General features: G+C 42.0%; 49 protein-coding genes (1 of these 49 running past the window's edge). 14 read left to right on the top strand and 35 right to left on the bottom strand.

Annotation, left to right across the window (positions count from 1 at the left end; translation table 11 throughout):
• From BN2425_RS01035 to BN2425_RS01025, 3 genes are all read right to left on the bottom strand, one after another.
• Window positions 1–2,107, bottom strand: the 5' portion of a protein-coding gene (locus BN2425_RS01035) for a discoidin domain-containing protein (RefSeq protein ID WP_052352735.1). The gene continues 1,310 nt to the left of window position 1, outside the view; 2,107 of the gene's 3,417 nt are visible here — the first part of the coding sequence; the start codon lies at window positions 2,105–2,107; its stop codon lies off the left edge, out of view.
• A gap of 22 nt (window positions 2,108–2,129) precedes the next feature.
• On the bottom strand, window positions 2,130–5,261 hold the full coding sequence (locus tag BN2425_RS01030; protein ID WP_042454128.1) for a lamin tail domain-containing protein: 3,132 nt from the start codon (window positions 5,259–5,261) through the stop codon (window positions 2,130–2,132).
• Between the two features lie 636 nt (window positions 5,262–5,897).
• Window positions 5,898–6,113, bottom strand: coding sequence for a YdbC family protein (locus BN2425_RS01025; RefSeq protein WP_154663437.1), 216 nt, complete (start codon window positions 6,111–6,113; stop codon window positions 5,898–5,900).
• Between the two features lie 288 nt (window positions 6,114–6,401).
• Between BN2425_RS01025 and BN2425_RS01020 the strand changes: the two genes are divergently transcribed.
• Window positions 6,402–7,886, top strand: a complete 1,485-nt coding sequence (locus BN2425_RS01020) for an aldehyde dehydrogenase family protein (RefSeq protein WP_042454124.1) — start codon at window positions 6,402–6,404, stop codon at window positions 7,884–7,886.
• An 81-nt stretch (window positions 7,887–7,967) separates the two neighbouring features.
• Here the strand turns inward: BN2425_RS01020 and BN2425_RS23280 are convergent, their stop codons facing one another.
• Together BN2425_RS23280 and BN2425_RS23275 are read right to left on the bottom strand one after the other, a co-directional pair.
• Window positions 7,968–8,399 carry an HAD family hydrolase gene (locus BN2425_RS23280; RefSeq protein WP_264757795.1) on the bottom strand — a complete coding sequence of 144 codons (432 nt, stop codon included), beginning with the start codon at window positions 8,397–8,399 and terminating at the stop codon, window positions 7,968–7,970.
• Entirely contained in the window at window positions 8,371–8,805 is a 435-nt protein-coding gene (locus tag BN2425_RS23275; protein WP_264757794.1) for an HAD family hydrolase, read from the bottom strand. Before BN2425_RS23275 ends, BN2425_RS23280 begins: the two co-directional genes overlap by 29 nt.
• A gap of 307 nt (window positions 8,806–9,112) precedes the next feature.
• Between BN2425_RS23275 and BN2425_RS01010 the strand changes: the two genes are divergently transcribed.
• Complete coding sequence (locus BN2425_RS01010; protein ID WP_042454122.1) at window positions 9,113–10,012, top strand: sulfurtransferase; 900 nt, start codon at window positions 9,113–9,115, stop codon at window positions 10,010–10,012.
• 190 nt (window positions 10,013–10,202) lie between these two features.
• Here the strand turns inward: BN2425_RS01010 and BN2425_RS01005 are convergent, their stop codons facing one another.
• Together BN2425_RS01005 and BN2425_RS01000 are read right to left on the bottom strand one after the other, a co-directional pair.
• A complete protein-coding gene (locus BN2425_RS01005) occupies window positions 10,203–10,604 on the bottom strand; it encodes a YsnF/AvaK domain-containing protein (RefSeq protein WP_042454119.1) in 402 nt (133 codons plus the stop codon).
• Between the two features lie 72 nt (window positions 10,605–10,676).
• Window positions 10,677–11,207: a YsnF/AvaK domain-containing protein gene (locus tag BN2425_RS01000; RefSeq protein WP_042454116.1), complete on the bottom strand. Its 531-nt coding sequence runs from the start codon at window positions 11,205–11,207 to the stop codon at window positions 10,677–10,679.
• Window positions 11,208–11,537: 330 nt separating this feature from the next.
• On the opposite strand from BN2425_RS01000, the gene BN2425_RS00995 reads away from it, so the two are divergent.
• Window positions 11,538–12,608, top strand: coding sequence for a BMP family lipoprotein (locus BN2425_RS00995; protein WP_042454114.1), 1,071 nt, complete (start codon window positions 11,538–11,540; stop codon window positions 12,606–12,608).
• Between the two features lie 676 nt (window positions 12,609–13,284).
• On the opposite strand, the gene BN2425_RS00990 is transcribed toward BN2425_RS00995, so the two are convergent.
• On the bottom strand, window positions 13,285–13,944 hold the full coding sequence (locus tag BN2425_RS00990; RefSeq protein WP_042454112.1) for a vWA domain-containing protein: 660 nt from the start codon (window positions 13,942–13,944) through the stop codon (window positions 13,285–13,287).
• 76 nt (window positions 13,945–14,020) lie between these two features.
• Window positions 14,021–15,016 (bottom strand): macro domain-containing protein, encoded by a 996-nt coding sequence (locus BN2425_RS00985; protein WP_042454110.1) that lies wholly within the window; start codon window positions 15,014–15,016, stop codon window positions 14,021–14,023.
• A gap of 294 nt (window positions 15,017–15,310) precedes the next feature.
• Here BN2425_RS00985 and BN2425_RS00980 point away from each other — a divergent pair, with 294 nt between their 5' ends.
• Entirely contained in the window at window positions 15,311–16,108 is a 798-nt protein-coding gene (locus tag BN2425_RS00980; RefSeq protein WP_042454108.1) for a Cof-type HAD-IIB family hydrolase, read from the top strand.
• Window positions 16,109–16,174: 66 nt separating this feature from the next.
• On the opposite strand, the gene BN2425_RS00975 is transcribed toward BN2425_RS00980, so the two are convergent.
• Together BN2425_RS00975 and BN2425_RS00970 are read right to left on the bottom strand one after the other, a co-directional pair.
• Window positions 16,175–16,549, bottom strand: coding sequence for a DUF1801 domain-containing protein (locus BN2425_RS00975; protein ID WP_042454106.1), 375 nt, complete (start codon window positions 16,547–16,549; stop codon window positions 16,175–16,177).
• Window positions 16,546–17,310 (bottom strand): hypothetical protein, encoded by a 765-nt coding sequence (locus tag BN2425_RS00970; RefSeq protein WP_074432992.1) that lies wholly within the window; start codon window positions 17,308–17,310, stop codon window positions 16,546–16,548. Before BN2425_RS00970 ends, BN2425_RS00975 begins: the two co-directional genes overlap by 4 nt.
• A gap of 168 nt (window positions 17,311–17,478) precedes the next feature.
• On the opposite strand from BN2425_RS00970, the gene poxB reads away from it, so the two are divergent.
• Together poxB and BN2425_RS00960 are read left to right on the top strand one after the other, a co-directional pair.
• Window positions 17,479–19,206: a ubiquinone-dependent pyruvate dehydrogenase gene (gene poxB, locus BN2425_RS00965; RefSeq protein WP_042454104.1), complete on the top strand. Its 1,728-nt coding sequence runs from the start codon at window positions 17,479–17,481 to the stop codon at window positions 19,204–19,206.
• A 41-nt stretch (window positions 19,207–19,247) separates the two neighbouring features.
• Entirely contained in the window at window positions 19,248–20,474 is a 1,227-nt protein-coding gene (locus BN2425_RS00960; protein ID WP_042454102.1) for an L-lactate MFS transporter, read from the top strand.
• A gap of 101 nt (window positions 20,475–20,575) precedes the next feature.
• On the opposite strand, the gene BN2425_RS00955 is transcribed toward BN2425_RS00960, so the two are convergent.
• The 16 genes from BN2425_RS00955 to BN2425_RS00885 form a co-directional block, all read right to left on the bottom strand.
• On the bottom strand, window positions 20,576–21,796 hold the full coding sequence (locus BN2425_RS00955) for an SEC-C metal-binding domain-containing protein (RefSeq protein WP_042454100.1): 1,221 nt from the start codon (window positions 21,794–21,796) through the stop codon (window positions 20,576–20,578).
• A gap of 260 nt (window positions 21,797–22,056) precedes the next feature.
• Window positions 22,057–22,203, bottom strand: a complete 147-nt coding sequence (locus BN2425_RS22665) for a hypothetical protein (RefSeq protein ID WP_195891879.1) — start codon at window positions 22,201–22,203, stop codon at window positions 22,057–22,059.
• Window positions 22,204–22,304: 101 nt separating this feature from the next.
• Window positions 22,305–23,828, bottom strand: coding sequence for an amidase (locus BN2425_RS00950; RefSeq protein ID WP_154663436.1), 1,524 nt, complete (start codon window positions 23,826–23,828; stop codon window positions 22,305–22,307).
• 222 nt (window positions 23,829–24,050) lie between these two features.
• A complete protein-coding gene (locus BN2425_RS00945) occupies window positions 24,051–25,025 on the bottom strand; it encodes a P1 family peptidase (RefSeq protein ID WP_042454097.1) in 975 nt (324 codons plus the stop codon).
• 3 nt (window positions 25,026–25,028) lie between these two features.
• Window positions 25,029–25,580, bottom strand: coding sequence for an ECF transporter S component (locus BN2425_RS00940; RefSeq protein WP_042454095.1), 552 nt, complete (start codon window positions 25,578–25,580; stop codon window positions 25,029–25,031).
• A gap of 21 nt (window positions 25,581–25,601) precedes the next feature.
• Window positions 25,602–26,444 (bottom strand): energy-coupling factor transporter transmembrane component T family protein, encoded by an 843-nt coding sequence (locus BN2425_RS00935; protein ID WP_042454092.1) that lies wholly within the window; start codon window positions 26,442–26,444, stop codon window positions 25,602–25,604.
• Window positions 26,428–27,324: an energy-coupling factor transporter ATPase gene (locus tag BN2425_RS00930; protein ID WP_042454089.1), complete on the bottom strand. Its 897-nt coding sequence runs from the start codon at window positions 27,322–27,324 to the stop codon at window positions 26,428–26,430. The genes BN2425_RS00935 and BN2425_RS00930 overlap by 17 nt, the downstream gene beginning before the upstream one ends.
• Window positions 27,325–28,176, bottom strand: a complete 852-nt coding sequence (locus BN2425_RS00925) for an energy-coupling factor transporter ATPase (protein WP_042454087.1) — start codon at window positions 28,174–28,176, stop codon at window positions 27,325–27,327.
• 75 nt (window positions 28,177–28,251) lie between these two features.
• Complete coding sequence (locus tag BN2425_RS00920) at window positions 28,252–29,709, bottom strand: aldehyde dehydrogenase family protein (protein WP_042454085.1); 1,458 nt, start codon at window positions 29,707–29,709, stop codon at window positions 28,252–28,254.
• Between the two features lie 3 nt (window positions 29,710–29,712).
• Window positions 29,713–30,456: an SDR family NAD(P)-dependent oxidoreductase gene (locus BN2425_RS00915; RefSeq protein ID WP_042454083.1), complete on the bottom strand. Its 744-nt coding sequence runs from the start codon at window positions 30,454–30,456 to the stop codon at window positions 29,713–29,715.
• Window positions 30,453–31,538 (bottom strand): tartrate dehydrogenase, encoded by a 1,086-nt coding sequence (locus BN2425_RS00910; RefSeq protein ID WP_042454081.1) that lies wholly within the window; start codon window positions 31,536–31,538, stop codon window positions 30,453–30,455. Before BN2425_RS00910 ends, BN2425_RS00915 begins: the two co-directional genes overlap by 4 nt.
• Window positions 31,539–31,625: 87 nt before the next feature.
• Window positions 31,626–32,336, bottom strand: coding sequence for a FadR/GntR family transcriptional regulator (locus BN2425_RS00905; protein WP_042454079.1), 711 nt, complete (start codon window positions 32,334–32,336; stop codon window positions 31,626–31,628).
• Between the two features lie 250 nt (window positions 32,337–32,586).
• Complete coding sequence (locus tag BN2425_RS00900) at window positions 32,587–33,078, bottom strand: hypothetical protein (RefSeq protein WP_042454077.1); 492 nt, start codon at window positions 33,076–33,078, stop codon at window positions 32,587–32,589.
• A gap of 17 nt (window positions 33,079–33,095) precedes the next feature.
• On the bottom strand, window positions 33,096–33,461 hold the full coding sequence (locus tag BN2425_RS00895; RefSeq protein ID WP_042454074.1) for a DUF2294 domain-containing protein: 366 nt from the start codon (window positions 33,459–33,461) through the stop codon (window positions 33,096–33,098).
• 93 nt (window positions 33,462–33,554) lie between these two features.
• The gene (locus tag BN2425_RS00890) at window positions 33,555–36,173 is read right to left on the bottom strand and encodes a DUF2309 domain-containing protein (protein WP_042454071.1); all 2,619 of its coding nucleotides are present in this window, start codon (window positions 36,171–36,173) and stop codon (window positions 33,555–33,557) included.
• Complete coding sequence (locus BN2425_RS00885; RefSeq protein WP_042454069.1) at window positions 36,158–37,699, bottom strand: NADH dehydrogenase subunit 5; 1,542 nt, start codon at window positions 37,697–37,699, stop codon at window positions 36,158–36,160. Before BN2425_RS00885 ends, BN2425_RS00890 begins: the two co-directional genes overlap by 16 nt.
• Window positions 37,700–38,253: 554 nt before the next feature.
• Here BN2425_RS00885 and BN2425_RS00880 point away from each other — a divergent pair.
• Complete coding sequence (locus BN2425_RS00880; protein ID WP_042454067.1) at window positions 38,254–39,150, top strand: CPBP family intramembrane glutamic endopeptidase; 897 nt, start codon at window positions 38,254–38,256, stop codon at window positions 39,148–39,150.
• A 141-nt stretch (window positions 39,151–39,291) separates the two neighbouring features.
• Window positions 39,292–40,164: a LysM peptidoglycan-binding domain-containing protein gene (locus BN2425_RS00875; RefSeq protein WP_042454065.1), complete on the top strand. Its 873-nt coding sequence runs from the start codon at window positions 39,292–39,294 to the stop codon at window positions 40,162–40,164.
• Window positions 40,165–40,245: 81 nt separating this feature from the next.
• Here BN2425_RS00875 and BN2425_RS00870 read toward each other — a convergent pair whose 3' ends face one another.
• The 4 genes from BN2425_RS00870 to BN2425_RS00855 are packed head-to-tail and all read right to left on the bottom strand — an operon-like array spanning window position 40,246 to window position 44,500.
• Window positions 40,246–41,496 carry an MFS transporter gene (locus BN2425_RS00870; protein ID WP_042454062.1) on the bottom strand — a complete coding sequence of 417 codons (1,251 nt, stop codon included), beginning with the start codon at window positions 41,494–41,496 and terminating at the stop codon, window positions 40,246–40,248.
• Window positions 41,497–41,517: 21 nt separating this feature from the next.
• Complete coding sequence (locus BN2425_RS00865) at window positions 41,518–43,029, bottom strand: sodium:solute symporter family protein (protein ID WP_042454060.1); 1,512 nt, start codon at window positions 43,027–43,029, stop codon at window positions 41,518–41,520.
• 14 nt (window positions 43,030–43,043) lie between these two features.
• On the bottom strand, window positions 43,044–43,283 hold the full coding sequence (locus tag BN2425_RS00860; protein WP_042454057.1) for a hypothetical protein: 240 nt from the start codon (window positions 43,281–43,283) through the stop codon (window positions 43,044–43,046).
• A gap of 14 nt (window positions 43,284–43,297) precedes the next feature.
• Window positions 43,298–44,500 carry a CaiB/BaiF CoA transferase family protein gene (locus tag BN2425_RS00855; protein WP_042454053.1) on the bottom strand — a complete coding sequence of 401 codons (1,203 nt, stop codon included), beginning with the start codon at window positions 44,498–44,500 and terminating at the stop codon, window positions 43,298–43,300.
• Window positions 44,501–44,713: 213 nt separating this feature from the next.
• Here BN2425_RS00855 and BN2425_RS00850 point away from each other — a divergent pair, with 213 nt between their 5' ends.
• Both BN2425_RS00850 and BN2425_RS00845 read left to right on the top strand, forming a co-directional pair.
• On the top strand, window positions 44,714–45,385 hold the full coding sequence (locus tag BN2425_RS00850) for a GntR family transcriptional regulator (RefSeq protein WP_042454050.1): 672 nt from the start codon (window positions 44,714–44,716) through the stop codon (window positions 45,383–45,385).
• Complete coding sequence (locus tag BN2425_RS00845) at window positions 45,382–46,266, top strand: hydroxymethylglutaryl-CoA lyase (protein ID WP_042454048.1); 885 nt, start codon at window positions 45,382–45,384, stop codon at window positions 46,264–46,266. The genes BN2425_RS00850 and BN2425_RS00845 overlap by 4 nt, the downstream gene beginning before the upstream one ends.
• Before the next feature lie 148 nt (window positions 46,267–46,414).
• On the opposite strand, the gene BN2425_RS00840 is transcribed toward BN2425_RS00845, so the two are convergent.
• The 4 genes from BN2425_RS00840 to BN2425_RS22900 all read right to left on the bottom strand — a co-directional run bounded on the left by BN2425_RS00840 (window position 46,415) and on the right by BN2425_RS22900 (window position 53,048).
• Entirely contained in the window at window positions 46,415–47,155 is a 741-nt protein-coding gene (locus BN2425_RS00840; RefSeq protein WP_042454046.1) for a 50S ribosomal protein L11 methyltransferase, read from the bottom strand.
• A 177-nt stretch (window positions 47,156–47,332) separates the two neighbouring features.
• A complete protein-coding gene (locus BN2425_RS00835; RefSeq protein WP_042454044.1) occupies window positions 47,333–50,446 on the bottom strand; it encodes a rhamnogalacturonan lyase family protein in 3,114 nt (1,037 codons plus the stop codon).
• A 468-nt stretch (window positions 50,447–50,914) separates the two neighbouring features.
• Window positions 50,915–51,520, bottom strand: coding sequence for a hypothetical protein (locus BN2425_RS00830; protein WP_042454041.1), 606 nt, complete (start codon window positions 51,518–51,520; stop codon window positions 50,915–50,917).
• A gap of 298 nt (window positions 51,521–51,818) precedes the next feature.
• Window positions 51,819–53,048 carry an alpha/beta hydrolase gene (locus tag BN2425_RS22900; protein ID WP_074432991.1) on the bottom strand — a complete coding sequence of 410 codons (1,230 nt, stop codon included), beginning with the start codon at window positions 53,046–53,048 and terminating at the stop codon, window positions 51,819–51,821.
• A 180-nt stretch (window positions 53,049–53,228) separates the two neighbouring features.
• Here BN2425_RS22900 and BN2425_RS00820 point away from each other — a divergent pair, with 180 nt between their 5' ends.
• From BN2425_RS00820 to BN2425_RS00805, 4 genes are all read left to right on the top strand, one after another.
• Window positions 53,229–53,549 carry a hypothetical protein gene (locus BN2425_RS00820; RefSeq protein ID WP_042454038.1) on the top strand — a complete coding sequence of 107 codons (321 nt, stop codon included), beginning with the start codon at window positions 53,229–53,231 and terminating at the stop codon, window positions 53,547–53,549.
• A gap of 138 nt (window positions 53,550–53,687) precedes the next feature.
• Window positions 53,688–54,662: a M20/M25/M40 family metallo-hydrolase gene (locus BN2425_RS00815; RefSeq protein ID WP_042454036.1), complete on the top strand. Its 975-nt coding sequence runs from the start codon at window positions 53,688–53,690 to the stop codon at window positions 54,660–54,662.
• 550 nt (window positions 54,663–55,212) lie between these two features.
• Window positions 55,213–55,938, top strand: coding sequence for a metallophosphoesterase family protein (locus tag BN2425_RS00810; RefSeq protein ID WP_042454033.1), 726 nt, complete (start codon window positions 55,213–55,215; stop codon window positions 55,936–55,938).
• 287 nt (window positions 55,939–56,225) lie between these two features.
• Entirely contained in the window at window positions 56,226–57,617 is a 1,392-nt protein-coding gene (locus BN2425_RS00805) for an amino acid permease (protein ID WP_042454030.1), read from the top strand.
• Window positions 57,618–57,671 lie beyond the last annotated feature (54 nt).

Here is a 57,671-nt window from a genome sequence, read left to right as displayed (position 1 = left end):
CGTCAATCGCCCGTTGGATATGATCGGTGTTGTCGCCTTCAATTGGTTCAACCAATACCTTCGCTTCGACATCAGGTATTTTCACCCCTCCGCCCATATAACCGCTGTTGGAATAGTCCATGATCTGATTCCCCCTAAAATCGGAAGAATACTCCAGTTTTCCTTGTTCATTTAAAAATACCATTTTAGACTGGTCCTCAGGGAACTGCGTAGTGTCCATGACCCGGAAATGTAATGTGTCATAGACCCTGTTTCCTTTATCCAACTGGATTTCTAACTGAATTTCATATCTTCCTTCTTGGAGTGTCCCAGGAATGGAGAGGCTGTATTCTTCACCGCTTAAAAGTTGCAACAGTTTAAATTTATGGATAACCTGACCATCATCCTTGATAACAGAAGCTCTCAGTTTACCATTTTCATGGGCTGCAACCTTTACTTGTGGAAATTCTCCCCCAGGGGCTAGAATGGCAGGCAGACCAATTCTAGTCGGGATATCCTTATGCACCAAGGTGGTATCCACAATTCGGGCTTGAGGGTCATCCACAACCACAAACACTTGTGTGCTTTGTGTAATTCCTTCAGCAGTTGCCTGTGCCGTTAGTGTGGTTACTCCTCCGGCAACTGCCGTAATATTCCCGTTTTGGTCAACGGTTGCTACTTCAGGCCTGCTGCTGGTAAACTCGAGTACGGCATTTTGTTCAGCAAGGGTTCCTCCTTCATAAAAGGAGCCCACTAATGATAGCTGCTTGGTATCACCAATACTCATTGGTACATCCGCATCATCTTGATAATTGGTGATATCATCCTTCAAGTACACGTCTAATAGAGGGTTTTGAACCGGAGGAACCGGTGCTTCATCCGTTTCAAATAGTTCTAATTCATAGATTAATGGTGCCGAAGCTCGCTTTGCATTCAGATTAATCTTTAAATAACGTGCCTTTACTTTTTCAAACAGAGCGGTTTCCTTATCATCAATGATTAATCTGTTTTGATAAAAAGAGGTCCAGTTTTTCCCGTCATTTGATGAGAATAATTCATAATTGATAACGGCATCAGGATTGAAGATGAATTTAGCTTTATTAAACTGGAGTTCTCTGCCAAGATCAATCGTTAACCAATGCTGTTGATCGTCATTATAGTCCCCGCTTAAGGCTCTCCAAGCTGTACTTTCATCTCCGTCAACTGCATTAGAGGCAAAAGTCTGGCAGCTGTTACATTGTGAACTGGCAGTTGCAAATTTTTTATAAGCAAGATTTATTTGGGATTTGTCTGAATTCGGTCCAAACACATCCACCCATAAACGATAGGTTTGGGATACATTATTTTTGGTGACAGTGATATCAATGGCAGCGGTCCCCTCACCTTTAGCAGTGAGAACACCAAGGTGGTCCACCATGATAATCTCTGGTGCATTGGTGCTAAATGTTGCATCTGCTGTTACATCTAAGATGGTTCCATTCGCTAAAGTTCCGATCACATTGATTGATTTCGTCTGGCCAGGAAGCAGTGTCATTCCATCTGCCCCAACTTTTTCCCCGCCCGTTGATACCTCTAGGGATGTTAATGGACTGGATAATGGGTCCCCACTGATTGGACGGTTATAGACCTCAATTTCTGATAGGATATTTTCTCTTCCCGTTGCTGACTCAATAATTCCAAGGCTTACTTTTATATATCGCGCTTTCACTGTCTCAAATGTAATTTTCTCAGACGATGCTAAATCTTGACTTTTTACAGCTACTTCAACAGGAGTAGTGCCCGTACGATAGGTTATCTGATACGATTGAATATAAGGAATATTTAATCCCTTTAGGACAACTTCATTCACTTCGGTTATCTGACCCAAATCAATTTCAATCCAAGCATTATGGTCATCTATAACATCAGCATTGGTCGGTGCCCAGTAGTTAGAGTCATTACCATCGACAGCATTTTCAGCAGCTTTACCGCAACCTGAACAATCAGAACTTTCCTTTACGGTCTTCCCTAAAGCCAAATTAGGCGAACTCTCCTCAGCCAAGGTAGTCTCTATCACAGGAAAAAACAGAGAAACTACCAAACAGAAAACCATCAAAACCGATAAACTGCCTCGATTCCCAAATTTCATCTAGCCAACTCTCCTCTCAATATTATGGTGCAGTGATTTCCATGTAGATACTGCTTAAATCTATTTCTGCATAGCTGTTGTCAAAATCGTCTGTAGGTGTCATTTTTTCTCGAATAAAGACGAAGGTAACGTTTTTATCTCGGTATTTGTTTAGGAAAGGTGCGACGTCTACACCGGCGTATTTGTTTTCTTGGCTATAGGTCAAGGTACCAACCACGTGCGTATCTGGTGTCGGTTCCACTCTGCCATTATCGTCAATTTTTATCTCCGGCACCTTGCCATTTCCATGCCATTTCACGTTATTAACCGCATAAACATGAAGTTTGAAGTCTTGATCGCCGGAAGGATTTTGGCCTTTTACCCATAAAACAGCACGATTGGCGTTTTGATTCAAACGGGCGGTATTAAACTGTACATAACCAATTCCTTTATCCTGTTGGCGATGTTCAATCCTGACAATCGGATTTAAGCTTGATACCTTTTCTGGCTTATCCGTCTTAAATTTCAATTCTCCCTTAGGGATCGTAATCAACTTCACGCTTTGCGGACTGTGAGTCAGTTGAATACTTGACGGGTCCGTCACTTTTATTCGGTCCACTACTCCCCCGTTATGATGTTCACTCACTTCTTCAACGGTAATCACTGTGTCCTTACTCACATCTAATTCCGACAAATCTAAGCTGACATCGATATTGTTTTTGTGTGTGCTTACAGACCATATATAGTAATTCTGATCCTCTGCGTCATATGCGGTATAGACGTTGTAGGTTTTTTCTTCACTAGCCGTTGAAATTTCAGAAGCGAGCAGATCGTTGCTGTCCTTAAACGCTTTTGTAAATAAGCGGTACGTTTCACCGCCTTTACGGGAACCCATGATGTCGAGTGAGCCTCTTTTCGTGACATCTGTGCCAACGAAGTTTTCGACATCATAGTGGCCGCCTTTCGCCCCAATATAGGCTTGGGAGTCAGGGACCCCGCCTGATTTATCCGTGTTGCTGAATTTTTGCCCAATCATGCCCTTGATGCCTTCCTTCGCCATGGCACCATAAATGGCAGCAAGGTCTGAATAGACATAAGGGGTATCCATCGTTGCGTCAATTTGGGAATACATATTGGCCGTATGCCGTCCAAATTCGGTATAAACAATCGGAAGCGTTTCACCTTTCGGATGCTCTTGAGCCATCATCGCTTTCATATTTTGGATATCCTTTGTAAACGTTTCAGCCGTAACATTATATCGATGCTTGGCAAACACATCGAAAATGTTGTATTCAACTGTCCGGCCAGCATAATCAGTCCTAATCTTTTGCATGGGAATCCGTCCCCAGGCAGAGGTAGCATCTTGAGCAAGTACTGGTGCCGTAATTTCTGCCTTTAGTGATTTTCCGTAAATTCGGTTGACATCGGAAATCGCAGCTCTTGCGGCATCGGAAGTAACCTGCAAACCAAGAATGTAATTCTCCATTGTTACACCGTTGTCGGCAGGTCTCCAGTCAGGTTCATTTGCAAAGCTATAATTCTCCACGTCATAGTTTTTTGCCATCAAAAACACCATGGCATAATAACGCTGCCAGGATTCCCAGACAGACTTCCAATCTACTATATTTCCTTTGGTGACCGTATCATTAAAGAAAGAGGACAAAGAGGTTTGCGCATAAATCCTAATCTTCAGATCGTTCAAATCTTTTAACATTGGATCGAGTACAAAATTGTTCGTTTCCGTGTCAACAGTATTTTTGAAACGATAGTCCAGATTGTCCCACTTAATAAAATTGGAACCTTCCGGATTGGCTCTTAGTTGTGACTTTTTTGCTTCGAAGGCCGCTAAAGTGGTCACAGAATCATCCTGATTGACATCTTCAATGGAGGTGTAATTATTAGTACGCGTCCAGACACGCATGGCATTGATCCCTGAATATTCCACCCATTGCTTCGTATTTGTTCCAGGCATGTAATGCCCCTGAACCAAACCGACCAATTCAGGCGATTTGCCTGTCACTTGATTTTTCACCGTTACATGGACAGCGTATGGGTTAGGGATAGGTTCAGGTTCTTCATCCCGTTCCGGAGGGAGACCATAGGTCCCGGTGACAACATCCTGCTTTACTCCAAGTAATTTTAGACTAGTGGTGCCATCATCCGGTATCCCGAATATAAACGCTTTATTCAATGCAGCAGAATTGGCTGGATAGGTGGCAGAGCAGATGATATTTCCTTCAGGATCTTTAATGTCTAACGTCCTCGGACCTGCATTGTTCAGTCCATTCCAAGTGATGGTTTGAACTTGGAGTTCGTCTATTTTCCAAAATGTTGCGTATTCGCCAAGCGTCACTAAGTTATTGTCCTGCTTTGGCCAGAGGTAGGAAAAGCCTTTGGCCGGAATCGTGTGAGTTCCCAGTGGCCAATCATCGTCATCAGAGGAATAATCGGCCACATAACCGTCTAAATTAATATCTTGATTGGTAGTATTGTAGATTTCGATCATTTCATAAGCGTCACTTCTGTTTGCGCTATCTGTAAATGGGACAATTTTATTGATAATCAAGCTTGGTGCGGCTGGCGGCAGGCCAGCACTTCCAGGGACCACATCTTGTTTGGATCCAAGCAGAGTGAGCTTGTTGCTTCCATCCTCCGGAATACCAAAAATAAACGCTTTATTTCTAGCAAACTGGTTTTCTGGATAGGTCGCAGTGCTGATTACGTTTTTATCAGGATCCTGAATCGTCAATGTCCGCGGGCCAACATCGTTCATCCCCCCAAATGTCACTGCTTGTATGGTACTGCCTTCCTTCAGATGCCAAAATTCAGCGTACCCTTCAACGGTTACCGTGTTATTATCCTGCTTTGGCCACACATACATGAACCCCCCACCAGGAATCGTGTGGTCCCCTAATGACCATGGAGTGTCTGAACTAGAGAACGCTAAATTGTAGCCGCTTACATTAATTGCCGAAGCTGTGGGATTATGGATCTCCACCAGTTCATAGGCATCTGTTCTTCCTTCGTAGCTGTCGGTATCCACGACGACTTTGGTAATGATCAAGCTCAGTGGTTCACCTGCCGCCTTAACCATAGAGCCAAGGTTACAACTGCTGACTACCAGAAGCACCGCCATAAGTATTGTAAAAAAGCCTCGAACCATTTTGGTACCCATGTTTCTTCCTCCTCCTTTTTTTATTTGGTGATGGAAACAATTTCGGTTATCTTAAAACCGTCAAATATCCATTCTTTTTTACTCTAATAGCTGAAAACTTGAAAATCTGTGGTTTTTTTTGACTTCACTATGGAATATTTTTACACATTTTTTATTAGTTTAGGAAACTATGAATATATCCCTATTTAAAAACCAAATTTCTTATATGAAAAATAATTACATTTACCTAGAAAGGAATGGATGAACTTTTTAGAATAAACAACAAAAAAGGAAACCTGCACAATACGATTCATTTGTGCAAGTTTCCTTTTAAGCAGATTTGCGACCAAACTCTCGAGAAGATCGTAAGAACGGTAGTTAATAGTTTAATATTAACGACCGAACTCTCGGGAACAACGCGAGAACGGAGCTAATAGACTTTATTAGCGACCAAACTCTCGAGAACATCGCGAGAACGGTAGCTAATAGACTTTATTAACGACCGAACTCTTTGAAAAGCCACGAGACCAGTAGCAAATAGCTTTATGTGACAGAACTCAAGTCCGGTCGATTATACCCTAATTAGATAACGAGTATTAAAAGACGCACTCTATCCGTATTTCAATTCAGAAAACAACAATATCCACGAAAACAGCCTCACAAATTATTTATTACCTCTTTTAATTTTTGTAGTTCTTCCATTGTGAAAGTAATACCCTTCCCCATCTTTTCGTGGTTCTCTGACCAATCCCGAATATCATACTTCGGTTCTCGCCCATTCCAACTAATTAAGTTGAGCTCTTTTTTCCAACCTTTTGCAGATTCGGAAAGCACAGCAATCGTTTGATGAATTTCAAATTTAATCTCTGCCATCATCCTGCCTCCTAATTCAAATACCATTCATTATTTCCCAAAGTAAACCTATCCATACTTTCATAGAAATTGTGGCATGGTTAGATTATTACCCTACCAATATTTTGTTGTGTTTTGTTAAGTTTCGTTAAGTTTTGTTAGGTTTTTAACCGAATTGTCAGAATATTTATATGGATATTTATTGTATTCCTTTTTTTAAAATGTTACCATTTTTTTGTGAGCGCTAATACGCTTTACTCAATTTTTCCATCACGAAATACATAGATTACTATTTTGAGGAGGAATTTTATGAGTCAATTAACAGTTGGTTTAAGGGAAAAAGTAGAAAGGTTTTTAACTGGTAAGAAAAAGCTATTTATTAATGGTGAGTTTGTAGAGAGTCAATCACAAAAAACCTTCGATACTTACAACCCCGCAACTGGTGAAGTATTAGCTGCAGTTTACGAAGCTGGCCCTGAAGATATTGATCTTGCTGTAAAGGCGGCCCGCAAAGCATTTGATGAAGGACCATGGTCAAAAATGAGTGCCGCCCAGCGGAGCAGACTTATGTATAAACTTGCTGACTTAATGGAAGAAAACAGTGCAGAACTAGCGCAAATTGAGACTTTGGATAACGGCAAGCCAATCCGGGAAACAACCAATGCGGACATTCCACTGGCAGTCGAGCATATGCGCTACTATGCAGGCTGGTCTACCAAAATTGTTGGCCAAACCATTCCGGTGAATGGACCATTCTTAAACTATACTCGTCATGAAGCAGTGGGCGTCGTTGGCCAAATTATCCCTTGGAACTTCCCGCTGCTTATGGCAATGTGGAAACTCGGTGCTGCTCTAGCAACCGGGTGTACGGTTGTCCTGAAACCAGCGGAGCAAACTCCATTATCTGTACTCTACTTAGCTGAATTGATTCAGGAAGCAGGCTTCCCTGCAGGTGTGGTAAACATTGTTCCTGGTTTTGGCGAAACGGCTGGCCAGCCGTTGGTTGACCATCCATTAGTTAATAAAATTGCCTTTACCGGTTCCACTGAAGTTGGAAAGTTAATTATGGAAAGAGCCTCCAAAACTTTGAAACGCGTAACACTTGAACTTGGCGGTAAATCACCGAACATCATTCTTCCGGATGCTGATTTAACCAAAGCCATCCCGGGTGCGCTGAATGGTGTTATGTTCAACCAAGGACAGGTGTGCTGTGCCGGTTCACGCGTATTCATTCAAAAGAAACAATTCGATAATGTGGTAGCTGACATGGCCAGCCATGCGAGTAAAATTAAGCAAGGTGCCGGGATTCATGCAGATACAGAAATTGGACCGCTTGTTTCCATCGAGCAGCAGAACCGTGTACTAGGCTATATTGAAAAAGGAATAAATGAAGGGGCTCAGTTAGTTGTGGGCGGTACGAAGCCACAAGAAGAAGGTTATTTCGTCTCCCCTACTATTTTTGCGGATGTACGGGATGAAATGACGATTGCCAAGGAAGAAATCTTTGGTCCGGTTATTTCTGCTTTGCCATATGAGGATTTAGATGAATTAATTAATCGTGCTAACAATAGTGAATATGGTTTGGCATCTGGTGTCTGGACGCGCGATATAGCGAATGCCCACTATATTGCCAGTAAGCTCCGCGCTGGGACCGTTTGGGTGAACTGTTATAATGCATTTGACGCTGCTTCTCCGTTTGGTGGATTTAAACAATCCGGAATTGGACGGGAAATGGGATCTTATGCATTAAATAACTATACAGAAGTAAAGAGCGTTTGGGTCTCTTTAAAGTAGAAGATGTAATCCCTTTTAGAAGCGGCTTGTAATCCAGAGACCATCCATTTGGATGGTCTCTGTTTATACTGCTGCAATGTCTTAAATCAGGCCATATTTTTTAAAGCTATTATAAATGCCATCCTCTTCAGGTGAATTAGTAATGTCATCAGCTACTTGCTTAACCTCTTCTTTTGCGTTGCCCATGGCAATACCGTGTTGAACAAATTCGATCATTTCTAAATCGTTCAAACTGTCTCCATACGCAAAAGTATCTTCTTTACCTATTTTTAAATGCTGAAGGAGCTTTTCAATGCCAGATGCTTTGTGAATACCAGGAATGGATAATTCTCCACCATTGTTTCCAAAAAAAGATACCGTACTAGGGATGACAGTGAATCTCGTTTCGAGTTCTTTTTTTATCACCTCAAATGGCAAATCGGAGCCTAAAAAGGAAATTTTATTTATATCTTCTCTAATAAGCTCTTCACCCTCGATTAACATATCATAAAATGGCAGAAAACCCTTTTTCAATTTCTTCTTTTGCCTCAGGTTTTTCCATTACCAATTTTTCGATAAGGTCTCTCATACGCTTTTTACTGTTTCTACCGGCAAATATTCCTTCATTTGCTTCTAAATTAAAATCAATTCCATGCTGATTAAAAAAATCTAAGGCATGTTGAAGGTCCTCTTTTTTAACACGTTCATGGAACAGTATTTGATCTCTCATTTCAATATAGCCACCTGCTGAACCAATAACACCATCGAACCCTACTTCTAGAATTTCAGGAAATAGGATAGCTTTCGATCTACCGGTACATATAAAAACAAGATGACCATTTTCTCTAGCTTTTTGAACAGCAAATTTAGCGGATTCTGGAACCACACCATTTTGATTAACCAGGGTACCATCCACATCTATGAAAATAGCTTTTTTCACGATTACACCTTCTATCCTATTTTTCTTTTAAATCCCTACAAGCTATGTATGCAAAAAATCCTCAAAAATAAAAAAACCTAAACGACCCTTCAAATGTGCGAAGGGCGATTTAGGTTTTGCCTGCAAAAGTCAGTAACAATCCTATTAAATATAAATTTTGAATTATAATAATTATAAGACCTGCTTTCCTTTATTGTCAAAAGTTCCAGTAAAAAAACTCTTTAAACTAAACCAGCACTCATACTTTTCATTTTTATGGAAAATTTAATCAAGAAGATTTTGATGAAAGGATAAACGGAGGGAAAAAATGAGTAAGCAGCATCCATTAATCGTGAATACAGAGTGGTTAGCGGAGCGGTTAGAAGATCCAAATTTAAGGCTAGTCGACGCTACCACTTTTTTAAAAATTCCTGATAAAGAAGGTGAAGAAGTAGGCATGTGGTCAGGGAGAGACGCCTATAATCAAGGTCATATTCCTGGAGCGGTGTTTGCGGATTTGATGAATGAATTATCCGACCCTAAGGCCCCGCTCCCTATGACTGTCCCGCCACGTGAACAATTTGTTAAAAAAATGGAGGAATTAGGGATCGGCGATGGCACCTATGTAGTCATTTATGATCAAGGGGCTTTGGTAGGTAACCCGGTAGTTGCTAACCAATGGGCTTCCCGATTAGCTTGGCAGCTGCGATATGAAGGCTTTGATGATATTTCCGTCCTGGAGGGCGGGTACCATAAATGGAAAGATGAAGGACGGCCTATTACAACGGAGACTGAACACTATCCTCCTGCCAATTTTACCGGTAAACGCCGCCCAGAACTAATGGTAACGAAGGACGATGTCAAAAAAGCCATGGATAATGAAAATATCGTGCTAATCAATAGTTTATCACCCGAAGATTTCCGCGGCGAAACCAACACTTATCCACGAAAAGGCCATATTCCGAGCAGCGTGAATGTCCCCTTTGGAAGTCACGCCGACCCGAACACAAGGCAATTATACGACATTTCCATATTGCGGGAGACCTTTGAAAAAGTGGGTGCGTTGGACCCGAACAAAAAAGTGATTACCTATTGTGGAGGCGGGATTGCTGCTACCTGGAATGCGCTTCTGTTAAATTTTCTCGGTCAAAAAAATGTGGCCGTATATGACGGTTCGATGAATGAGTGGGCAAATGATCCTGACTGCCCGTTGATAACTGGCAGTTAATTAGGAAATTAAGGCTTTATGATGGAAGAGACTTTGCTATTTCCTACCACCAAGTACTTCGTTCAAAGTTTTTTCATATCCCTTGGGAATCAAATCCCTATGGCCGCTTTGGTCATAAAAATAACCCGGAAAAGTGAGGGGAGCCTACCTTTGTTTTTCGGGTTATTTGTTCTTTGATTATCTTGTATTGCTATTCTCCAGTTACTTTTACATCCCCAACAGTACCGATGTGAAGGATTTCCTCTTTCAAGGTTTCATTTAGCCGAACGACCTCTTCTGTTTGCTTCTTATGGATTTCCACATCTTCGAGGATCGTTGGTATTAATGTTACTTCAATTCTTTCTTCACTTAAAGGAATGCGAATGATTTCAGGTTCTTCATCGTTTTTTCCATTTAAGTTTCTTTTTTCAATCACTAGCTCTTCGTGGGTTACTGGTACTTTAATTTCTTTTACTTCGGTATATTTGTTCGTATACACGTTCACATCTGCTGTCTCTATCCGCTTTTTACTTATTTCTAGTTCTTCTTTATGTAACCGAAGTGTTACACCATCTTGTCGTTCTTTGGTTGAATTCAGTTTTTCAGGCAGCATAATCACTCCTTCCGATGAGACTTGGTAAAAAAACACCTTTTCATTGAGGGACAACGAAAAGGCGCTTTTCTTCTAGCTATTTATATCTTCAAAACCTGTATCATCGGAAACGATATTCACACTTCCTGTTGTATTAACATGTGCCTCTTCGTGTTTTAGTGTTTCCTGAACTTGTTGTGTTTCTTCCACCTGGCGTTTCGAAGCAGAAATTTCCTCTGTTTCGACCGTGTACTTATTTACTTGCACCTGTTCCTGGCTAACAGGAATATGAATCGTTTCCCCAGAGCTAACCGATTCATTACTCTTTTGGTTTAACGGAGTTCGCTTGATGACAACTTCCTCATGCATGACAGGAACGTCAACTGTTTTTTGTTCTTCCACAACTTCTTTAGAAAGAACTACTTCACCGGCATCCACATTGTTTTTTGTGACATCTAACTCTTCTTTATGAAGCTGGAGTGTTCCCCCGTCTTGACTGGTTTGGGATGTTGAGTTGGTTGTTTGCTCACTTGAGTTATTTTCATTATTGGTGTTTTCTTGTTTGTCATCGCCAAAGAAATTAAAAAGCTCCCATAAAAAATCCCCCTTTAATCTTAATAACAATCCTTTATATAATGGTCGGATTGAGCATGATTTATTCGATTATAGAGGATTCTTGCGATTACTTAGGTGAGTAAACCGGTACCTTTATAGTAAATTAATTGTAGGGACGTTGTTAATTTTTGCAAAGTGTTTTGGGAAAATTAGGCTCAAGCCCTTACCAGCTTAATGGGCGGCTACAACTGTTATCAAAAAGGAAAGTGGATAGGCCCCCCTACAGCGGAGATCATATAAAAAAGTCAAAAGTGTTGACCCGAAAATTTTAAAGAGCTATAATACAAACAGTTGTTTATTTTATAAACAAGAGTTTAATCATCGTAGGGGGAACTTAAATTGAATAAGCGTAAACTTGGTCTTGCACTATCACTTGTACTTGCAGCAGGTACACTATTAGGTGCCTGTGGAAAAAGTAGCGACAACAAAGAAAACAAAGCCGATGCAAACACGTTCTCAGTCGGAATGGTAACAGACATCGGTGGTGTGGATGACAAATCTTTTAACCAATCTTCCTGGGAAGGTCTCCAAAGCTTCGGTAAGGAAAATGGCTTAAAAGAGGGGAAAGGCGGTTATGATTATCTAGCATCCAAATCAGATGCCGATTATACTACAAACTTAAATACCCTTGTACGCCAAGGATTTGACTTAGTTTATGCAATTGGATTCTTAATGCCGGGAGCTCTTGAAGAAATTGCCACTCAACAAAAAGATGCGAAATTTGCCATCGTTGATGCAGAAGTAAAACAGCCAAACGTAGCAAGTATTCTTTTCAAAGAACAAGAAGCTGGTTTCCTTGCGGGAGTAGCTGCTGCCAAAGCAACCAAAACGAATCAGGTTGGTTTTATTGGCGGAATGGAAAGTTCTGTAATCGAACGTTTCGAAGTAGGTTTTGAGGCTGGGGTAAAAGCCGCTAATCCGGAAGTAAAAGTGGACGTTCAATATGCCGGCGCGTTTGACAGGGCTGAAGTTGGCCAAGCAATCGCTTCTAAAATGTATTCATCAGGGGCAGACGTGATTTTCCACGCAGCTGGTGCTACTGGAGCTGGTTTATTCAAGGAAGCCAATGACCGGAAAGCCAAAAATCCGGAGCAAGATTTTTGGGCAATTGGTGTTGACCGCGACCAAGCCGATATGGGTGAAAATGTGGTTCTAACTTCTGCTTTAAAACGAGTTGACGTAGCGGTTAAGGATTTAGCAACAAAAACGAAAGACGGCAAATTCCCTGGCGGTAAAGTGACATTATATGGATTGTCGGAAGATGCGGTAGGCCTTGCACCGATCAATGATAAAGTATCAAACAAGGCAGATATTGATGCAGCAGTACAAGAATGGGTTGAAAAAATTAAATCAGGTGCTATAGATGTTCCTGAAACCAAAGATGAGTTAAAAACGTTTAGTGTGAAATAAAATCCATAAAGCAAGGCCGATTTTCCAACTTAAGGAGAATCGGCTTTTTTTATGTGATGAATCTTACTGTTTTTCTTAGCTGGTTTGGGAGTTTTTATTAAGTTTTCTAGACCATCTAAAAAATAATAGTTATATAAATGTTTTTAAATAGATTTGGATCGTCTTAGATTTGGAGACAGTGGTGAAATAAGATGACAAAAAACTGGATAAGCAGAGTATGTCTAGCATTAGCGTTACTCATAGCGGTTTATAATTTTATAATTACAGATACTCCTGATGGCAAAGCAACAGGTATCATATTTTTACTGATTATCATCTCTAACATACAAATAGTTTTAAAAAGGTGAGTATCTGCTTTTTTGGATAATAACGACTGCTTGTAAATTTAAGTATAGGACCGCCCAAATCTATTGCGGTCTTTTTTCATTGCTTAAATGATTTCTATTATTTTATTTTTTCTGTAAGCTCGAATTTAAATCGAATAGGAGGAGCATATCCAATGTCGGATTCGACTTTCAAAGCTCGCTCACTGTCCCTATACTGATACATCCTTCTAGTTTTAATAGCCCATATTCCATAGTAAAATCGGAATTTCTGAATTAATATAAATAAACTACTTATTTAACATGCGAAAAGGAGAACACATCATACTATTCCATGTGTTCTCCCCTTCTATTTACATTCTTTTATCTCTAGAACGCCGATTATGGTCCCTTTCGATACCTTCCTTCCAGCTCCGGTCGATTTTTTGGCCGCTGCGAAGATGGCTCACTGCTTCACTGACGACTTGATAGTTTAATTGTGTTCCTGCTTCATCCGCATGGTAATCCACGGCAAAGTCCTCATCGATGCCAAATTTCGCAGCAGTCGAGATGGCGTCGATGTTAGCTCCAAGGAATAGGAACTCCCATCCATACTGCTCTCTTTGATGCTGGACCATCTTTCTGATTTTCTCCGCAGTAAACTCACGGCTGGCATTTTCCATTCCGTCTGTGGTAATCACGAAAAGGACCTTATCCGCCCGCAACTCTTCATTGGTATGCTTTTGGACATTGACGATTTTTTGAATGGTGAAACCAATGGCATCTAGCAAAGCAGTGGTCCCTCCTACCTGGTAATCCTTTTCGGTAATCGGCAAAATGCCTTTTACGTCAATTCGGTCATGCAATAGTTCATATCCATGATCAAATAATGCGGTTGTCACCACCGATTCCCCTTCGGCTGATTGTTGCTTCTTCAACATGGAATTAAATCCGCCAATCGTGTCCGCTTCTAATCCTGACATTGACCCGCTTTTGTCTAAGATAAACACTAATTCTGTTAAATCTCTTTTCATGGTTTATCATCCTCCGTTCTTTATAAACAAAGGATATCAAGAATCAGAAATAAAAGGTCGCTTTGAAAGCGACATTTTAAGCACCCAATAATGGTTGATCAAAAGTAAATAATACTTCATTAATTTCATGTATGTTATAGTTGGCTTGCTTGATAAAATACTCTATAATCACATCGAATTTGCTGCTGTGTGACAAGGCATAACCAGCTGCTGTCAGCAAGTCGATGGTCTCTTCTAAGTTCAATCGCAGGGCGATTGCTAGAGCAATGGCCGTTTTTTTCTTAGGCGAGTAATCATCTGCCGCGTTGCGAATTTTTGAAAATAAGCGCCGGTCAATATTGGCCCGCTTATAGGTCTCTACATCAGTCATACCCTTAGCATCAATCATTTGCAGCAATTTCTCGGAAAAAGAAACATCCATTTGATCAAATATGAAGTCTAAAGAACTTTGCACTTCTTTTGGCTCAGGCATGTCAATTTCGTGCATCGGTTCCATCATCTTTGGTAAGGAACGATTAAATTGAAACACACTCTCTAGCTCTTCCACATAATGTTCATCTATGTATTGATGAACCGATGCAAATATCTTCTGGCTGACTCCGAAGGATTTTTTATCAAAAACGACAAGATAAACGTGCATGTCTTCCTTTAATAAAAAGGCACTAATGGTGGAAACCGCAATTTGTAAGGCTTCCTCCTTCGGATAACCGTAGATACCTGTTGATATCATTGGAAATGCGATTGACTCACATTGATGATTTTTTGCCAGTTCCAAAGAGTTAGCATAGGAGGCCTGTAACAAATCAGCTTCATGTTGGGTTCCTCCCTGCCAAATCGGTCCTGGAGTATGAACGACATATTTGGCATCCAAGTTAAACCCGTCTGTGATGACGGCTTCACCTACGTTACAACCACCAATTTTGTCACATGCCTCTTGCAGTTCTCTTACCCCTGCCGCATAAAAAATCGCTCCACACACTCCTCCACCCATTTTCAACCCGGTGTTGGCTGCATTGACAATGGTATCCACCTTCATTTTTGTTATATCCTGGCGAACAATTTCTAATGGCATGTCCTTATTCCTTCCCGTAATAAACTTTTTAATTTTTCAACTTAAACTATTAAGTGTAACTGATAATAAATAGAAGAAAACTGTACCTTTAATGTACCTTTATTTTACTAAATTATTGAAACCGATGGCAGAGGCAAAATTTGCAACTTACATTATGCTATTGTATTTAAGTATGATTCTAAGATTTTTATCTTGAATAAAACGTAAACTTTATTTATTCCGTACACTGAGTTTACATGGCGTTAACAATCAGTTGATATGATGGGTGTACCAACGAATGAGGAGGCAGAATACATGAGGGTGCAAGCAATATTTATTGACATGGATGGTACACTATTAAAAACCTCAAACCAGATTTCCAGCCGAAATAAGGTTGCTATTAATAGGCTTATTGATCATGGAGTCGAGGTTTTTCTAGCAACTGGCCGACATTATGAAGTAACTACTCCCTACCATAAAGAACTTGGATTACGAACTCCGATGATCTGTTTGAACGGCGCCGTTATTCATGATGCCGAGACAGGCAAAGTAATTCAAAAGACAACAGTCCGCCTCAACGAAGAACGCTTCCACGATTTTACTGCTAAAAACCCTTGTAATGTCATTATTCATACAGCAGATGGAGTTTATTGTCAGGAAACAAATGAAGAAATCGACTATTGGACCAAGGTTGGGAACATTCCTCCGCGGTATATTGGAGATTTAAGACAGGCAGATTATCAAGGGGTTCTTAAATATAGTGTTCGAACAGGTGCACCCTGCCCCGAATTTTCCGCAATGTTTAAACAGGAAGCGGATGTCATCAATTGGAAGGATGGGTTTGAGTTGGTTGCGCCAAATGTATCCAAATGGTCTGCAATTAAAAGCCTGCTTCGCACCTATCGAATCCATCCAAATGAAGTTGTAACGATTGGAGACGGACCCAATGATATCGAGATGCTTCGCCATGCCGGTACGGGTGTGGCAATGGGAAATGCTAGCTTAGTGGTTAAAAATGCCGCTGATTTTGTTACCGGACACCACGAAAATGACGGATTAGCTGAGTTTATTGAACGGTATCTACTAAAAACTTATAAATCAATTGTAATATAATATTTTTAAAATACCTCTGAATAAAAAATGACAGGTGTAAGGTCACCTGTCATTTTAGTATTTCATCTACTCTTCTTTCTCATTTAATGCCACGGCTTCTTGAATCAGTGAGGCAAAAGTTTTTGGTTGGATATCCTCCAGCTTTTTGATTTTAATATGTCTCATCAGTTTTGCGGACCCTTGCAATAATTTGTTTGGGTCTTGATCAAGAATTTCTGTCCCTCTAAAGAAGCCAAGATTCACATGATTTTTTGCCGCTTGGATATAACACACCAGTCCATTATAGGAATAATTAGGCATATTCCATTTCAGTTCTTCGATAAGTTTGGGGGAAGAATCGAGAATGATGGTTCTTAAGGAATCCACAATGTTATGCGTTTGTTCTGGAAAATTCGCAATCAATTGATCTACCTTTTCGTTTGTTCTTAGTTTATTTGTCACAAACGTGCCTCCTTCATTTGTAGTTCAATGTAGCCATGAGAACCGTCCCCGTGGTACCCGTGGTATTCGTTTGAAATGATCTCTTTTATTTCCTTGTTACCAACCACTCCCACATGAAATGTGTTTGAATCCATCCAATATAGCTGTCTAAACGATACTGCGTTTTTTAGTTCCATTTCTAAAAATACACGTTCCCCTTCTAAACGCCCCTTTTTATATAATGCTTCGGGGTCTTCTAGCTTTAATTGATACCATTCATCAATGAATTTTTGTGTGGATTGTGCAGAAAAGGTATGGATTCGGCTGCCGTCTTCTGTGCTTTCGATATGAATGTTTTTTAATAGTCCTTTTAATGGGTAGAGTTCTCCGGCTGTTTTGGCGGTTTTATTTTGTTTTGCTACATATGCTTTGCCATCAGCCAAGATCATAAATGACGATGGGTACCCTTTTAGCTCATATATAGGAGTCCCTTTTTCTAAATAAGCTGCATCCCCATTTTTCATTTTGTGGTCACTGCAAGCATGGTCTGCCATCTTATAGGTAACTTTCGCGATTTCTTTTCCTTTTTCAAGTAAAAGTGTAGCTTCCTCGTTTGGTTGGTCCGGGAAGTCATGTTGGTACTTGATATCGTTAACCATGACGACATCTACCCATTCTATTTCAGCATCAGGGCAACCACCTATATTATCAATGCCAATATTACTACATGAGCTTAACAAAACAATAATGGAAAACATCACTAGATTCTTTATAAAATTCATGTTTTCCCCCTAACAAGCCTCATTCATTTTACCAAATTATAACATAAACCATTATAACGTTCTTGGAAAAAAATGAAGGGAATAAATCTAGGTAAGTCATAAAAGGAATCTAGTATAAATCCCTGTTCCATGGTAAAAATACAAAAAAATGAAAAAGGAGAAAAGATTATGAAAAGAACCATTGCGGATTCACTCGTTGAAGCATTGTTAAATGCAGGTGTAAAGAGAATTTACGGGATTGTAGGAGACTCACTGAACGCTGTACTCGATTCAATCCGTCGTTCAAAGGAAATCGAATGGATTCATGTTCGGCATGAAGAGGTGGCAGCCTTCGCGGCTGGTGCCGATGCGGATATGAGTGGAAGCATTGCTGTGTGCGCCGGAAGCAGCGGCCCTGGTAATATGCACCTCATCAATGGCTTGTACGACTGTCACCGCAACCGGGTTCCTGTGCTGGCGATAGCAGCCCACATTCCAAGCTTTGAAATTGGAACTAACTTTTTTCAGGAAACACGCCCTGAACATCTCTTTAAAGACTGCAGTTATTACTGCGAGGTTGTAACCACCTCTCACCAAATGCCCCGCTCTGTTGTCGTCGCCATGCAGAATGCCGTTTCACGTAAAGGTGTGTCCGTCCTTGTTCTACCCGGTGACGTCGCTGGCTTAGAAGCAGACGATACTCCTGTGCCTGAACATGTCCTGCACGTAACCAAGCCGGTCATCCGTCCTTCGGAAATGGAGATCCAGAAGCTGGCAGACTACTTGAATAAAGGCAAGCGCATCACGCTGCTGTGCGGAGCAGGCTGCGCCGGAGCTCATGCGGAACTTATGCAGCTTTGCGAAAGACTGCAATCACCGATGGTCATTGCATTAAGAGGAAAAGAACACCTCGAGTTTGATAATCCATATTCTGTCGGACTGACAGGCCTTATCGGTTATGCCTCAGGCTTTCATGCTGTAAAGGAATGCGATGTGCTGCTGATGCTTGGTACCGACTTTCCATACAGGCAATTCTATCCAAAAGACGCTACCGTTTTGCAGGTCGATATTGAACCTGGACATCTCGGCCGCAGAACCAATCTCACCTATGGGCTGTGTGGGGACGTAAAGGCAACCATTGTGGAACTATTACCTTATTTGACGGAATCACGTGATGATAGCCACCTGAAAAAATTAACAGAACACTATCGTAAAGTCCGCGAAGATTTGGACGAACTGGCCATCGGAAAACCAGGGCGTACACCGATCCACCCTCAATATCTGACGAAAGTCATCAGTGATTTAGCCACCGAAGATGCCGTCTTTACATGCGATGTCGGAACGCCAACACTTTGGGCTGCCCGTTATTTGCAAATGAACGGGAAAAGACGATTATTAGGTTCGTTTAATCATGGAACGATGGCAAACGCATTGCCACAGGCGATCGGAGCACAGCTTGCCCAGCCAGGCCGTCAGGTCATCTCCCTTTCCGGAGATGGAGGTCTTGCCATGCTGATGGGAGACATTCTCACCTTAAGGCAGCACAAATTGCCGGTGAAAGTGGTCGTCTTCAACAACGGGGCGCTCAGTTTCGTTGAGCTGGAAATGAAAGCAGCCGGCTTCCTGGAAACAGGCACCGACCTTGAAAACCCTAACTTTGCAGCTGTGGCGCAAGCAATAGGCATTGAAGGAATTCGAATCGAGGATCCTGCGGAACTGGAGGAGGCGATTGGGCGTGCCCTCCAAATAGACGGACCTGTGTTGGTTGATGTAGTGGTGAATCGCCAAGAGTTGGCTATGCCGCCAAAAATCACATTTGAACAAGCGCATGGCTTTAGCCTTTGGATGATGAAAGCGGTTCTGAATGGGCACGGCAACGAGCTTATTGATCTGGCCAAAACGAACCTCTTCCGCTAACAAGCCAATAATCGACATTAAAGAAGGAAGGAAAAACCTTGATGAAAAACAAAGCTCCCAATCGATTATTAATTGTCCTGGGTACGATTATCGTGCAGATGGGACTTGGTACAATTTATACATGGAGCTTATTTAATCAGCCGCTGGTGAATAAATTCGGCTGGGATCTAAATTCCGTTGCGATCACCTTCTCGATCACCAGTTTTGCCCTGGCGTTTTCCACCTTGTTCGCAGGTAAACTACAAGAGAAATGGGGCATTCGCAAACTCACTACTCTGGCAGGGATTGTTCTGGGAATGGGGCTTATCCTCAATTCATTTAGTGCCTCCCTGCTCATGCTCTACCTGCTTGCCGGTGTTGTCGTCGGCTTTGCAGACGGGATTGCCTATATTACTTCATTGTCTAATCTGATTAAATGGTTTCCAGAACGGAAAGGGTTAATATCAGGAATTTCTGTATCTGCTTATGGCGTAGGAAGCCTAATTTTCAAGTATGTAAACAGTGGGCTCATCGCTTCTGCCGGTGTATCGCAGGCCTTCTTGTACTGGGGGCTCATTGCCTTCATCATGATTGTTCTCGGTGCGCTGCTGCTTCGGGATGCCGGCACAAAGGAGAACGTTCCTGATACAGTTCAATCGAATAAAAATGACTATTCTGTTGACCAAATGCTGCACACGAAAGAGTCGTATTTACTATTCATTATGTTTTTTTCTGCCTGTATGAGCGGTTTGTATTTAATAAGCATTGTGAAAGATATTGGCATCCAGATGGTAGGGCTAAACGCTACGACTGCGGCCAATGCGGTAGCGGCGATTGCCATCTTCAATACAATCGGACGCATTATTCTGGGGACTCTCTCCGATAAAATAGGCCGGCTGAAAATTGTGGCAGCTGCATTTTTGATTACTGCCGCAGCTGTTTTGACGCTTAGTTTTATCCATTTGAATTACATTATTTTCTTCGTTTGTGTCGCAAGTATTGCTTTTTGTTTTGGCGGCAATATTACTGTATTTCCAGCGATTGTGGGCGATTTCTACGGAGTAAAGAATCATAGTAAAAACTATGGGATTATTTATCAGGGCTTTGGTCTTGGTGCGTTGGCTGGTGCGTTTATCGCGGATTTTATGGGAGGCTTTAAACCGACGTTTATCGTAATTGGCGTTCTATGTACTTTATCGTTTATTTTGGCCCTCTTTATTAAATCTCCTTCTCGGAGAAAAGAGGAAGAACGAGAACGGAAGCTGCAGGTACGTGGAGGTCTAGTATAACGCTTTGACCTATACAATGACCGAAACTAGGGACGCAATATGACAACTATTAAAAAAGGAAACCCCACACCTAGTACGAGTTTCCTTTTTTACATACTTATCTATCTTCCACAACACTTTTTAAATTTTTTGCCGCTGCCACATGGACATGGATCATTACGCCCAACTTTCTTTTTGGTTGTGATATCGATAATATTGTCTTTTCGACCCGGCGATGGCTGCAAACTTTTTCTCTCTAGTGCTGATAACTCTTTAGGGGCATACCCTTTGAGGAACCATTGTTTGGTGTTATTCATAAGATCGATGACTTTGTCCATACAACCCTTCACCGTTTCGATACTTTCAAATTCAAGTCTAGATTGCAAGAATTCAAAAATCTTGCCAGGTTCCTCACCAATGTTTGTTGCATAAACACATTCTTCCACAATACCATCAGCTTCCTCTCTGCTGATATCGTAATTAGCTGTTAAAAAGTTGACAAAATGAATATAGCTTTCATTCCGTTCCACAAAATGGGGTTCTCCCGCACGTAATAATTGTTCTTTAGAGAACGGGAAAAACTGCACGTCTTTTCTCATTTTGTGCTCGCGTTTTACTCTTTCCGGGTCAAACACTCTGATGTAAGACAATCCAGACTTATCCCAATTCATTTGCTTATAGTAAGTTATGGCATAGTTCATGAGGGATAAATACTCTACACGATCAACAGGTTCTTTCATGTATTTTTTGAGCAAATCCAATAATTCTTCTATGCTTAAAGTCCCGTAATAGTAAAGGAATCCGTGGGTCAGCTTTATCCATTCCGTATTTCGATGTATGTAGGATGTGAGCTGCTTGTTGTTCTCTTGAAAAATGGGATTTTGAAGGACTTCCTCAGGCATGACCAAAACCCTTTTACCCTCATGAGTACCGGGAAAGAGGATTCCCATGTTGCGAAAGTATACAAATTGATGACCATCTAAAGTGGGGGCTGGAATTTGCCCTTTATTTTGGATAGCCTTACTGATGATACTGTAACGCTCTTGGTCCATATGTAAGCACATATTTTTAAGAGAAAGTGGAATTTGCCTACTCAATAATTCTATTAATTCCCCTTTTTTTAACTGGCTGGCTCCTTTTATTTCTAATTGTTTTCTAATCTCACTCAATTCATCTTTTGATAGTCTTGTCAGTGCAGCTTTGATCGTTAAAGGTATGGGAATGTCGCTCCATGTTTTTAAATCTCGTTTTTGCTGTGTTTTCCGAGTCGACTCTCTTAACTCTTCTACTGTACCTAACAATTTTTCAAAAGTTTCCTTTTCAATGTTTTTACTATTATTCATATATAATCACCTCGGAAAAGATTGGTTTCGTTTTATTATATCAAAATAATATATATCCTGATTGGGTAAAGCTCTTATTTATCTTTTGTTTACATAATATACTTATGATTTACTTCATTCCATGCGTTCATTTTGTACTTAGTTAAAATGAAAAAAGACCGAACATGTGGTGACATGTCCGGTCCATTATTAGACTGATCCCTCTATGTGGATGCTTTAAAAGCTTCGCTAGTGAACAAGATTTTTTTATTTTAGTTTTTTCATTCTGTTGGTGAGTCTTCTTTTTCGTAGGCAATTACGACAACTTCTTTTTGTGCTTGCTCGCTCAATTTTTCTTCTAATGATTTTATTTCATTAATCAAATTAGAGGACAAATCGGCTGCAACGTATTCCTTTTCTTCGTTCATTTTCATCGCTCCTTTTTTGTTATTATTTCACATAGGAGCGAAGCTATAATCTAATTTTCTTTATAGATGACAATGGCACAAGTAACTGTAATCATTCTTGTCTATTGTCCCTTAGATTCAGTATAGGGCGAAAGTTGTTGCGCTATTGCATCAATTGATGTCACATGTACAGCCGGCCGCCGCCCGTGGTTCCATTTTCCATTGAGCGCGCGTTCGATTTGGGCTCCCAGCTGTAGCAGTAATCCATCCTCTCCTTGCTTGGTGAGAGCGTGAATTCCCATCGGTAACCCGTTCTCAAGCTCAGCCATCGGTAATGAAATACCCGGCAGGCCACAGAGGTTGGCAATTGGTGTATAAGAAAATATGCCCCAAAGATTTTCGAACCAGTCATAGACGGACGGATTATCACTAATGGTCAGATACTCCCTCGTCCCGACCAAAGGTGTGGGCAGCGCCATTGTTGGAGTAAGGATAATGTCCCAGTCCTCAAAACAGGCAGCCAGTCTACGAGAAGTGTCGTTAAACACCCCTTGCATCTTGGCTCGTTGCGTATAGGTAGCGTGACGCCCTTCTTCCCAGACTCGAATACACATCGGTTCAATTAGGTCGGCAGGCGGACGCTCTAATCCTTTTAACTCCAATAGACCATAAATAGTTTGGGTGAAATTCATGATATAACACTCAGTTTGGGCCCTGTAGGCGGCACGGAAATCAATATCCGGAATCACCCACTCAACATGATGCCCCAGTTCCTCTAGGAAACGAGCAGCCTTTTCCAATTCAGCGACAATATGCGGTGTAGCCTGGTAATCACCCCACTCATGGGAAACGGCAATTCGCAGTTTTTGTGGATCCCTCTGAATGAGCTTCGAATAAGGCTCAGATGGAATCCAATATGGCATGAACTCTCCAGGTGCTCCACCCCGGCAATTGTCCACAAAAGCAGCGGTATCACGGACGGTGCGTGTGTGGCAGCCCTGGGCAGAGACCACTCCCATCAAGTCCGAACTATAGGGAGCTACCGATAACACCCCACGGGAAGGCTTCAAACCAATGTTGCCGTTCACACCCGCAGGAATTCGAATCGAGCCTCCGCCATCAGTTGCATGACCAATGGGAACAATCCCAGCGGCAACTGAGGCCGCCGTACCAGCAGAAGAGCCACAGGTGGTATAGTCCAGATTCCATGGATTTCGCGTCACATAGACGTCCGGGTTCTCGGCTGAACTACAGAGCCCAAACTCTGGTGTGGTGGTCCGACCAATGATGTTGAGACCTGCTTGGCGGATGCGTTTAGTTAAGTAGCTATCGTCTGAGGAACGATTTCCCCGCATTAACAGGGAACCCATTTCTTGCAGGCGGCCTTTGATAGTGGGGCCCAGGTCCTTCATTAAAAATGGGATGCCAGCAAAAACCCCGGTGGGATTGGTTCCGTCTTTCATCGGGTTATTAACAGCATCCTCGAACACCTCGATGACGGCACTAATCTCCGGATTTAAGGCGTCGATGGCGAGAGCAACCTGTTGAGCCACTTCTGTAGGAGTAATCTGATCCTCCCGCACTAAATTGGCGAGACCAACAGCATCCAGGTTAGACCACTCATCCCAGCTCATGACTTTTTTCAAAAAGTTTCACTCCTTCACATTTAATGCGGAACACAAAAGTTCTTTTTCTAATTGAAATATATTGTTGTTTTCCTTATTTGGAATACTCATAGGTATAAGCGACCGGATCGGAGTCCTGTTGCGGAAAAGCTATTAGCTACCGTTCTCACGAGTTTCTCCAGAGTTCGGTCGCTAATAAAAGGCAATCTGCTAACAGTTCTTTCGAATGGGTCTATGAATGTTTCACTGCTTCGGATTATGCTGATGAAAAAGATCCTTATACGCTTTAATCCCTTCCACACTTTCAGCTGATTTAACCGCATCGATAATCGCTCGTTCCATGACCTTCGCAGCAAGGGCGCCAATGACGTCAACAGGGGCCTTTATCCCTCCGGTGGCCACAGCAAAAATCGTATCCCCGTCAAACATGGTATGGGCTGGAAAAATCGTTCTGGCATACCCGTCCTGTGCCATCTGTGCCACCTTCGTCGCCTCCGCTTTGGTTAAATCTGCATTCACGGCAATCACTCCAATCGTCGTATTAGAACCTGCAGACATAGGAGGATGATAGTTCCGTTCGAGAAGCTCGAGGCTATCAAGGATTTCCCCATCCTTATAGGGTCCTGCTAAAATTCTATCCGTGGAAGCTTCACGAACATCCCCGGCTGGATTGACAGCCACAATCGCTCCAATCACAAGACCATTTTCCAAAGTAATCGAGGCACTGCCGAGGCCGCCCTTCATACAAAATTCTGGACCAGCCATTTTGCCAACAGTAGCTCCACAACCTGCACCTACATTTCCAGTACCGAACTTTTCAGTTGTTGCTGCTTTTGCTGCTTCATAACCCATCTTTTTATCCGGTCGGACCTTTGGGTTGCCGCATACCAAATCGAATAAGACAGCTGCCGGGACAATTGGCACCTTGGCTACCCCCACATCCAAACCGATCCCTTTTTCCTCCAAAAATTGCATCACGCCTGACGCAGCATCCAAACCAAACGCACTTCCGCCGCTTAAACAGATGGCATGCACTTTCTCCACTAAATTAACGGGATTCAGAAGATCAGTTTCCCGTGTTCCGGGGGCGGACCCTCTCACGTCCACTCCGGCAACCGCCCCTTCTTCAAAAAGAAGGACTGTACAACCGGTTAATGCCTGTTCATTTTCTTTATTGCCCACTTTTACTCCAGGTACATCTGTGATTTGATGGTGCATATCCTACATATCCTTAGAGATTTTCGATTTTTGGTTTTTCCCGATTTGTTTCCAAGCCAATACAACAGCTAGAGTAATGATGGTCCCTACAATTGCTTCAGGGATACCATTGGTAATGCCAACGGTCCAAGCAACCCCTACAGTAAAGTAGTTTCTAATGACAGCCATAACTAAAACAAGAACTGTATTCGTCAAAGTCCCGATAAACGCTGAAACCGCTATGGCAACATACTCGTTCCTGCGACGGAGTCCAACATAGACCAGCCATGCAACAACCCCAATAAATAAACGAGGTAAAATGGCTACCATTGGATCCTTAAATAGAGGAACGGTTGCATTCAAAAAGGAGGATATCCCAAATATGGCACCCACTATGAGCCCGACAACCGGTCCCTGCATAATTCCCCCGATAATCGCGGGAATGTGCATGATGGTGGCATTCCCTGCTGCTGTTGGAACAGGGATATAGCCCAGCCGGGTTACCCCTAAAAGAATCGCTACCGCACCAAGTACACCTGCAATAACTATATCGCGAACCGTTAATGTTTTTTTCATTTCTTTATTCCTCCTTGTTTTTTAAATAGGAAAAGGATAAGCAAACAACAAAATAGCAAATAAAAGTCCGGTCACTAATGCAAGATAATCCTTTGCTGCTATCTGATACGTGGTGTAGGAGCTCCTTTCGCCCCCAGGTGTGTAACAGCGGGATTCCATTGCCAAAATCAAATCTTCCGCCCTTGATAAGGCGATATTAAATAATGGAATAATGATCGGGAACGTTTCTTTCGTTCTCTGAATAATTCTCCACCAGCCCCCGGTACCAAAGTCAGCTCCCCTCGAAGCTTGTGCTTTCATCATTTTCTCCATCTCGATGGCAAAGGTCGGCACGAAGCGAATCGCAATGGTGGTAATCAGGGAGATTTCGTGGACAGGAAACTTTATTTTCTTTAACGGACTCAGTAAGCTTTGAATGGAATGTGTTAACTCTGTCGTGGAGGTAGCTAAGGTAAGAACACTACTTAAGAAGATAATTTCAACGAAGCGAACGGCCGAAACAACGACCAGGCGTATACTTTCACTGGTGATTAAGATAAAACCATAATCCACATATACTTTACCATGTGAAAAAAGCTGTCCTTGAAAAAGCAGCTGCAAAACAGCCAGAATGACAATGAATGGAATAGCTGGAATGATGCCTGATAGCCCGTAACGAATCGGGATTTTGGATACCCAGAATAAATAAAGTGATAGGACCAAACCAATCGTGTTTCCAATATAACTTGTATTAAGGGCAATCGCCAATACAAGAATCGTAAAAGCAAAGACTTTTACTCGCGGATCCAATCGATGGATGAACGAACCGGTTGGTACATATTGGCCGATGGTAATCCGTTTGGATATTTCAAATTCGCTGGACATGCTTAGAACACTCCTTCTTGCAGGCAAGAACCTTGATAATTTCGTTGGCTGCTTCCGTAATCGAAAAAGCATCCGTTTTTACTTCATAACCAAGATCAGTTAATCGATAAAGAACCTGGACAGATTCTGGGGTACCGATATGATAACGCTGCAGTTTTTCTTTATCCGTAAAAATTTCTTTAGGGGTGCCGTTTAACACATCCGTTCCATCCGCCATCACATAGACCCGATCAGCAAGAAGAGCAACCTCCTCCATGTTGTGCGACACAAAAATGACGGTTAATTTTTCTTCTTTGTTTAATCGCTTAATATTATCCAGCAGTTCATTCCTTGACCGTGGGTCGAGACCAGCTGTCGGTTCATCTAATACTAGTATTTTGGGCTTTAAAGCAAGAATTCCCGCCAAGGCTACCTTACGTTTCTGTCCACCACTTAAAGCGAACGTTTGTCTGTCGATCATTCCCTCGAAATCCAGCCCAACAACGGACATGGCCCACTTTACGCGCTCCCTCACCTCCTTTAACGGAAGACCGAGTTTGAATGGACCGTACGCGATATCGTCCCCGATGATTTTTTCAAAAATTTGATCCTCCGGGTTTTGGAAAACAAGTCCCACTTTCTGCCTCAACGTTTTCAAATTGACCTTTTTGTTTGACAAATCTTCCCCATCAATGAGGACTTTTCCGGATTCCGGACGCATCAGTCCATTGAAATGCTGGATCAAGGTCGACTTACCAGACCCTGTATGGCCAATAATGGCGACACATTCCCCTTCTTCTACAAAAAGGTTGGCCCCTTTTAATGCAACATGTTCCATGGGGGTTCCTTTCATATAGGTGTGAGACAAATTTTCAATTTCGATGATTGGTCTGCCCGCCATTTAGCTCACCTCCTCTTTCGATAATTTCACCACTTCTTCAATGAACTCACTTTCTTGGATGATATCCTTTGAAAATTCTGCAAAACGGTTGTGGATCAGCTCAGCCATTTGACTGACAGCCGGCACTTCCAATTGCAGCTGCTCTAATTCGTGTTTATGCTTAAAAATTTCCCGCGCTGGGCCGTCCATCACAATTTGTCCGCCTTCAATAACGATAATTCGATCCGCCTCTGCCGCTTCGGACATATGGTGGGTGACGGTAATAATCGTCATCCCCTTATCGTTCATTTTTCTCATTACCTGAAGGACTTCTTTTCGGCCAAAACTGTCCAGCATACTAGTTGCTTCATCAAACACTATACACTCCGGCCTCATTGCCAAGACACCGGCAATTGCCACTCTTTGCTTCTGTCCTCCAGAGAGGTGATGCGGTGGACGGTGGCGAAACGGGGACATTTTGACGACATCTAAAGCTTCATCGACTCTCTGTCTCATTTCTTCCCGTGGAATGTTAATATTCTCTAGTCCAAATGCGACGTCCTCCTCCACGATGGTCGCCACAATTTGGTTATCAGGATGTTGAAATACTGTGCCAACCGTTTGACGAATCGCACGTTTCTGATTAACATTCTTCGTGTTATACCCATGAATCCAGACATCCCCGTTGTCCGGGGTTAAGATTCCGTTAAGGTGTTTGGATAACGTGGATTTTCCTGATCCATTGTGACCAATGATCGCCACATATTCTCCAGGGTAAATCGAAAAATCAATATCCCTAAGGACAGGTACTTTCGTTTGTTCATTGATTTTGTAGGAAAACGAAACATTTTCTAAACGAATAAGCGGCTCCATTTCATTCTCCTTTCCTTTTTATAATTTTCAAGTATCAAAACTCATTAAAATATCATCGTTACGGGTAAAACGTCCTTAATATTTCAAAGCAACATTCTTGAGCTGCGTATAATTGCGCAATGCCTCTAACCCTTTTTCCCGGCCAAAACCACTTTTTTTGTATCCTCCAAATGGCTGCGCCATCCCTCCACCTGCGCCATAATGATTGATGAATACTTGACCGCATTGAAGTTGGCTAGCAACACGGTGGGCCAGGCCGACGTTTTCCGTCCATACCCCAGCAACCAGTCCATATGGAGTACCATTGGCGATTTCAATGGCTTCTTCTTCTGTTTGAAAAGTGGTAACAGTCAATACAGGGCCAAAAATTTCTTCCTGGGCAAGAGTATGGGTTGCTGGAACGTCATCTAAAATGGTGGGCTGAAGGTAATAGCCTGCTTCATACCCCTCAATTTGCTTGCGCTCTCCTCCCGTTACGATCCTGATTCCATCTTTCTTGGCCAAATCCATAAAACTTTGGATGATGTCAAATTGTTTTTTCGAGAGCACTGGTCCGAGGTCGTGATTGTCGATTCCAGGGCCGATGGAAAGCTTCTCCATCGCTGCTGCAAGCTCTCGAACGAACTGATCTTTTATCGATCTTTCAATGACTAAACGAGATCCAGCTGAACAAGTTTGACCGGCATTTTGAATAATCGATTTCCGTACCCACTCGAGTGCTTGTTCTTGATTACAATCTGCAAAGACAATATTGGGGGATTTCCCACCAAGTTCAAGGGTTACGGGAACAATATTTTGTGCCGCAGACGCCATCACCCTTTTCCCCGTTTCCACCGAACCTGTAAACGTAATATGGTTGATTTCAGGATGACCTGAAAGGGCCGCCCCTGCCTCATGGCCGTAACCGGTGACTACATTTACAATACCTTTTGGCAGCCCTAAAGGCTCCATTAATTCCACTAGCTTAAGCGTCGTTAACGGGGTATCCTCTGCTGGCTTCAGAATGGCAGCGTTACCCGTGGCAATGGAAACAGCAATGCTTCGAGCAGCTATTTGCAATGGATAATTCCACGGAATAATATGTCCGACAATTCCAATCGGTTCACGAACCGTGTAATCAATGATGCCTGGTTCCACGGGAATCGTTTCTCCAAATATCTTATCGGCGATACCAGCGTAATACTCAAAATAACGCGCCGCAATTTCCACATCCACAGCCGATTGATTCAGTGGCTTTCCGACATCTACTGTTTCTAATTGGGCTAATTCTTCTTTATTGTTTCGAATGAGTTCCGCTACCTGAAAAAGAAGTTTTCCCCGCTGGTAAGGACTAAGCGTCTTCCATTCTCTTGAATGAAAGGCTTTTTTGGCGGCTTTTACAGCGAGGTTTATTTCTTCCTTATCTCCCCGTGGAACATAGGCCAAACTGGAACCGTCCGCTGGATTTTTCACCTCGATCAATCGATCTTGTTTAGGAACTACCCACTTACCGTCAATGTAACAGCCTTGAACTTGAGCATCGACTGCAGTCACTCGTCAAATCCCCCTTCCTCCATCTACATTTAAAACAGCACCTGTCACAATGGATGCTTCTTTTGAACACAAATACACTAAGGAATTGGCAATATCGAGTGGATCAATCAGCCTACCCATTGGGACACTTTTCTTAAAAACGGTCTCTTTTGTTGACTCAATATCCGCTTCCTTTGACGAAAATTTCCCAAGCATGCTCGTATCAGCTGGACCTGGGTTGACCACATTGACCCGAATCCCGTACTCGGCTAATTCAATGGCCAACGCTTGTGAAAAGGAAACAACCGCTCCCTTTGAAGCGATATAGGCATTTAAGCCAGGTCTAGGCCTAACCATGGAAATGGATGCGACATTGATAATCACGCCGCCCCCTTGCTGTTTCATTGGAGGTACAGCAGCACGGCAAGTTAGGAATGGAGCCGTTGCATTAACCCGGATAATCTTCTCCCAATCTGCTAAACTCACTCCCTCAATCGGTGTGGCCGCCTGGGCGATGCCTGCAAGATTGACAAGCCCGTCAATACGCTCAAATTTCCTCATAGCGGATGAAAAAACATTTGAAACTTCCTCTTCTTTTGTTAAATCCGCTGCAACCGGCAAGAGAGCTTCCGTTTCCACTACCCCGTCCACATTTAGATCAGCAGCGACAACAAAGGCTCCTTCTTCTAAAAATCGTTTAACAGTTTCTTTCCCCATGCCTCCCTGTGCACCGGTAACCACCAAAACTTTATTTTCTAAGCGCTTCATGACTGCCCCTCCTTAACCAATAGTAATAGTTGAATTGCTTCCCTGATGGCGAGTCCCATGTCCATCGTCGTTGCACTGCCGCCTAAATCAGGTGTCTGTACTTGTTTTTGTACGAGGACCTGCTCAATAGCGGCCAAAATAACATCTGCTAAATCTTTTCTCCCCAAATGCTCGAGCATAAGGGCTGCCGACCATATTTGCGCAATCGGATTAGCAATCCCTTTTCCAGCTATATCGGGAGCAGATCCATGGACTGGCTCAAACATGGAAGGGAAATCTCCTTCCGGATTTAAGTTGGCTGAAGGGGAAAGCCCTAGGCCGCCTACAAGTGCGGAGCCTAGGTCACTTAAAATGTCCCCGAACAAGTTGGATGCCACAACCACTTCGAAATCCTCGGGCCGCAAAACAAAATAAGCGGCAAGCGCATCAATATAATAGCTTTGCAGATTGATAGCCGGAAACTCTTTTCCTACTTCCTTTACAGCCTCATCCCAAAGTTTCATGGAATGAATGATCGCATTGGATTTTGTCGCGCTGGTAACCGTCGTTTTACCGTGCTGTTTCGCGTATTCAAACGCAAACCTGGCTACTTTTTTCGTACCAGTCCTTGTGATAACCGTATTTTGGATGGCGATCTCCTGTTCTGTACCTGGGTACAATCGGCCGCCGCTATTGGAATATTCGCCTTCAGCGTTTTCCCTGACAATAACAAAATCGATTGTTTCCCCTTGATAGCGGCTAGGTACTCCCTTCAATAACTTAACCGGCCGCAAATTAACATACTGGTTGAATTTTTTACGGATTGGCATGATAAGATCCCATACTGTCACATCATCAGGCACCCGCCGATCGCCTATTGCTCCGAATAAAATCGCATCATAGTTTTTCAATGTATCAAGGGCGTCGTCCGGCATCATCTTTCCATTTCTTAGGAAATACTCGCTATTCCAATCATATGTAGTAAATCCCATTTGAAAAGTAGAATCCAGCTTGTTGAGAAGTTCAAGAACTTTTACAGCTTCATTCACTACTTCCGGGCCGATTCCATCTCCAGGGATTACTGCAACCTGATAGTTGGTCATATTTTGTCCACCTTTCTTTTTGATAGAATAGTAAGATCAAACTATTATAAATGGCTTAAAATCAAAGAAAGGTGCAAAAACATTTCGCTATGTCTCAGATTCGGCCATTTTTGCTGAAAAAACCTTTTCCGGTAATTCTAGATGGTTACGCATAATGAAAGAAGCTTTTCTACTATTACCATATAAAATTTGATAGTAGATGCTTTCATGTTCCACTAAGATTTTTTCAATCACACCTGGTACTTGAAAAAATTTAGCTATTTCTGAACGATAACTATCAATCAGCAGTGTTGTCAAGTTTTGGAGGACTTGATTATTGGAAGCTTTCGCTACAGCAAGGTGAAATTCAACATCCCACATGGCAAAATTTTCATTGTTCTTTAAGCTTTCCTTCATGCCAACAATCGTATTTTCGATTTCTGTAAGATTATGATGGGTTCTACGTTTAGCCGCTAATGAGCTTGTTTCGCTCTCAACGATTTGTCTGGCTTCGACAATTTCAAGGAGGCTATTGATATTATGAAAAATAAGAGAGGAGAATTCAGGAGTATTCAATGTTCCTTGTTCTATTTTATTTAGGTAGGTACCTTTTCCTTGATGAAAACTAATCATTCCTACTGCAGATAATTTAGTCAGTGCTTCGCGTATCACGATTAAGCTGACCTGATAGTGATTGGCCAATTCTTTCTGGGAAGGTAATTTATCTCCATATGTATACAAGCCATTTTCCACATCTTTTAAAAAGACGTCAATCACATCATCGACGAGGGATTTTCGTTTGATAGCGATGGTTTTCACCTCCCTTTTAACTCTTCATATGATATGATAACTTAAGAGTATTTTATAGACATATTTTGGAAAAGTCAATATATTTTTAATTATCATATTATTTAAATAATTTATTGACTAATTTTAAAAATAACTGCTCTATTAAAATTTTTGCATTTAAAAACTGCACCCCAAATGTTAGTATTTTGTCCAACAATTTGGGTGCAGTTCATTGTAACGGTATGAGTTTTCATGTGCTTATAGCTGTTTCCAACTATTCTCATAGAACAGCCATTTGTGCTTGATTTATGCTTCCAACCGATAATTCGGTCACTTTTACATTGGAAGGTATCAATGGATGGTTTCGAATCACTTCGGCCGCGGATTTCGTACCGTTGTTAGAGGCTTGATTACCCTCCAGCCAGCCTCTTACGCTGCCATTAGGGTATTCTGGCATGCAATTTTGAAACAGGTAATCCAAAGTTTGAATCTTCTCTTTTAATTCTTTATTATCAACTATTTTCTTAATCGTCTCTCTTATACTCTTTACTTCCACGTTTGGAACAGCAACGAATATTTCTTCCACATTTTCCTCATAAACAGCCAGGATAATGTCCCGCATGAGCTCACTGAACGGTTCAAGGACTGCCCCATAAGATTGCAAGACAATCATATGATCATGGTCAAGATTGCTTTTATCTTTTAATAGATTTTCCGAACTTTGCTCCATTCCGATCACAAACAGCACTTTTTTGTTTTCGTCCCTATTCATTATGTTCCCTCCATTTTTTAGGATAGTTGTTTCTCCAAATCACCTGAAAGTTTAAAGACCATGACCCTTTCACCAGTTTGGGTACTAATATCAGTATGAAAACTGATGACTTCCTGACCGGTTAGCGATAAGAGAATTTGCTTTAAGTCTTCCAGACCTGATTCCACCAAGCTGTTTCGTGTCTTTTTTATCGATAACATTCCATCTTTATCCCTGCATAAGGCATATTCAGCAGGGGTTAAAATCCGATTCAATGTAACAATCACCATATCGCGCAATATATCTGTCTTCACAGAAATGGAACCGCGTCCCAGGTAATTTTTCTCCCATTGAGTTAAAGCTTTACTAATTTCAGCTTCCAGCGTGCCTTTTGACTTCTCCAAATTGGTTCTTTCCCTTCAATACGTTCTAGATGGCTTTATTACTCTTTATAACCAAAGATTATTCCTGTTAGTATATAGTTCATCGTGGTCCCGTTAAGACCAGCTCTTCCAGTTTCCTTCCGGGTCAATCGACGCAAGCCGCAGCCAGCCGTTTTGGACTTTCTGTTTAAAGGTGCGGTCTTGATTCAACAATCGCTCCACATATTCCGTTGGCGCCTGGATGACCACCAGCAGCCTGATCGGTGCATGATAGAGTGATTCATCGGATTGCATTACCGATTGCCATGGGAGTCCAGATAATAGGTCACTGGCATTCCCCTGCATCACTCCGATTCCTGCTGTCACGGTCTGGGTGGTTTTATTGCCGCTGCCATAATAATGTGGTGCAACCGCGGATGCATAGTATTGCAGGTTAATCCATTGGCAAACCGTTGCCGGTCCCGCAATAATCCCGGCAAGCAGGGAACCGTTTTTGTCCTTTTTCCAGTTATAGTTATGAAGAAAAACTCTTCCCTCCAGATCGCACTCCTCAGTCAAGCTTCGTTCCCCAATGACGAACGCCGCATTCCCTGCCAGCCCCCATTCTGGACGGATCTCGCTCCAATCCTCTGAAAGTCGCTCGGCTTCCGCATGAGGGTTTTTAAGGTTAGTTTTGAGACTCGGTAATTTTGATATTCGCTCGGCGTTAGCCTCTTCACTCACTTTTGGCAGTACCTCTTGAATGTGGGTATATGCTTCCTCAGCCTGATCCGAAAGCTGTGGAAGATAAACCCAGTGTAATTCATCTAGTGTGGTAATATGCTCGGTCGCAGCAAAAACAGTATCTTCTGGAATCGAGATTCCCCTTGCCTTTAGGGCCTGCCGTACAATGGCAAGGTTGCACATTTCAGCCAACACCCGCGCATTAAAGGCACTTGAGGCCCCGCCGCATGCTCCGCAATCTAGAGAAGCTGCATACGGATTATTGATGCTATGACTTCCATGTCCGCAGATCACCACTAATGGGGCGAAATGGTCGGTGAGTCCCATCATTTTTAAGGCTTGCTCCGCATAGTGCACTTTCTCCTCATTTGAAAAACCGACAGGCAGCTCCGTTTTAGGGCGCTCTATTCGATCGATTGTAAGTTGGGCATCAGGCTTCATGGTCCACGTGTCAAGCAATTTCCTGAACGTGCGTCCTGCACTTCTTGGTAAAAACGTTCGGGCCAACGTCTGCATACTAAGCCATGGTCCACTAACCTCTGGCAGCAGCATGCTGGCAAGCAGGTTGTGCTTCATCGTTTTGAATGTACCGCTCAGTGAATGTACTGCCTGCTGCCGCTCGTGAAATGGTTGGTATTGCGATTCCGGCAAGTATTCCTTCACCTTGAATTGCGGTTTGGACATGACCGGCAAGGAAGGATGACTATGGTGGTGATCGAGTTTGCACGTTTCAATTGGCAAACTGAAAAATCCAGCTGTTCCAAAGGTTTCAAAACCACCAATATGTTCGAGACTGCGGCGAAAAGGTTCTGACCGTACATCAATGCAAAAGACAAATTGGGCCAATGAAGGTTGTTTTTGGCTAGAGGCTGTCTGCTGTTTCGAAACGATTTGTTCCATCAATTGATTTTCATACGTTTTTTCCCAAGCTTCCAACCAAAGTCTGTTGCGGACAATTTGATCAAACCGCCAAGCAAGGTTCAATCGGGCTTTTTGTTCCGAAGCAGGCATCTTATACCATGCATTAATCGGAAGGTTCCCCCAATGAAGCCAGGCAGCAACCAATGATTCCAGGAGCCCGTCCTCTTCGCCTCCTTGTTTAAGTAAAGGAAGATAAGGCTTCATCAAAACAAGCTCCATTGAAATCCGTACCGCTAAATAGTCAGTAAGGAAGGAACAATCCTTTACTTGCTGCTGGGAACGCCATAGCATCATTCCTGCCCATCCTGGCAGGGCAAGCAAATGTGCCTCAAGATAGTCTTGCGTATCAGAATAGGAAATTCCTAATTGAGACAAACTCTCTATTAAAGCAAGATCCGCTTCCTTCGGTAAGTTTTTGATCCGTTTACGCTCCTCTTGTGTTAAGGCTGGATCCAATGAAGCCATTTTTCGCCATGCCTGATAGAAGCCTTCGTCGCGATTTGGCATGGACCAGACGGCCTGTGATTCATCCAAGAACAATTTACACCACTTAATCATATTTCGGTTGAGTTCTCTTAACACCCACTCACCGTTCATCTGGTCAAAACGCTGACTAAGGGGTTTCACGGAATGTCTTGCCTTCAGATGGAACTTATAGCCCCTCAGTCTCTTTGCCAAACTCTTCACTTCGGGAAGTACCGTTAAATCAGACGACAGCGGATTTTGTGTAAGTGCTGCGCGGCAAAACTCCTGTGCAGTTGTATAAGGAAGTTCAATCGCCTGGTGCTCAAGCCATTGCTGCAGGCCTTTTTCTAAAAAATGAATATCAATTTCGTCCTGATTGCGCGCTGTTTGTAAAACAGAATCTTTGGGAAATAACTCGATATCGCTTATTTTTTTGAAAAAGCGTGCCGTCTGTTCAAAGGATTGCTTTTCCAAGCCGGCCCAGGGACTGCGTGCTGCAAATCGGCTAATCGGGCCAAGCGGTGCGATGACATCGCTAGCTGATTTTACTAAATCATGAATATCAAGACTAAGATCTTCCGGTATCTTTTCCCAATTTAATGGTCTGGCTAATGTTGTTGCCATCTGTATGCCCCCCTATAAGACAAGGATTTTGCCAAATATTTTGGATGACTTTCGACTAAATCTTTATGCGGCTCACCCAAATGGACAAGCCATAGATAAGTGATTGTAAATGCTTTTGAGGAACGTTTGTGTGCTAGCCATAAACCGATAGCACTACCTCCCAACAAGATCAACAGGACCCAAATGACAGCAGGAGCAGGTGGCTGCATAGCAGACAGAATAGTTTCATGTAACAGACGGTCTAAGGCCGAATGGATAAAATGGAACATGAGTACTGCTCCGGCAAGAATCATGAACCCGGCAATTCGGCCCACCCGGCCCTGTCCAAAAGCAACCAGTCCAGTCCAAGCAAACATCACGGACCATCCTAGTATCAGGGTGCTGATGATTTGATAGCCTTCTCCACCAGTAGTCAGCCAATAACCAATACTGGTAATGAGACCCAGAATTCCGCCGATGATTACCCAAATATAAGGTATCGGACGATTCTTGAGGGAATGAGTCCCCCCGTGCTGAACGGCAGATCCGGCCTGCAGGAACAGGCTCGCTTTGAATAGTCCATGTAAAATCGCATGAATAATGGCTGCCAAATAGGCGCCTAATGCACATTGAATCAGCATGAACCCCATTTGAGCAATAGTTGAACCTACCAACTGCCGTTTATAGTCAACATGGACAAGCATAATTCCGGTCCCTAGTAGAATGGAAAAACCAGATAAAACGAGCAGAATGACCTGTGCTGAATTGCCGCTAAAAAGTGGTGCAAAACGAGTAAACATAATTCCACCAGCATTGACGATACCGGCATGCATGACAGCTGAAACAGGTGTTGGAGCCACTACCGAATCCAACAGCCAACGTTGGAATGGAAACTGTGCTGCCGGAATCATCATCGCAACAATTAATAGGATGCTAATCCCTGTTCTTTCCCACGGAGCTAGTTGTGCAAGATTCTCCAGTATGAGAGATAGCTGCCAGTGTCCTGTCGCTTGGGATAGCCAAACCACAGCCAGCAGCAAAATCAACCAACTGAGCAAAAATTGCCGACCTGCAAAGGTCCCCGCATTTTTTGCTACTTGCCATTCCTTATTTAAGCGGATCAACAACGTCAGCCCCAAAAGGGTTACTCCCCAGCAGATCAGCAGAAGGCGAAGATCATTGCTGAGCCAGGCAAGGCTATCCGCAAACGTAGTGAGTGTCAGCAGTGTAAAATATTTCCGATAAGAACGATCACCGAACAAATATCGAACAGAAAAACGCTGCACAATCAAGCCAATCGTAAGGACAAAAAAGGCTAGCAGCCAAGAAAGTGAGTCAAAACGCCAAGGCCCAACCAACTCAGTTCGATGGTCAATAAACAATCCCAACAAGGCAACGATAGGAGGTACCGAAATCATGATAATGTGGTAGCGGACATAATGTAACGGAACCTTTTTCCATAGCAGGACAATTGAACATACCATGGAAATTCCGAAAATGATTAAAAATATCATAGGTATTGTCATGAACTCTAGATAATGGGACATTTCTATCTCTCTCCCCCATAAATTTTAATACTATCAATCTTGCTATTTCGATTTTTCAATAAATCTTTAAAAACAAGGCTCTGTTAAACAATAATGTTGATTTTTAAAACCTGTTGATTGGAGCGGAAATCAACAGCCAAATTTAACAAAGCCAAAAAACAAAAAAACCGGCAACTCTAAAGATAATGGTCATGTTACAACCATTAAACTTTGAAGATTGCCGGTTTACCTTTAACTTCCCACTTGGGCTTTTAAACAGTCTACCTTAATCGTATTTTAATTTATAAATTCTCTTCCTATAGGATTCCTTTTTCATAACAGTCAATAAGTGATTATTAACAGTATGCTAAAGTTTTCTATATGGAAAGAAATCATTAGTAATAATATGCACGTACTAAATGTTACTATTTGGTAAACATTCTGTCAAGCTACTTTTACTTAAAGTTTCCAAAAATCAAGTGTTGACAGTCAAATGTTAACGTTTTAATGATTGACTAATCTATCCAAAAATTTGTATAATCTTCCCAAACTATTAGAATGTTGGTGTTCTGTCAATGGATTTTATTAATCTGAAAAAAGGCAAGAATAGCTGGAAACGATATGCAGCTTCCTTTATTGTCATTATTCTGTTCATGGTTGTTGGGGCGCTGCCGTATGTCATCATTAGTGAATGGATCGTGAATACAGATGGAAACCCCCATACCTATTATGATTTTGAAAAAGAGGATTATGTGGGACTTAATCCTTTATTGTATTTTGCCTTGATAAATTCACAGTTTCTGTTTTGGCTTTTGGGTCTGTTGATTGCGATCCGTTTCATTCATAAGCGGACATTTAAATCGCTGATTACCCCTAATAGAAAAATAGAATGGAAGAGAATCGGCTTCGGATTTATCTCTTTCTTTGCTATCCTGAGTCTGACCACCATCATCGATGCCCTGTTAAACCCTGGAGATTATTCATTAAATGATATCAAGATTTCCGATTTTTTGGTTTTGTTTGTGCTCGTTCTGGTAATAACTCCGATTCAAACAACCTGTGAGGAATTATTCTTCAGAGGCTATCTGTTGCAATTCGTTGGTAAGTGGGTTCGTATACCTTTCCTTTTATCCTTAATAGTAGGCGCGATTTTCGGCTCACTCCATTTCGTTAATCCTGAGATGGGCTATTCCCCTATCCTAGTTGGAGCGGATTATTTATTAACCGGATTCATTTGGTGTTATATCACGGTGAAAACGAACAGTGCCGAATTGTCGATTGGTGCGCACGCTGCCAACAATATGCTGCTGGGGTGGTTCATTACAATGGATGACTCTGCCTTCGGTAACATACCATCGTTATTTGTTGTCAGCAATATTAATCCGGCCATCTCACTACTATGGACGGTTGTTAACCTAGGCATTTTCCTATTTATTTCTTTGAAAAAATACAAATTTACCAGGGTTTTATAATTCGAGTAGTTGGACGGCGGCTAGTTTCATTCATCAAGAATGAAACCCCGCCCTTTTTTTGTTTTACCACTATAATTGGGCTACTTTATTAGAATCAAAAAGGTCAACACCTCGTCAAAATATATGAGGTGATACCATATAATGAAAAAAATTAAACAGTTCCTTCAGGTTGTCCTTTGTACTGTGTTGATGGGGTCGGTGATCTATTTGGGCAATGGCAAAGTACTTGCCAAGGAACAATATATTACTATAAAGAATGGTGATACATTATATAGCATTTCGAAGCTATATCATATTACGGTTGAAGATTTAAAGGAATATAACCAATTAACCAGCAACAAGATTATAGCTGGTCAAAAGTTATTGATTCCAGATTTCGAACAAACCAAACCCATGTATGTTGTGGTTGCTGGTTCTTTTGGCAAGAAAACGAATGCTGACAAACGAGTCACTCTTTTAAAAAAGAAAGGAATTGAAGCGGTCGTCGTTCAAAAAGTCATAACGGGAAAGAACTTTTATCGGGTTCAAGCCGGAGTGTTTTCGAGTAAATCCAAAGCGCATAAAATGAAATCAAAGTTACAGGATATCGGGATAAAAGATGCGTTTTTATTATCTGAAAGGCCACTTCATATTAACGGAGTCATAGTAAGGTCTTCTTACAATCAGCTTTTGCAAAAATTCGGGAAACCCATTAAAACAGAGGATGAAAACAAAACCAGATCTCTTTATTATAACAATGAGGGTGCCGGGGTTCGTGTAACATTCAATTCAGCAAATGACTCCATTGAACAGCTGCAAGTGTACCCGGAATTTTTAACCACCACTTCCATCCCAACAGAGAAAAACAAAGTCCTCCATGCATATGGAAATCCCAATGAAATGAAAATCGTTAGCTGTTATGAAAGTGCTACATGTGAACAAATCATTTATAATTTTTACAAAGTTCATTTAATTATACAGATTGATCGAGATGGAAAAACAGTACAATATTTAGATTTACGAAAAGCCAAATAATTATACCAATCGAAATATCATGGTTATTCACTTATAGACAAAAAGGATTCAGCAGACAATACTGAGTCCTTTTTAACTTTATTACCTACTATTTGAAGGCATTTTCTGTTTCGTGGTCATTGCCAGATACGTCAGCATCGCAAACACTATTAGCATTAATCCTGTAATCAACAGCCATCCAAATGTAAAGCTACTCGTCTGGTCAACTGTGTATCCATAAATGGGAGGAATCAAAACGGCACCAATTGACCCTAACGTAATGCTAATGCCACTAGAAATTCCTGCTTGTTCACGCGGCACTAATTCACTCGCCAGGTTCATCCAAATGCCATTAAAGCCTGATACGCAAAAACCAAATACGACAACAATCGGGACGATTGCCCAAAAAGGGACGTTAGGAATGAATGCCAAGGTGACACTTGAAAAGGCAGTTAAAACCGTTATGATCAATAAAATGACGACACGATTCCCATTAAACAGGAAATCACTAATCATTCCCCAAGCAATTCTCCCTAATGATCCGCTCACTTCAGATATAACTAACAGAATACCCGAAAGAACTAATGAAAAGCCTAACCTCTCAAAAGCGAAAATCACGAGATACGTATTTAAGCACATTTGTGATCCGTTTAAACCCATCGCACTAAAACTTACTAGCATGAGTGCCTTGTTCTTGAACATCTTAAACATCGACTTATAAAACTCAACGAGGCCAGCAGGCCCAGCTGACTTTTCTTGTTCCGGTGCATCTCGATAGACGAAATAGGAAAAAAGGCCGCTAACCAGCAGTAGAAAACATGCGGCCATCATGACCGGCCGCCAGCCAAATTCTGCCGCTAAAGGCAGCAAAATTAAACCTGCCAAGGCAGCTCCTGCCGTCACACCCATTTGCTTAATGCCCATGGCCGTTCCTCTTTGTTTTAGCGTGAACCAATAAATGATTCCCCTATTCGTGACCGGATGCATCGAGCCATAGCCGAATCCCCCGAACATGACCATTAACAGCACTGCCCAAAACTGGCCGAGTAACATCATGGCTAAAAAGCTGAGACCTAAACAAAAAGCAGAGATTAACAAAAGAATTCGGGAACCAAGCCGGTCTGTGAGAAAACCGGCTGGAACAGAAGCGACAGCCTGCCCTAAAAACAGGGCTGCTGGCAGCATTCCAATTTGCGATTTTGTTAAAGAAAGGTCCTCTCCAATTAATACCCCGAGTGGACCGATACTTCGTCCTACAAAAGCGACTGCAACTTGAGCCAATAGCAGAAATATCAACATTCGCCACGGCTCGGTTAGATAGACAGCCTTATTTTTTACGATTAAATTGGGCATTTCATATTCGCCTCTTTTATATTAGGCTTTTAAACTAACGGCATTCATGTCCTCTTCTAAAATTTTATTTTTTGAAACAGAAGTGGACGCTAGGTAGGAACCTCCTATACAAATGAGGAAGTTCAGTGCCAATCCAATAATCCCCCCGTGAATACCAAATACGGTTTTATGTCCGGTGAATGTAAGCATGCCTGCCACAATAGCACCAAGAATCATTCCCCATAATACAGGCTTGCTAGTTAAGCGTTTCCAATAAAGCCCGAGAACAAAGGCAGGAAAGACTTGAACGAGTAACTCAAATTTTAACACGAAGATTTCATATAATGTTCCCGGTGGATACCATGCGATCCAAAGCAGTCCAAAGATCGCAATAATACCGATGATTTTGCCGACCATTACCTTTTTATGCTCTGTTGCACCTGGGTTAATGAATTTTCCATATACATCATTGGAAATAAGAGATGAAAAGCTGAGTAGTACAGAATCTGCCGTCGAAACAATCGCTGCTACAATACCGCCAAAAAAGACGATCATAATCCAGTAGAAAAATGGATTAATCGCAGCAATTTTATTAGCCATCAAACCGACAAGCTGTTCCGATTCATTGCCTTCTAAACCTGGGAAAAGCTTTAAGCCGATAATTCCCACAAAGAAAACAAGTCCAGTCGTCAAAAGTGGCATCCAAGCCATTCGTGCAAATGATTTTTTTAATGTTTTTTCGCTTTTGGCAGCGTAGATTCTTTGAACAGCATGTGGATAGATACTGGCCCCCAAGCCGACGAGTACCAACATACTGAACCAATTGATATTCACTTCCATTGGAGGAACCGCTGTTTTGGCAGGTTCGGTTTCAGTAATAAAACGAGTCACATCACTAAAGTTACCACCCGCTAAGTAAACTCCTCCGGTCACAAAGAAGATAATTCCAATTAACAGAACAATCCCCTGCATGACATCGGTAAACGCAACCGCCTTCATCCCGCCCATCCATTCGTAAGCTAACATGACTAATACAAAGGCAATAACTGCTACCTGATACGGAATTGTTCCGCCTGTCATTCCTGAAACGGCTTGACCAATGGCGACTAATTGTTCGAGCAGGTAGTTCCCTAATCCCCAAAGCATTAAAAAGATAGCTACAATCGTTATCCCTTTTGAGTTAAACCGGTGTTGCAGCCAATCTGTTGGGGTAACAAAGTTTCGCTTTTTGGCGATAACATATAACCTTGGTGCAAATAGTAAATACACACCAATAATAATCGTCATAAACGAAATTGATTGCAGCCAAGAAAATCCGGTCCGATAAGCGGAAGGCGCATACCCTACAATCGTATTCCCGCTATATTGCGTCGCGAAAAGAGTGAAAAATAAAGCGATAAATCCTAGATTTCCACTAGCTAAATAATAACCTGATAAACTCTCATGAATGTTTTTTTCTCCCCGGCCAGAAAAATAGCCAATGACAAGCATGATTAGTGCAAATACCGTTAATATGATAATTCCATCCATTCCCGCAAAAGTTAACTCACCCAATCGGTATCCCCCCTTTAATTTTCTGCCTCTTCTTCGTCTTCAACAATTCTCCATTGGGTTAAACAAACCCAGCTTAAGTAAGCACATAATAGAATAGAAAAAAGGAAAATGATGAATGCCCAGAATGGGAAGCCTAGAATATAGGGCTCCACCAATCCCTTAGAAAAATACCATGGAACATTTCCCAGCACGATTAGCAGCAAACCAATCCAAATCCACTTTTTCCGAATCGGTTCTTTAATGTTTTTATTCATCTCACATCCCCCTTTTATATGATTCTTTTCTCCTGTAATTCTTTCAATTTTTCCTCATCATAACCTAATAGCTCCTGATAAATTTCAAAATTATGTTTTCCCATTACCTCTGGTCCGACATGTTGAACTTTTCCTGGTGTTCTGCTTAATTTCGGGACAATTCCAGGCATTGGGAATTCACCAAGTTGTGGATGCTCGACCTTAATAATCATTTCCCTTTCCTGATATTGCGGATCCTCCACAATGTCTTTTGCTGTATAAATTAAACCGGATGGTACACCCTTTTCCTCAAGAATGGCTAAGGCTTCTTTCGCCGGAACTGTTTTGGTCCACTCCTCGATGAGCGAATCGAGGAGTTTCATATTTTCTCCCCTGGCATGGTGTGTGGCAAAACGCGGATCGTCGGCGAGCTCCGGTTGTTCCATTGCTTCACACAATCTGCGGAATACACCATCTGCATTAGCTCCTATGACAATATACGTTTTGTCCTGTGTAAAATATATGTTGGAAGGAGCGACACCTGGAAGGATGTTGCCCATCCGCTCACGTATGTAGCCTGCTAATAGATAATCAGGAATAATACTTTCCATGATCGAGAAAACAGATTCATACAGGGCCGTATCCACTACTTGCCCTTTTCCCGATTTCTCCCGTTCATGCACGGCGACAAGGCAGCCAATGGTAGCAAATAATGCGGCTAACGTGTCTCCGATGGAAACGCCAATTCTGGATGGCGGACGATCTGTGAAGCCGGTTACATTTCTTAGCCCGCCCATTGCTTCACCTACACTGCCGAATCCAGCTCGATTTTTATAAGGGCCGGTCTGTCCGAATCCTGAAGTCCTAACCATGATTAATTTAGGATTGATTTCAGAAAGAGTTTCGTAGGAAAGATTCCATTTTTCCATCGTCCCTGGGCGGAAGTTTTCAATCAAAACATCTGCTTCTTTTACTAATTCTTTTAAGATGTTTTGACCTTCTACCTCACGTAGGTTTAGAGTAATTGATTTCTTATTTCTGGATTGAATTGGCCACCAAAGTCCCACTCCGTCCTTTGATTTGCCCCAATCTCTCATCGGGTCGGATTTACCGGGTGGCTCCACTTTAATAATCTCCGCACCGAAATCTCCCAACATTCTGCCGGTGAAAGGCCCTGCCAATAACGTTCCTAGCTCCAACACGCGCAAATCCTGTAACGGTAATCTCTCTTCCGTCATGTTTCTTCCCCCTTGTCTAAACCGCTTGATTATTTTGAAAATTTATAATTATGTGTACAAATTTAAATGTTTGTATACAATTAGTCAATGGCATTTGTTTGTTTTTTAAAAAAATGGATATTTTTACCCAAATTGCATCGACTATATCTAATTTTTCAGAAAATTCGTTGTAATGGATTTTGATATTGTATACAATGAACGTGAGGTGTTGATATGGATGCATACGAATTCATAAAAGAGCAGATTATCCTGGGGAAATTTGAGCCAGGTATGAGGTTAGGCGAGGAAACACTGGCAAAAGAACTGAACTTAAGCAGAACACCTATTAGAGAAGCCATCAAACAGCTGGAAGCGGAAGGACTTGTCATACCTTTAAAACGAGGTGTTGGAGTCAGAAGCTTCACCAAAGAGGATATAAGGCAAATTTATGATTTGAGAACACTTCTGGAAAGCTATGCGGCTAGCCAAGCGGCCATTCATAGGACGGAAGATGACTTATTAGAATTAGAAAATGCTAACGAACAATATGAACAAGCCATTAATCATGCAGTCTCCCTAGATATGACGGGAATCCGTAAGATCGTGAATGTAAACCAAAAGTTTCATGAAGCGGTTGTAGCAGCTTCTAATAATAACCATTTATATTTTCACCTTTCAAAGGTCGTCGTTATCCCAATCGTGTTTCGTTCATTTTACTGGTATAACGATTTCCAACTGCAACAGTCTCTCGAGGTTCACAAAATTATTTTTGAAGCCATTAAAAACAAGGAACCAGAGCGGGCACGGATTGCTATGCACGAACATATTTTCCAAGGTCGTGATAATGTATTAAAACATCTGGATGATATAGAAATTAGTCATTTATTGAAGGAGGAAGTGAAATGATTGAAATTTGTGAAGTAGGGCCGCGTGATGGATTACAAAATGAGTGTAAAGTCCTCCCTACCAATGTAAAAGCTGAATTAATTTTAAGATTAATTGATTCTGGGATTCGTAACATCGAGGCCGTCTCGTTCGTCAACCCAAAAGTGGTTCCGCAAATGGCAGATGCTGAAGAGTTAATAAAACTTCTTCCAAAGGATAGAAATGTCCGCTATGGAGGTCTTGTCCTCAGCCGTTCCGGTCTCGACCGGGCGTTGAAAACCGATATCGATTTTCTCCATGTGGTGACCACTACAAGTGATTCCTTTAATCAACGTAATGCGAAAAGAACAGTTCATCAAGCAGTTGAAGAGCTTTCAAAAGTCATTAAAGAAGGCGCTGAAGCCAACAAGGGGGTTGCTGGGGTTCTAGGTACTGCCTTTGGCTGCCCTTTTGAAGGTGAGGTTCCTTTATCACGGGTATTATCAGTCGCAGAAAAATTTATTGAGTCCGGTTGTACAGAAATCACTTTAGCTGATACGACCGGAATGGCAAATCCAGCGCAGGTTCATCAGGTCGTTTCAGCTTTTTATGAACAGTTTGGAAAGGATTTTTCACTCGGTCTGCATTTTCATAATACCCGAGGCCTTGGACTGGCCAATACTCTAGCAGGCTATCAGGCGGGGGTCCGAAGATTTGACTCGTCTATCGCCGGACTTGGAGGTTGTCCATTTGCTCCAAAAGCTGTCGGCAATGTTTGTACCGAAGACATGGTGAATATGTTTCATGGGATGAAAATCGAGACTGGGACGGACCTTAACAAGCTTTTAGAAACCGCTAAGTGGATGGAAACAAACATGGATCGACCACTCGACGGCATGTTAATGAAAGCTGGTATTGCGTAATTTACCAAAAAGCTGACTCAAAAGTTTTGGAATTCTAAACGCTTTGACGTCAGCTTTTTAACTGTGATTTCAATTATAGGAAGCCTTAAAAACGCAAGTCACCCATTCGTTGCTTTGCTTCCTTTCCTTCAACAAGAATCCAGCATCTTTAAATAAGGTTGCAACAAAATAGTTTTTGTGCAATGAGGATATCGATATTTTCTTGCGTCCCAATATTTAAAAAAGTCCAATCATATTCTCTGTTTAGTTGATTTCGCTTCTTGATTAAATCACTTTGAACTACATTTACCGGCTTTACAGCATTTAATTCGCATTGATATAGAATTTCCCGTTCAACTGCTTGGATGTCATAGGTATCAATAGAAGAGGCTCCCCTAAGGGCCACAGCCACACTTAAGACTCCTGAACCGGCCCCAATATCTGCCACGCTCAATCCTGTGAAATCCTCTCCCAATATGAAGGACAAACAATCTTTTGTGGTTTCATGATAACCTGTCCCAAAGTTTCCTTGGGGATCTAGCACAATTTGATTATCTTTGTTATATTGATTTTTTCTCTCTGGAGTCGTGATGACCCAGCCATTCTCAAGGACAATATCATCAAACGTTTGCTGGAAATTCTGTTCGTTTACTTCCTTAATCACAAGACTTGCTTCATCAACTGCTAATAATTCTAGTAACTTCCCCCTTTCCTTTTTTTCAATATAATGTTGTATATAGATATTGAGTTCTATTGTTTCATTTCTCTTCTCTACAAAAGCATAGCTGTTTGAATCGGTGAGGACATCTAAAGGCACCTCGTAATAGGTCTGGTAATAGCCTTTTTGATACAAAGAAGTGACGAGTCCCTCGATCTTTTGACTTGGGAGTCTTACGGTAATTTCATACATTGCCAATACTCCTTATTGGTGGCAAACGATAATGCCAGCTTTTATCATACTTTTTATCATTATCGCCAGCTGCTCTAAAATGAAATTGAGCTACGTGATAAAAGTTCAATTTTATTAACAAATTAAAATCAAAAACGAGGTAGTCCTAAAATCGGACCACCTCGTTTTTTACGTAAATTATTTTGAATTTTTCCAGACCTTACTTAATTGGTTAGCATCAGAGATTAACTTTGTTTTTAGTGCATCGTGCACGTTGGTTTCTTTGCTGAGAAGCTTAACAAAGTCATCCATGTGTTTTGCCGCCTGAGCAGGGTTTCCAATTTCTAACTGGTGCTGAACTTGATCCAGTTTATTTTTAATCACGGAATAGACTGGACTATTTAGCTCCAGATTTACCGTATGCTTCAGTGCTTGAAGATTAGCGGTATAATCAACACCTGGCGCTTTTAATTTTCCATTCAGGACCGTATCTTTCATATCCTCACCGAGATAGAATCCTAGATGCGGCGGCTGATTGTAGGCACTGTTCTGGAAGCCAATCCCGTTTTTATATAGAGGATCCTGCATGAGTGTATAAAGCCTGTACTGTGTAGGAATCGTGGTGCTAAAGATTCTCAACTCTGAATCGTCCGTTGTTGGCAATAGAACTTCTTCACGCCAATCACCAAGAATGTCTGCCTGAAGCGTTGGCGTCGCCTTTGTTCCATTACTGCTGTGAACACCCTCAAATTTTTCTAGAGTATCCACTTTCCCAGTTGATTCATTATATTTAGAGATCAAAGTATCATCCAATAACTCATTCAACAGGTCGCCATCCCAATAAAGGGCAAAGTTCGTTGACAGCCCAGTTGGCTTTTTCGCTAGTTCCACGTTGCCTTGGACATTATACACAGCGCCACCGCTATCAACAGTGGAACCGGCAGCTCCCCAGAATTCATAGCCTGGGCTAGAAGTGATGTTTGCCGCCAATCCACGGCCTGCATCCGTATACGCATAGAACGACATTAAGGTTTCCCCTGTTGCCGCATCGTGTAATTCTTCAGAAGCAACAGCAGGGATTTCATGCACTTGCATGGCGCTAAGACCTTCACGATCAGGATCAAACGCACCTAAATGCTGGGCGTCACCATGAGAGCCCTGTTCGCGTCCCATCTCTCCATCCATGGCATAGAGAATGGTTCCATCTTGGTCGAGCGTCAAGGAACCGGCCACAATTTCATCACAGCCATCATTGTCAACATCCCCAACGGACAAATTATGGAAGCCCAGTCCTGCACCCTTTCCTGCTACATTCGAATCAAACGTCCATTGTTCTTTTAGCTTGCCATTTTCAAGGGTATAAGCCGCAAAGGTTGTTCGCTCATAATAGCCTCGGCCAAAGACTGCGCTTGGTTTTTTGCCATCCAAGTAAGCCAGCCCGGACAGGAACCGGTCAGATCGGTTATACCAAGTGTCTCCCCATGAAGCGCCGCCATCTTCTTCACCGACAGGAAACGCATAATCGATGGTGTCAATCACCTTACCGGTCTCCCCATTGAAGACAGACATATATTCTGGACCGCCAACGACATGGCCGTGGGTACCAACATATTTTCCGTCATCTGCCGGATTGCCGATTTGGGTGATAATCTTGGTTTCGTCGACCTTTCCATTAGTCGCGCCATAGGTTTTGGTTCCGTCTGCCGTTTTGATCATGAATTCATCTTTGCCATCTCCGTCAAAATCGGAAATCACAAATTGGTTGTAGTGGGCACCGGATGTCAGATTGTGTCCCATATCCATCCGCCACAACAGCGTTCCATCTAATTTATAAGCATCAAAAATCGTTGGCCCCGTGTAACTCGAAAATGAACTGTCAATCGCGTTGGAAGGATACCATTTCACGATGACTTCATATTGGCCGTCACCATCCAAGTCGCCGACACCTGAATCATTCACGGAGTAAGTGTAGGACTGGCCATCAGGCGTTACCCCGCCCGCAGGCTTTTGCATAGGAATCGACAAGTAATCCTTATCGGTGGCTTTTACGTCATTTAATTCTTTCGATTGACCATTCACAAGTGTCTCCACGGTATAAGTATCAGTTGAGGAGCCTTCAGAATCACTGTAGTTGGTGACCGCTAATGGTTCTTTGTTTAATTTTTCTCCATCGCGGTAAATATTAAATTTCACGTCTTTATCGTATTCATCAGCAAGCAAACGCCAGCTGACAAAATTGCCTTGATCGGATTTCAGCGCAATGGCGCCCCGGTCGAGAAACTCTGTTTGTCTGTCTGTTTCTGGAGGAGTCAGGCGGTTGTAAACATAGATTTTTGCCGATTTGTTAAAGCTGTTTACAATTCCCTCTGTATCAGCAAGCGTACCTTTAAACTCGTAGACTCCCGGTTTGCTAGGATCCCATGCCTTGGCGCCGACATTTTCCCACTTGCTTACCTCCACTTCTTTTTTGCTGTTATCCGCAAGCGTCACACCAACGGTTTTAGGCAGTCCAATTGAAGAGATGTCCGTTGTTGTTTGATCCACATACACACGGTGGTATGCCAGCTTATCTACCAAATAAAGGACGTTATCGTCCACCGGCACATTGGAGACCTCGAAATTATCTAGGTATGTATCCCATGACTCATTATTTCCTGAGGTGCGGATGCCCACCAATTTTAAGGATGCGATCGACCCATCAAAGCCCGAGCCATCCAATGAAAAAGTATGTTCACTTAAATTCTCATCATTTTGGCCTTTTATCTTTAAGGTTACCGTATTGTTTCTGTTGTCAAAATGGATACCAAAATGATACCAAGCTTCCATATTGGTAATGCTTGTTTTGACGGTCTCCTGTCCTTTGGCGAAATAACTTAACACCTCATTACGGGTATTGTTGATGGTAAGTACAATGTTACCAGCGCTGTCGATCAATCTAAACTCTCCGCCGTTTTCGTAAGGGTTGCTGCCTTTATCATTGATTTGGCCTGGATACCAATCGAAGTTGACAGAGACTTCGCTTCCTTTTACCGCTGTATCAAAATTCTTTGTGGCTACACGGCCGCCTTTTTGGTCAATGATTTTATATTCAAGCTTGCCTGTGTTATTTCCGCCTACATTATCCTTATTTATGGAAACGGTCGCATTTGATGTCGAAAATCCCCATAAATCGCCAGTTTCAAAATCCGTTTTCGCCAACACATTGTAAGGGACCGTCGTTTCAGCAACAGCTGCATATGGAAGGCATGAAAAGACGAGGCCTACTGTTGTGACTACGGATGCAATTCTTGTGTTCTTTTTATTTTTCCCCACTAAAGTTCACTCCTCTTATTTTTTGAAAAGGGTTGAAGTTGGCTCATGTTGAAGGTCTCCCCCTGAAACAGTTATGGGTTTCTCCGCTTTCGAATGAACGGCACCAGCTTCTGTGTATACAGCTTCCCTTCTTACCACATCGCCTCCCTTTCGAACAAAAAATCAATGGTCTCAATTTTTACAGACAATGTAAAAATAGACCATCCGCACGGAAGCGGTTACAAAAAATTTAAATATTTTTTGATGCCATTTTCGGTATAGTCTACTTTACATGTCTTTCAAAACAATAAACCATTGTTATTGAATATGGTAGTGTCTTTTAAACTATCTTTCAATTCGACATTTTTGCAAACAAAAAAGCCTTGTGGAACAAGGCTTTGATTGTTTATTGGACATTTTTTCCGAACTATCACTTTTTTGCAGCTTGGGTCTGACAACCTTTTACAACTACTAGTTCCTACAAATTGTTTATACTAGGGAGGAGCTTTCTTCTTTAGTAGAGTTCAATGAGTTTAGTTCATCTAGCATATGACTAGCATAGGTTTGGCTATAGTGCATAACGGTATCAACGACTACTTGTGAAGCATATTCCATAAAGTTCCCCATGAAACTCCTATTTTCCGGATGGAGGAATGTCCCGATAAATTCAACTAATAAATCGTTTACGAACTTGCTATGAAAATAGATTCCTTGTGCATGGACTACCTGCTCTTCAAAGCTTGAGCCTCTATAAACAATCTCCTTAAATCTCGGCATGTTCTCAGCTAAAAAGTTGGATTCTCTGACATGCGTCGGCACATTCGCCAAGATTTCTTGGAAACTTTCAGGTGAGACAAACTTTTCTTCTTCAATACACTCCGATAAAAAAGAGAGTGAGGCATTGGTATACGCATATTGGAAGGTAACATTTCCTATGAGTGACTCTAAATACGCTTCTGGAGAACTTACGCTGTCTCTTGCTTGTAATAAAACCTTTTGAATCGCTTCTTGCAACACGAGTTTATCCCAATTGGGCTTCCTGATAATAGCATTAAAAACATCTGCTGTGTTTTTCGATAGCACTTCTACTGACAACGTTTACATCTCCTCTAATAGGTGTTTTTTCAGAAAACTATTTCCCATATTATCTATAAGCGCTGACCAAGCTGTACGGTTTCAGATACCTGTACAAAAATGACCGCCTCTTACTTTTAATTATACATGAGACCTTATCTGTCATAAAGTAGATTATAAAATTCAGGAGGGAAATCGTGTGGGTTTTATCCATTTACATATTCGTTACACTCAAACCGCACATCCCTTGGTGAATATTCCGACCATCGCTTTCCGCAAAAAAATGAAGCAGGTGAACCGTCCCCCTGCTTCAGTTGAGTCAATTCTTAACTAAGCTATTCTTATAGAATTTGATTAAGCCTTCTACAAAACCATTGGCAAGTGGCAGACTAGGGTCTGAATAGGTTTTGATGTTTTCCTGCGGATCTGCCGGCGCCTCTTTAAATACGTGATTCATGTTTTCAATAATTAGTAAGCTCGCATCATCTTTTGCTGCTTTCAACCGTTGGGCATCCTTAACGGCAACTTGTATATCGTGCGTTCCATTTATGATAAGGACAGGAATATCGAGTTTTGCTATCTCTTCTGTTGGGTCATATTTGATCCAAGAAATCAGGTACGGCTGAACACTTGGTCGGAAAAGATGTGCAAGCTTTTCATCAATTTCATCCGTTGTTTTTCCTGTTGTTAGATTGGCCAAGATCGTATGTATTAGTCCGCGAAGCTCTTCTGGTGCCCCAGCGAGTTGTTCTTTAAGTACTTCATTTATTGGTCTGCCCGCACCAGCGATAGAAACATAGGAATCTGCCCCAGCAAGCTTTGCCGCCACCATTCCTACTAGTGAGCCTTCACTGTGCCCGATGACTCCAACTTTTGTAAATCTGGAATCGTTTTTTAATGTGTTAACCCACTGCGTTGCGTCGTGGATGAATAGATCGAAACGAGTATCGATTTCAGGCGGGACCGCTTGAGCATTTTTACCTGCGCCTCTTTTATCATAGCGTAAACTAGCGATACCATGTTCCGCTAACGCTTGAGCAAGCATTTTTAAACTATTGTTTTTTCCCGGTAATAAGACAGAATTTCCATCACGATCGGTTGGTCCAGATCCAGGAATAATCAAGACTACGGGGCATCGGGTGTCACCTTCCGGCAAGACTAAAGATCCATAAAGTTTTCCATGTTCTGTATCAATCGTCAGAAACGTCTCGCTATCCTCTAAATTGCTTCCATTTTGAGTTGGTGTTCCTTCAGCCTTTATTAGCTGAAACGGAAAAGATTGTCCATGTTGTACAAATAATCCCTCTATTTGATCCTCATCGATCTTTCCTGAAAATGTGATTTGCTGATTTGGTATGGGCATTTCAAAATAAATATTCGTATCCTCGAGCTTGATATTCACTAATGGGAAGTCCGATAAATTTTGGGCAGGGATACTAATGCTGCCTAAAAAATCACTTTCTTGGGTAAATTGTACGTTCACTTCCAACTGATTTCCTAAAATATCAATAGATCCATTCCAATTTCCAATGATGATGCCAGAATTCATTGAATTCCACCCCTATTTGGTTTTGACTTATGATCACTACATTCGACAATATCTGGAATTTTTCCTATCTAAAAGTTTTAAAATTATGGTAAATTTTTATCATATACTTTAATAAAAGGCGTTCTAAGAAAGGCGTAATAAGGATGGGAGACCGATCAAATATAGGTTGGTGAAGCTAATATGAGAATCAATTTATCCGAGACCCAAATGACGGAAGTTAAACGAATTCTTGAAAAAGAATTTTTGATAACAGCGATCGTTCCAACAGATGACTATTTATTTATCAACTGTTTTGCAAAAAGACAGAGGGAAACTGTCTATTATCATCTTTTTACAGAAAAAGATACGCTGGTTATCCGCTGCTATGCACGAGTGTTTGACAGTTTAAGCCTAGACATAGTAATCAAAAGCACAGCCAAGAACCTTTTTGACTACTTGTTAAACCAGACAGGCTTAAAAAACACTACGTACATTGAAAACGGAGTCGTTTGGAATTTTTAATCAACCTAGGAAATTAAATATTTATACAGTTTTGCCGCTGAAGTACACCCGGAAACCAAACAAGTGAAATGAGTATATTGACTTAAGGACAAATATATATTATATTTTTTGAATAATCATACAAATAGGGGGTTAAAAATGTTAGTTAAAAAATTTCGTCATGTTGTTTTTTCCAGTGCCATTTTATTTTCAGGAGTTTTAACAGTTTCCACCTCCAGTGTTTCAGCTGAGAAGCCGGAATATGGCAAGGTAGCCTACCAGCATACAGAGTATCTATCTGAAAAAATCGGTCCACGAGTAGCAGGTTCCCCAAATGAAGTAAAAGCGGGAAACTATATTTTTAATGAGTTGAAGCAACTTGGCTATCAACCTAGTAAACAAACATTTTCCTATACCAGAAGAGGAACAACAAAGACTTCGGCAAACATCATTGGGACAAAAATCAGCAAATCCAACAAATTGAAAAATAATCCACAGATTATCATTGGCGCCCACTATGATTCAGTCAGCGTCGGAAAAGGAGCAGACGATAACGCTTCAAGCATCGGTGTCATCCTTGAGACGGCCAAGGCCATCCAAAAAAGAGAGCTTCATTATGATGTCAAATTTGTTTTCTTTGGCGCTGAAGAAGAAGGACTGCGCGGCTCCGATTATTATGTTTCGCAGATGTCACAGGAAGAAAAGGACAGGACCATTGTGATGATCAACCTCGACAGTCTGCTTGCTGGAGATAATATTTACGTGTATGGAAGCCCGGGTGAAGACGGCTGGCTTCGTGACCTTGCGCTGGATATCGCCCAGAAGAAAGGAATTCCGTTGGGAACCAATCCGGGAATCAATCCTGATTATCCGCAAGGCACGACTGGGGATTGGAGTGACCACGCTGCATTCCAAGAGGCCGGCATTCCAATTGGTTACTTGGAGGCAACCAACTGGGAGATTGGAGACCAGGATGGATATACCCAAACCGTCAAGCATGGCGAAATTTGGCATACTGAAAATGATAATCTAGCATTCTTGGAAAAAGAGTTCCCAGGCAGAGTGGAGACACATCTATCCCAATTTACTGAAATTCTGATTCAACTTATGTCTGATATTAAAAAGGTTCAATAGAAATCCATGGAATCACGGCTAAAACAGGTTGAGGTTAGGTTTCAATCTTAGCTTGGTGAGGTGTTATCTACAAATTTGGTTTAGATATCTACAAATTCGGTCTAGGTATGGACAAATTCAATCGTTGGGTTACGCCAATACAGGTTGAGGTAACTTTCGATGTTAGCTTCGTTAGGTGTTATCTACAAATTGGGCCTAGATATCTACATATTTGGTCTAGGTATCTACAAATTTTCTAATAGTATCGACAAATGCAACCGTTGAGTTACGCCAATGCGGGCGTATCTACAACGCTGTTTTGCTTTGACAGTATAAAAAAGACGGAAGACCAGACATGCGGTCACATGTCTGGTCAAGCAATAGATGGTACCCTTAGAAATGAATCATCTGTGACATCATCCACCCGAGCCTCTGAACGCAAGGGTGGATAATTTTTTGGAAAAACTGTCATTCAATCCATCCAATTCCCGTTGGCTGGATTGAATTTGAACTGTAAAGTCGGTAAAATATACCTATTCTATTATCCTAGTGAGCCCAAAGGGTGATTCCCGTGAAAAGAAAGTTAGCCATAAGTGACGTGCATGGACAATTGACAGCCTTAAATCATTTGCTGGATGCCGCCAAATTCAATCCAACTCAGGACCAATTGGTATTCCTTGGCGATTTAATTGATAGAGGTCCTGACTCAGTTGGCGTGATTAAGTTCGTTAAACAGTTGCAGGAAAACCATCCCGAAAACATTTTTGTCATCTTAGGAAACCATGAAATTATGCTGCGTCGTTATATATTTGGCGGGAGTAGCCATATGTGGCTGCAGTATGGCGGGCTTAAAGTAATTGAGGAAATGAAAACACTTTTTGCTGGTGAAACCGACCGAAATGACCATCTCGTTTGGCTGGCCAATCTCCCTCTTGCTTACATGGATGAAAACTATTTATACGTTCACGCAGGAATGGATGTGTCATGCCCTATCCATAAACAGCATGAGGATAGTACCTTTATGGCATTGGACACAATGTATACCGTTGACGATGTTGTTTTAAATAAAGCTATCGGGAAACGGATCATTGTTCATGGTCATACCCCCTACTCCAGTGTTTATCAAGCAGGCCGTTTTATTTCTTGTGATACTGGAGCTTCTGTTCTTCAAAATGGCCAACTGTCATTGGTCGATGTGACCAATGGTCTTTACTACTGTAACAATACTCAATCTCCTGACGTTACTCAGTTACCAATCAAACAGCTGGATATTACCGAACGGATCCTAACAGATTAATAGAACAATATGGAAACAGGCATAGCTTTTCTGCCAGTTTCCAAAAGACTGGCAGTACCTCCCCTCCTTTACTTTTCCCCAACAGGTTAAACCCTCGGTACCTCATCTTTACAAGTATTGCGTATTCCTAAAAATCATTTTGTAAGTTTACATCATTTTTTTCATTCCTTTTAGCATTAAGCGACCTCTGTATATCTCCATTATTTAAAACATAGTAGTTTTATTAACCTTAAAACCTCTTTCCAAAAAACAGGTTGTTACTTTTAAGGTAGAAATGGAGGGAATCAATGAAATCATTTCTGAGAAGGAAGTCCATTGAGCAACTACAAAAAGAAGGCACGAATAGTACAGGGCTTCGGCGTGTCTTAGGTTTATGGCAGCTAACAGCCATCGGGCTAGGAGGAATCATTGGGGTAGGAATTTTCGTTCTGACAGGAGTAGCAGCCGCTGAACATGCTGGGCCTGCTGTCATCTTATCCTTTATAATCGCGGGGCTTGCCAGTGCAGCAGCAGCCTTATGCTATGCGGAATTCGCCGGATTAATTCCGGTTGCGGGCAGTGCGTATACCTATAGCTATGTAGTATTAGGCGAAGGGGCCGCCTGGCTGATTGGGTGGGATTTATTGCTTGAATATACCCTGGTCATCGCAGTAGTGGCGATTGGATGGTCAGGCTATATGCAAGAAATATTACACCAAATTGGCGTGCAGCTTCCATTATGGGCACAGGGCGCCCCGGGGACAGGTGCCGGCCATCGAGTCGACCTGATCGCGATGATTATCAGTTTAGCCATTGCCTGGTTGCTTACCCTTGACATGAAATGGGGAGCACGATTTAATAACTTAATGGTCATCATCAAACTAAGTATAGTGGTTGTGGTCATTGCAGTTGGCAGCTTTTACGTGGATACCGCCAACTGGCACCCGTTTATGCCATTTGGGTTTCATGGCGTCATGGGTGGCGCCGCATTGGTATTCTTCGCCGTATTCGGATATGATACCTTAACCACGGCTGCGGAGGAATCCAAAAATCCACAGCGTGATCTCCCCCGTGCCGTCGTCTTTTCCTTAACGATTGCACTTTTACTTTATATCGGCATGTCCCTCGTGATTACTGGTATGGCTTCATATGAAACCTTAAATAATGCCGCCCCGATTGCGAAGGCTTTTAGTCAGGTAGGTTTAAATGGGATCACGTTAATTATTTCGGCTGCCGCTATTGCTGGGATTTTATCGGTTCTGTTTTCCTTTATGCTTGCTGGTTCACGTATCTGGTTCGCGATGAGCCGAGACGGTTTGCTGCCCAACTGGTTTGCCAAAGTCCATCCTAAATATAAAACACCTTACCGGCCAACACTTATCATTGGCGTGGTAACAGCCATTGTATCAGGTTTAACCCCGATTAATGAGGTCGCTGAATTAGTGAACATCGGAACTTTGTCGGCTTTTATCCTGATTTGCGCATCCATCATGGTTCTGCGCATCAAACAGCCTAATTTGGAGAGAAGATTTAAAACACCGTTTGTCCCCCTTGTTCCGATTATCGGAATTGGTTTCTCTCTTTATCTGATTATCAGTTTGCCCTCTATCACTTGGATTCGGTTTGTGATTTGGATGGTGGTGGGGTTTGTTCTTTATCTCTCATACGGCAGACGTAGGAGCAATCTTTATAAAAATTAACCTTCAGCTGCTGAGGTACCCGCGTCTATATAGGCAATCGAGTAGGAGGGGGTG

The sequence above is a fragment of the Neobacillus dielmonensis genome (assembly GCF_000612665.1).
Lineage (GTDB): Bacteria > Bacillota > Bacilli > Bacillales > Cytobacillaceae > Neobacillus > Neobacillus dielmonensis.
The sequence above is the reverse complement of the archived record's forward strand: the minus strand, read 5'-3'. Positions and strand labels throughout refer to the sequence as shown.

Bases quoted from the DNA above. Each gene is read 5' to 3' on its own strand.
- BN2425_RS00990 (WP_042454112.1), bottom strand. From the start codon at position 13,944: ATGAAAAGAGATTTAACAGAATTAGTGTTTATCTTAGACAAAAGCGGG.
- BN2425_RS01025 (WP_154663437.1), bottom strand. From the start codon at position 6,113: ATGGCAGAGATTAAATTTGAAATTCATCAAACGATTGCTGTGCTTTCC.
- BN2425_RS00985 (WP_042454110.1), bottom strand. From the start codon at position 15,016: ATGCCATTAGAAATTGTTCGCCAGGATATAACAAAAATGAAGGTGGAT.
- BN2425_RS00940 (WP_042454095.1), bottom strand. From the start codon at position 25,580: ATGAAAAAAACATTAACGGTTCGCGATATAGTTATTGCAGGTGTACTT.
- BN2425_RS00820 (WP_042454038.1), top strand. From the start codon at position 53,229: ATGAGAATCAATTTATCCGAGACCCAAATGACGGAAGTTAAACGAATT.
- BN2425_RS00880 (WP_042454067.1), top strand. From the start codon at position 38,254: ATGGATTTTATTAATCTGAAAAAAGGCAAGAATAGCTGGAAACGATAT.
- BN2425_RS00870 (WP_042454062.1), bottom strand. From the start codon at position 41,496: ATGCCCAATTTAATCGTAAAAAATAAGGCTGTCTATCTAACCGAGCCG.
- BN2425_RS00875 (WP_042454065.1), top strand. From the start codon at position 39,292: ATGAAAAAAATTAAACAGTTCCTTCAGGTTGTCCTTTGTACTGTGTTG.
- BN2425_RS00855 (WP_042454053.1), bottom strand. From the start codon at position 44,500: ATGACGGAAGAGAGATTACCGTTACAGGATTTGCGCGTGTTGGAGCTA.
- BN2425_RS00805 (WP_042454030.1), top strand. From the start codon at position 56,226: ATGAAATCATTTCTGAGAAGGAAGTCCATTGAGCAACTACAAAAAGAA.
- BN2425_RS22665 (WP_195891879.1), bottom strand. From the start codon at position 22,203: ATGAACGAAGAAAAGGAATACGTTGCAGCCGATTTGTCCTCTAATTTG.
- BN2425_RS00915 (WP_042454083.1), bottom strand. From the start codon at position 30,456: ATGAAGCGCTTAGAAAATAAAGTTTTGGTGGTTACCGGTGCACAGGGA.
- BN2425_RS01030 (WP_042454128.1), bottom strand. From the start codon at position 5,261: ATGGGTACCAAAATGGTTCGAGGCTTTTTTACAATACTTATGGCGGTG.
- BN2425_RS00945 (WP_042454097.1), bottom strand. From the start codon at position 25,025: ATGCACCATCAAATCACAGATGTACCTGGAGTAAAAGTGGGCAATAAA.
- BN2425_RS00815 (WP_042454036.1), top strand. From the start codon at position 53,688: ATGTTAGTTAAAAAATTTCGTCATGTTGTTTTTTCCAGTGCCATTTTA.
- BN2425_RS00910 (WP_042454081.1), bottom strand. From the start codon at position 31,538: ATGACCAACTATCAGGTTGCAGTAATCCCTGGAGATGGAATCGGCCCG.
- BN2425_RS00935 (WP_042454092.1), bottom strand. From the start codon at position 26,444: ATGTCCAGCGAATTTGAAATATCCAAACGGATTACCATCGGCCAATAT.
- BN2425_RS00890 (WP_042454071.1), bottom strand. From the start codon at position 36,173: ATGGCAACAACATTAGCCAGACCATTAAATTGGGAAAAGATACCGGAA.
- BN2425_RS00900 (WP_042454077.1), bottom strand. From the start codon at position 33,078: ATGAATAGGGACGAAAACAAAAAAGTGCTGTTTGTGATCGGAATGGAG.
- BN2425_RS00955 (WP_042454100.1), bottom strand. From the start codon at position 21,796: ATGAATAATAGTAAAAACATTGAAAAGGAAACTTTTGAAAAATTGTTA.
- BN2425_RS00930 (WP_042454089.1), bottom strand. From the start codon at position 27,324: ATGGCGGGCAGACCAATCATCGAAATTGAAAATTTGTCTCACACCTAT.
- BN2425_RS01010 (WP_042454122.1), top strand. From the start codon at position 9,113: ATGAGTAAGCAGCATCCATTAATCGTGAATACAGAGTGGTTAGCGGAG.
- BN2425_RS00925 (WP_042454087.1), bottom strand. From the start codon at position 28,176: ATGGAGCCGCTTATTCGTTTAGAAAATGTTTCGTTTTCCTACAAAATC.
- BN2425_RS01020 (WP_042454124.1), top strand. From the start codon at position 6,402: ATGAGTCAATTAACAGTTGGTTTAAGGGAAAAAGTAGAAAGGTTTTTA.
- BN2425_RS00960 (WP_042454102.1), top strand. From the start codon at position 19,248: ATGAAAAACAAAGCTCCCAATCGATTATTAATTGTCCTGGGTACGATT.
- BN2425_RS00845 (WP_042454048.1), top strand. From the start codon at position 45,382: ATGATTGAAATTTGTGAAGTAGGGCCGCGTGATGGATTACAAAATGAG.
- BN2425_RS01005 (WP_042454119.1), bottom strand. From the start codon at position 10,604: ATGCTGCCTGAAAAACTGAATTCAACCAAAGAACGACAAGATGGTGTA.
- BN2425_RS00840 (WP_042454046.1), bottom strand. From the start codon at position 47,155: ATGTATGAAATTACCGTAAGACTCCCAAGTCAAAAGATCGAGGGACTC.
- BN2425_RS00885 (WP_042454069.1), bottom strand. From the start codon at position 37,699: ATGTCCCATTATCTAGAGTTCATGACAATACCTATGATATTTTTAATC.
- BN2425_RS00980 (WP_042454108.1), top strand. From the start codon at position 15,311: ATGAGGGTGCAAGCAATATTTATTGACATGGATGGTACACTATTAAAA.
- BN2425_RS00860 (WP_042454057.1), bottom strand. From the start codon at position 43,283: ATGAATAAAAACATTAAAGAACCGATTCGGAAAAAGTGGATTTGGATT.
- BN2425_RS00970 (WP_074432992.1), bottom strand. From the start codon at position 17,310: ATGAATTTTATAAAGAATCTAGTGATGTTTTCCATTATTGTTTTGTTA.
- BN2425_RS00850 (WP_042454050.1), top strand. From the start codon at position 44,714: ATGGATGCATACGAATTCATAAAAGAGCAGATTATCCTGGGGAAATTT.
- poxB (WP_042454104.1), top strand. From the start codon at position 17,479: ATGAAAAGAACCATTGCGGATTCACTCGTTGAAGCATTGTTAAATGCA.
- BN2425_RS22900 (WP_074432991.1), bottom strand. From the start codon at position 53,048: ATGAATTCTGGCATCATCATTGGAAATTGGAATGGATCTATTGATATT.